Genomic DNA, 57671 nt, shown 5'->3' with positions numbered 1-57671 from the left:
CTGCGACTCTGGTCGACTTGCTGCATGAAACTGATGGTATTGGCAATCTCCTTGTCATATCGACGTGTCAGACTCTGCAATGAGGCAATACTGACTTCACCGATTTCATCCGGCTCCTGCGGGATCAGAGACATTTCATCCTTTTCGGTGTAAATGCCAAAGCGCGGCATGGATTCCAGCTTGGCAAGCAAATCGGCGAATAGCTGGTTCTGCGCGAGCAAGGCCTGTTGCTGGGCCTCATCCTGATCTTCGAAAAAAGCCTGACGCTGGTGAGATAACGGATTCAAGCGACGGCCCATTTCCGCCAGGGTGGAGAGGAAGACTGCCTGTTCATCACTGAATTGATAACCGGCCTGCTCGGCATAGTTGATCAGCATGCCGATATCACCGGCACGTTCACGTTCATTGTTGATCAATAAGGTCTGCGGGTTAGCCGCGAGTTTACCCGCCGCACGCACGTCTACGACCTTGGCATGAAGCTGGCTGATCGCTGCCTGGATAGCCTGGTTTTCAGCTTGACTGAGCCAGGAAAATGACTGTGCACTCAGTGCGGTCAACTTATCTTCTGCAGCCTGAAGTAAGTCGGCCTGACCACTGGCAAGGTAGCGCTCCAGCAGGATGCGCACCTCAATATCAAAGGTATTACGATATTGCTGGAATTCGTCGGCAATCTGATAGGGTTTATCCAGTTGTCGCCAGCCCCAGACAGCGGTCAGCGCCGAGACGACCAACAGACCAACAATGGAAAAGGTAATAAAGCGAGAGACAATGGAGAGTTTCATAAAGGCCGATTACATTAAAAAAGCAATCAGCGAGTCTACGGTCTGGGGATGACAGGCTTATGACAGGAGATGTTGCTGTAATGCCCAGTCCACATGCTCTCTGACCAGATCTGACGGGTACGCTTGTTTTTGTTGCAGGGCCGCAATGACAGCCTGTGATGTGCCCGCATTACCCAGCGCTACCGCGATATTCCTCAACCAGCATTCATAACCAATACGGCGAATCGGGCTGCCTTCGAGTTTTTGCAGAAATTCCTGTTCCGTCCAGTTGAACAAATCAATTAACTGTGGCGCATCCAGGCCCTCCCTGGGCAGGTAGTCTGATTCGACGGTAGCCTGTGCGTATTTATTCCAGGGACAGACCAACTGGCAATCATCACAGCCGTAGATACGGTTGCCCATCATCGGCCGCAATGATTCGGGGATCGAACCACGCAGTTCAATCGTGAGATAGGAAATACAGCGGCGGGCATCGAGTTGGTAAGGCGCGACAATCGCCTGGGTCGGACAGATATCCATACAGGCCGTGCAACTGCCACAATGCGCGGTGATGGCATCGGTTACAGGTAATGGCAGATCGGTATAGATTTCACCCAGAAAGAAATAGGACCCGGCATCACGGCTTAATACATTGGTATGTTTACCAATCCAGCCCAGCCCGGCTTTCTCGGCAATCGCTTTTTCCATCACCGGTGCACTGTCAGTAAAAACCCGAAAGCCCATCGGGCCGATTTCTTTTTCCATTTTCGCCGCCAGCCTGGCCAGCCGTTTTCGCATCAGCTTGTGATAATCGCGGCCCAGCGCATACCGTGAAATAAAGGCCTTATCACCATCGTTAATGACCTGCCAGGGCTCGGCCGCCTCACCCGGCCAGTAGTCCATACGCACACTGATGACCCGGACCGTGCCTGCCACCAGCAAATCAGGTCGGGTGCGTTTTTCGCCATGTTTGTGCATAAACGCCATCTCGCCATGAAATCCCTTCGCGAGCCAGCTGTGCAGCTTTTGTTCAGCATCATGCAGATCGATATCACTGACACCCAGCGCCTGAAAGCCCAGTGAACGGGCCCAGCGCTGCATTCTGTCCAGTAATCGCCGCGACTCTGAAGCTGTCAATTGTTCACTCATGCACGTTATTATAAATGTTTAAGCAATACACTTTGGGGCTAGCTATATGCTTACTCTGCCACAGGAACTTTTCAGTGCTGAACAAACCCGCGAACTCGACCGACGGGTGATAGAGAACTATCACATCCCAGGCAGCGAATTAATGACACGTGCCGGCGCAGCGGCACTCAAAACGCTCAGGCATTTCTGGCCTGAGGCAAGACACATTGTCGTGGTCTGTGGTGGCGGCAATAATGGGGGCGATGGTTACGAGTTGGCGCGTCAGGCAGTTCAAGCTGATTATCAAGTCAGCCTGTTTGAGCTCGGCAACATTGAGAAAATGAGCGATGAAACCCGTGCCGCACGTCAGGCGCTGCTGGCTGTTGCCGATGTCATTCAGCCTTTTGACCATCGTCTGCCGACCGCTGATGTGATTGTGGATACCCTGTTTGGCACCGGACTGGATCGTGATGTCGAAGGTCGCTATAGAAACGCCATTGAGGCCATTCACCAGTGTCAACCGACACCGGTTCTGTCGCTGGATATTCCATCCGGTATCCATGCAGATAGTGGCAATGCGCTGGGCATCGCTGTCTCCGCTTCGGTCACCCTCAGTTTTATCGGCCTGAATAAAGGCCTGTTTACCGGTGATGCCCCCGATTACTGCGGCCAGATCTGTTATGACGCGCTGGACATACCGGCAGAGGCATATCATGCGGTCCCAGCCGAAGCCCGACGTATTGAGCTGTCTCAATACCGACAACTACTGGCTCCACGTCCCCGTACAGCCCACAAGGGTCATTACGGGCACCTGCTGGTCGTGGGGGGAGACAATGGCATGCCCGGTGCGGCCAGAGTGTCTGCAGAAGCCGGCGCCCGGGTGGGCAGCGGTCTGATTTCGATTGCGACCCACACCGCGCACAGTGCCATTTTGAATCAGGCACGGCCGGAGCTGATGTGTCATGGCATTGAACAAGCCGGGGAGTTGACGCCACTATTGGCTAAAGCCAACGTCGTAGCCATCGGCCCCGGTCTGGGGCAGAGCTCGTGGAGCCAGTCACTGTTTGCAGCAGCGCTCGCTGCCGATCTGCCCATGGTGGTCGATGCCGATGCGCTGAATATACTCAGTCGTCAACCACAAAAGCGCGACAACTGGATTTTGACTCCACACCCAGGCGAAGCCGCACGATTACTTGAATGCCACAGTCACGAGATCCAGGCTGACCGCTTTGATGCCATCAAAGCCCTTCAGCGACGCTATGGTGGCGTTATTGTGCTGAAAGGCGCAGGCACATTGATTTATGATGGTCACTCACCTGTACATGTCTGTACTGCTGGCAATCCAGGTATGGCCAGCGGCGGTATGGGAGACGCGCTAACCGGGGTGATTGCCGGGCTACTGGCTCAGAAAATAGCGCTGAATGCGGCGGCCAGTCTGGGCGTCCTGATTCACGCCATGGCGGCAGACAGAGTGGCTGAGTCAGCCGGCGAACGGGGCATGCTGGCAATGGATTTAATGCCACATCTGCGACAACTGGTTAACCTGTATTAATACGAGAGCTGAATTTTGCAAACATTTCTGGCTGATGAACAGGCAACACTGACGCTGGGGGCGAAGCTTGCCGCTGCCTGTCCCGATACACTCACTGTGATTCACCTGGAAGGTGAACTCGGCGCGGGTAAAACGACGCTGACACGCGGCTTTCTTCAGGCACTGGGGCACCCGGGTAAAGTCAAAAGTCCGACCTACACACTGGTCGAACACTATGAACTGCATGACCGTCCTGTCTATCACTTTGATCTCTATAGGCTGAGTGAGCCGGGGGAACTGGAGTTTCTGGGACTGGATGATTATTTCAGTCAACAGGCTTTGTGCCTGATTGAGTGGGCGCAACGGGGAAGTGAGTATTTACCAGATCCTGATTTGCGCGTGGATTTACAGTATCAGGACCAAGGTCGGCAGGCGCGAATTTCAGCCCAATCCCCAGCCGGCGAAAAAATCTGTGCAAAACTTCACATTTAGTTAAGGTTTCAATTCTATCTTGCTTATTTAAAAAGAAAACTTGATTTTTATTATGCTGCTCGACAAAATATTAATAACGTTGTCTATAGGATGATGAGATGTTCCGTCTCCTGCTGAGTTTTTACTTGTTGCTTGCTGGTTCCTTTGTCTGGGCAGATTCGGTTGAGGGCATCCGTGTCTCGCACGATGATCGCAGTGCCCGTCTGGTTTTTGACCTGAACGCCAGCGCAAACTACAACACCTTCACCCTGGAAAACCCGAACCGCCTGGTGATTGACATCAAGGATTTCCGCCAGCGCAACAAACTCATCATTCCCTCGCTGGCCGATACACCGGTCAAATCCGTTCGCTATGCCGCCTACGATCACGAAACATTGCGTATCGTGCTGGATCTGGCGCACGAAGTGCAGTATGAGACTCAGACACTGCGGCCTAATAAGGGCTATCCACACCGACTGGTGGTCGACCTGACATACTCTCCCCGCCAGGCCAAACAAGCCTTGATTGCCGCACAGGAGCAGGCGGAAGCTGATAACCAGCCTGGCAATGCGGCAGCACAGGAAACCAAAGTCAGGGAAAACGTAGTCAAAACCAGCAAGGTTCTGCCCCGTCGCGATATTATCGTTGCCATTGATCCGGGCCATGGCGGTCAGGATCCCGGTGCGATTGGTCCCAACGGCACCAAAGAAAAAGACATCGTGCTGTCAGTTGCCAAGCGCCTGGCTAAACTGGTGGATCAGGAACCCGGCATGCGCTCCTACCTGACCCGTGACAACGACGTGTTTATCAGCCTGCGGGATCGTATTCGCCGTGCCCATGAGAACGGCGCAGACATGTTTATCTCCATTCACGCGGATGCTTTCCATAAACGCAGTGCACGGGGTTCATCCGTCTATGTCCTGTCTGAACGCGGCGCCAGTAGTGAGGCAGCTCAGATTCTGGCCGATCGTGAGAACGCCGCTGATCTGGCTGGCGGCATCAGTCTGGAAGACAAGGATGATTTGCTGGCCTCAGTCCTGCTGGACTTATCTCAAACAGCGAGCCTTGAGGCCAGTCTGGAAGTTGCCGATACCGTATTATCCGGTCTAAAACGCGTGGGGCATGTACACAAGAAACAGGTTGAATCCGCTGCCTTCGTGGTGTTGAAATCGCCGGATATCCCGTCGGTGCTGGTGGAGACGGCCTTTATTTCCAACCCGGAAGAAGAGCGCCGTTTACGCACTGCCAGCCACCAGGCCAAACTGGCTCAGGCAATGATGGTGGGGATTCGCAACTACTTCCAACGTAATCCGTTGCCGGGCACCAGTCTGCCGCAACAGCATATTGTCAGTGCGGGTGATACCCTCAGCATGATTGCCCAGCGCTATCAGGTCAGTATGGCCGATATCCGCACAGTGAATAATATGTCCACAACTAGCATTCAAATCGGTGATGTCCTGAAAATCCCCTAGGCTGCCACAAACCCTATCCGCTGATTACACAAATGAGCGCAGAGAATAATCCCTGCATAACTGAATCTGGCGTGTTCTCGAATTTATTAATGATGTGAATCTGTGAGAATCCGCGTCATCTGCGGATACAGACTGTTCTGTCTGATCGCAGGGAACACTCTCTTAGCTAGCGAGCCACCACTGAACTGCTAAACTAGCGGAATGAACAACCGTATTCATGCACTGCCACTACACCTTGCCAACCAAATAGCCGCCGGCGAGGTGGTCGAACGTCCGGCCTCGGTACTCAAGGAGCTGGTTGAGAACAGCATTGATGCCGGTGCGACACAGATTGATATTCAGATTGAAGGCGCTGGCAGGCAACTGATTAAAGTATCCGACAATGGTGGCGGTATTCATCCTGATGATTTACCGCTGGCACTCAGCCGGCATGCCACCAGCAAAATCAACAGCAGTGAACAGCTCAGTCATATCGGCAGCCTGGGCTTTCGCGGTGAAGCCCTGCCCAGTATTGCATCGGTTTCCAGACTGACCCTGGCCTCGAAACAGCCCGATCAGGATTGTGGCTGGCAACTTGTCAGCGAGTCAGAACAGCCAGAACCCACTGCTCACCCTGATGGTACCAGTGTCAGTGTTGCTGAACTGTTTTTTAATCTACCCGCCCGGCGCCGCTTTCTGCGCAGTGATAAAACTGAACTTCAGCATCTGCTCACCACCTTTAACCGTTTGGCTCTCAGCCGCTTTGATGTCGGATTCAGCGGCCACTTCAATGACAGTCAACTAATAAAACTACCCGCGCTGAGTGATCCCGCTCACTATCTTCAGCGCATTGGCAAAATCTGTGGTCAGGCTTTTACTCGCAATGCCAATTACCTGGATCAACAATTCGAGGATATTCGCCTGCATGGCTGGGTGGGGCAACGTCAAGCTCACCGGGCCCAGACCGATGTCCAGTATTTCTTTATCAATGGCCGCGTCATCCGTGACCGCATTATCAACCATGCCGTCCGTCAGGCTTATGGCGACAGTTTGCCGGCAGGAAGACAACCTGCCTACGTGCTTTATCTGACCTTGCCGCTGGATCGGGTCGATGTCAATGTGCATCCAACCAAACATGAAGTGCGCTTTCGGGATGCACGCTTGATTCACGGCCTGATTACACGTGCTGTATCAGAAGCGCTGGACGACGGTTTGACAGCCAATCGTGTTCAGGATGAATTGCCCTTGCCAGCAGTCACCTCTTCCCGGGTTGAAGAAAAGGCGATTGACTATGTCGCTCATACGACGTCAAAGTCACTCGCCACTGCATCACCCACCCTAATGCCAACCGCGCAGGATGATGTCGTCATCCTGCATCAGCGCTTCGCTTTGATATATGCTGAAGACCCTTACCTGATTGATTTACAGGGCGCAGAACGTGACTTACGCCGTTTGCAGTTTAGCCAGGCTATGGCACGTGGCGAACTGGCTTCCAGACCCATTCTGGTACCCATGCCACTGGCACTGCCCAGCACTGATCTGGCACTGTTGGATCAACATCAGGGCTTACTTTCGGAGTTGGCGATCATCATTGAGTTGAGCTCTGAAGTAGCAGCGATTAAACGCATTCCTTATCTCCTGTCTCAGGTCGACCTGCAGCAGCTGATTGACCAGCTTGTACAAACGCTAAGGCAGCATGGCAATGACCGTGCCGCCATGACAAACGCGCTCAGCGATCTGATAGCACTGTCACCCGTCACCAGTCAGCAACAAGCCCGTCAGATTATCCACGAACTGACCCGGACACCTGATCAATTAGCTCGTTGGCAACAGAAACTTGATCCGGCGACATTGGGTGGCTTATTCTCGAACTGACTCTTAAGCCCTGAAGCAGGAAGTTATGGCCAAATCAGCTCGCCCCTCACCATCGCTTATCCCAGCTATCCTTGCCTTGATCGTATTGATTGTGCTGGGTTATGTGTTATTTGCTGATCTGCAGCCTTCACGGACTGAACATACCGTGACCCCGCCGATTGAGTTAGAGGAACCCGAACTGGAAGTCATCACACAGGAAGCCTTACCGACGATTGATGGGGCCCAGCTAGCCGAAGAAGAGGCAAGCACTTTTGTCGACAATCTGGCTCCCTCTCCAGCCGAGAATGAGACCGTGACCATCACTGAAGAGCAGGGTGAATTCGTGCGTCATGACGGCACCATCGCTATTCCCAAACTGGAACACCGTGAAACGACCGTAGGTGAACTGATTAAAGACAATACGCTGACGGATGAGACACCACTGACGCTCAGCTATACCGAAACGGAAGAATCCCAAACGACATTACGGGAGCTCGACCGGCAGATCGAAGATAAAACCCAGCGTATCACGCTGGCGCAACCGGATGGCAGCCGTCGTGAAGCGCCATTGGCTGACTTACTCAATGAAAAAGATCTGGATCAGGACACACCTGTCACCCGGATCCTTGAAAAGACACAAACCCGGCAAATCACCGCCGGTGAACTCGCCCAATCTCAACTCAATCCGGACCAGGAAGTTAACGTCACAATTAACCGTGGCGTGGCACAGTTATCCGTTAAAGATATCGTTCAATCGGGAGAGTTGCCCGACAACGCGCTTTTTTATTTGCACCGTGTCACCGAAGACGACAAACAGGGGCTGTGGGGCATTATTCAGAGCGGCCTGATCCAGCGCTTCCGTCAAGGGTTGGCACTGGAGGGGATTGCCAGCAACAAAGAGATTGTGAGTGTGACCATTCCGGCGGATGCCGATGAGCCGCTACCGACCGGCTTAAGCTCGTTTCTTGGCAAAGTGCTGAATCAAAAAGTCGAGTCGAGTTATATCTATAACTTCAGCACCCGGGTGATGGGGCGTGATCCGGACCTGATTCATCCCGGTCAGCAGTTAATTCTGATTCATTTCAGCCCCGAAGAACTCAAACGTATTTACCTGTTTTTTGCCGAACAACGTAATGAGCAGGCTCAGAGCTTTGCCATTCAACCCTGATGCTTGATTTACTGTTTCTGCTGATAGTGGTTGGCATTATTGCTATTGCTTTTCTGATCCCACTGGACTGAACCTCAAGTTGATGGGCATCCCGGAGACAACCTGTCATCTCAGCGCGGGCGGGTAAGCTTAAGTCCGGCCCCGCTCCTGCTGCAGTGTCTCACCTTCAAGTCGGCTGAACTTACCGTAACGGAGCATCACACTGGGCAGAACCAGCAGGTTAAGAATGGTCGACGATACCAGTCCGCCGATAATGATCGCCGCCATCGGCCCCATAATTTCCCGCCCCGGATTATCCGAGTTAATCGCAATCGGCAACATGGCCAGCGCGGTGACCAGCGCGGTAATCAGAATAGATGGCAGACGCTCCTGAGCCCCCCGAATCGCGGTATCCAGATTCCATTCCGCGCCCTCTTCGACCACCAGGTACTGGTAGTGCGACACCAACATAATCGAATTACGCAGCGTAATCCCGAACAGAGTAACAAAGCCTACCATGGAACCAATCGACAACACCCCATTGGTCATCAGTACCGCAATGACCCCGCCCACCAGCGAAAACGGCAGGTTAATCAATACCAGTGAGACGTTTCTGACACTCCGTAATGCCAGAAACAGCAGGAGTAAAACTGCGATCCCCGCCAGACTGGAGTGGACGATCAGATCTTCCCGCGACTGGGCCTGGGCAATCGCAGCGCCGGTAAATTCGGGATAGATATCAGCACTGAAATCCACCTCTGCGTGTACCCGCTCCCGCAGTTCATCAAAGAAGGAAGTGAGATCTCTACCGGACACATTACTGGTCACCGTCTGATGGCGCTGCGCATCGCGGTGCAAAATCGCGTGACGCCCCGAAACCTGCTGCACTGTGGCCACATCCTGCAGGCTCAGCATAAAGCCGTCCGCGGCCCGAATCGGCAGTTCACGTACATGGCGCGGTTGCTGTCGCAATACTTCGGGCACAATAACGACCACATCAAATACCTGGTTACCTTCGTAGACCTGGCCCACAGCGACGCCGTCATAGGCGGTTTTCAAGGTATCCATCACCTCTTTCGGCGTCAGTCCCCAGAATGCGAGGCTGTCGAGATCAAGCCGAATCTCCAGTTGTGGTTCACTGGGCGGGGCCCGCAATTGTACATCCGCTGCCCCCTGAATATCCTGCATCACCGCGGCGACTTCTCTAGCCTTGCGGTCCAGCGCTTCCAGATCTTTACCGTAAATATTCACGACCACCGGTGAGGTGTAACCGGAAATGGTCTCATCAATCCGCTCGGTCAGGAAGGAATTGACTTCCGAGTTAATACCGGGGAAGGCTTCCAGAATCTCACGAATCTCATCAAGCACCTGTTGCTGACCGGCACCGTCCATGGGCTCCAGATCTACTTCATATTCACTGTAATAGGTACCGAAAGTATCCGCACCACGCTCGGCCCGGCCAGCCCACTGCGAGGTCGATCGCACCCCGGGGATTTCCGCAACGCGCTTTTCAATCTCACCGCCAATCCGCAGCGATTCACCGATTGAGGTACCGGGCAGACTTGCGGTGTGGATTATATAGTGACCCTCCCGCAGTTCCGGCAGAAAACTGCCTCCCAGCAGGGGCAGAATACCGACACCGGCTGCGCAGAATATCAGTACACCGGCAATCGTCATTCGCGGTGCCTGGCTGACCCTTCTCAATGCCCTGCTGTAGTGTGGTTTCAACCACTGGATGACCGGTGGTTCACGATCACTGATGTCGCCTTTGTTGGCTAGCAGAATATGACACAGAGCCGGTGTCACGGTCAGCGCCACCAGCAGTGAGGCGAAAATCGCCAGGATATAGGCTTCACCCAGCGGTTCGAACATGCGTCCGGCGACACCACTCAGCGTCAGCAGTGGCACAAACACCAGCATCACGATAAAGCTGGCATAGACCACAGAACTGCGCACTTCCATCGAGGCTTCATAGACGACATCCAGCGTTGAGCGCGGTACAGCCAGGGCGGCATTTTCCCTGAGACGACGGAAAATATTCTCGGTATCGATGATGGCATCATCGACCACCTCACCCAGTGCGATGGCAAGGCCACCCAGCACCATGATGTTGATATTGATGCCCAGATGCAGCAGCACAATCAGCGCAGCCATAATCGACAAGGGAATGGCTGTCAGAGAGATAACTGCAGTTCGAAGGTTAAATAAGAACAACACCAGTACCAGCATCACCAGGCCGCCACCCAGATACAGATGTTCCTGGATGTTGCTCAGTGAACTTTGAATATAGTTGGCGGGACGGAACAGATCATCATGCAGCGTAATACCTTCTGCCTCGAAACCATCCTTAAATTCGGCCAGCGCCGCTTCCACACCCTCGGTGATGGCGAGCGTCTCCGCATCGTACTGCCCTATCACCATCAGCACGACGCCGGGTACGGTGCCCACCGCGGCCCCGCCAATGGTCGGTGCTGGTGCTGTTTTCACGTTAGCCACATCCCCCAGATGCAGAATATCAACGCCGTTTTTGCGGATCACGACCTTGGCCAGTTGTTCAGCGGTTAAGGGTTGGCCGATAACCTGCAGCGCCATGCGCTGATTGGGATTCTCGATATAGCCGGCACCGATAATGCCGGTGGCCTGCCTTGCGGCCTGGGTGACCTCTTCGACGGAAAGATCAAATTGCGCCAGTTTATTCGGGTCGATTTGAATCTGCAGTTGCCGCTCGTGGCCGCCAAAGACATTGATATCGGCGACACCTTCAACACTCAGCAGCCGGGGGCTCAGCGTCCAGTCCACCAGCGAGCGTAGTTCCATCAGGTTGTGCGTTTCGGAGGTTAAACCAATGGTCATCACGGTGCCGGATGATGACTCAAGCGGCACCATGACCGGCGTCTCAACGCCGGCGGGCAGTTTATCCTGTAGCCCTAACAGGCGCTCCGATACCAGTTGTCTATCCAGGTAAATATCGGTGCTGTCATAAAACGTCAGCGTCAGTACCGACAGGCTGGGTATGGACTGTGATCGAATCGACTCCAGGCCGACCAATCCCCGCAGGGCATTTTCCAATGGTTGAGTCACCAGGATCTCAACCTGCTCGGCGGTCAGTCCCTGTGCTTCGGTCTGAATAATGACCTGTTTAGGCGCGAATTCGGGGAAAATATCCAGACTGGCATTAGAAAGTTTGTAAACACCATAAATGAGCATTAACGAGGCGAGAGCGACCACCACCCCACGGAAACGTACAGAAAAGGCAACCAGCTTAGACAGCATCTGATTCCCCCATCATAACGGTGATTACAGTGTCAGGACTGTGCTGCCGCTCTGCTACCAAACAATCTGTGATCGCGCTGGAAAAACAACGCTTAATCATCGTCTTCATCCAGAATCTGCCAGCGGAACTCCTCAGAGAGCAACATCTGTGAACCGGCTACGACCAGTGACTCACCTTCCTCGAATACTGACTGGATAAAGATACCGCCCGCGACCGCTTCGCCCTCTGCCAGCGGCCGACGCAGATACACCTGCTCGGACTGCTGAACATAGGTCCAGGGTTTACCGGCATACCAGACGATGGCGCGCTCAGGGATAAAGAATCCTCGTAGCCCTTCTGCATTACGTGGAATCCATGCATGAAGACGCATACCCAGACGCAGTTTGCCGGTGGCCATTCTGAAATAGTAGGTTTCACCCTGCGCCGCGTAATTGGCCACAAAGGCCGGTGAGACATAGTAAGCCTTTCTCGCCGTATCGCGCTGTCCTTGTCGGGACACACGAATGACGTTGACATCGGCAGGCAATGTCAGCGCCACAGGCAGGGTAATCTGAATCAGGGTGTCCTGACGGGTAACCAGACGCTTAAACTCTTTTGAATCCTGCACTGAGACCCAGGAAGCAACCACCGCGCCCCAGCCTTGAGTCAACTCTGTTTTTGCGGCCTCCAGTGCCAATGACGCTGCTTCCCGCTTTGCTCTTGCCTGCTGCCAGTTGGATTCGGCATAACTGATATTTTTACCGGCAATACTGCCGGTCGCTTCAGCCAGTTGTTTCAGGCGATTCAGTTCCTGTAGCTGAGCACGCTCATGCATTTGCGCCAGATCCAGTTCTACTTCTAACTGTTTGAGTCGTGTTCGCCACTGAATCAAATCACGCACATCGACCACACTGGCATAAGCCCGGGACTCGGGATAATAGAGATCCTGTTGCAGACTCAGCAGCTCAATCCCCGCCGCGTTTTTGACCTCATCATTGAGCTCCACCCGCATCGGCTCTCCCTGCTCATGCTCCTCGTCCTCGTCTTCTTCCTCACCAACCTCTGAGGCGCGCTCTGCCGCTTCTTTATAGGCTTCAACGCCTTGACTGAAAAGAGAAGGCCAGGACTGGTCGCTGATCAGCGGCACCGCAATGGCGACAATAATCAGTACGGCCAGCGTCAGCCATAAGGAATATTTGTTGCGTGAGGACATTTTCTTCCCAACTTATTCAGGACAAAATCAGCAGCCATTAGAGCACGCTGTCATAAACCCGACAAGTTTGGGCCGGGACAGGGCCGTCACGACGTTTTCATCTCACCGCCCAAATGCCTTGCAGCAGCTGTGCGATGTTCGCGCTTTAGCGTTGCTACCTGGAGAGAGTTTAATAAGCCCACCCATCAGCTTGATATCGATTGTAGCCATGGGTTGATTAATCCGGGCTTAATTTTCTGAACCCTTGATCTAGAGAATTAATCCGCAGTTTCCCTTGACACAGGCCCTCACACAAGGTTTAATACGCAGCCTTATCGGCTCGATAGCTCAGTTGGTAGAGCAAGGGATTGAAAATCCCTGTGTCCCTGGTTCGATTCCAGGTCGAGCCACCACGAACACGAAAGCCCTGTCAGTTTTACTGACAGGGCTTTTTTGTTTTTTGCTCGTGGATGAAGAATAACCAACAGACTATCCATAGATGACGCAGATTATCGCAGATAGAATAATTAGCTACTCTGGGTAAGGGGCACACAGCCACCTGGCCGTCTCAGATTTGAGCTTGCCCTAGTGTTAATCTTGCCACTGAAACCTGATTGATAAAGTCCTGCTGGCATTTCTGAAAACCATCATTCGTTTCTCAAAATACAATCTGCGTATATCTGTGTAATCTGCGGATGAGATTCCTTTCAGTAAGAAGATTTTTGGTTTCCTTTAATATGTGTGTGGTAAAAAACACACAGATTTGTGAAATTTTTGTCATTAGCGAAATTTTTGTTGTAAAAGTGTTGCATTCGCTTTTTTTCTGTGCAAAATAAGCTATCAACCGTGATTCAATCCGGTTGCGAGAGAAATTAAAGTAATCTGTTAACAATAGAAGGTGAAACAGAATGAAATCATTGAAAAAAACAACTCTGGCCTCTCTGGTCGGTGCAGCTGCCCTGGCAACAGCCGGTGCTGCTAACGCCACCATCGTGGTCGGCGGCGAAAACGGCTACGAATTCAGCATTGACGGTAACATCAACCAGTTCTTCGTCAGCACAGACAACGATAATGCTGATGACAACGTTAACGAAGTACGTAACGGCCTGCTGCCAACATTCTTCGGCTTTAACGTTTCAGCCCCTGAAGTCAACGGTCTGAAAATCGGCGCCCGTGTTTCGATTTCTCCATCAACCAATGGCACCAGCTACGTTTCTGGCGGCGATCAAAACGCTCTGGAACAACGTGAAGCGTTTGCGACCATTGATGGTTCTTTCGGTCAAATCCTGGCTGGTAAAGCACTGGGTCTGTATGGTTCACACAACATCCTGACTGAACAAACACTGTACGGTGTTGGTTACGGTACAACCGGTAACGGCCAGACTACTCTGGGTGGTATCGGTTTCGGTTACGACTACGCTGACTGGCGTTCACAACTGCGCTGGACTTCACCAGACATGAACGGCTTCAAAGTGGCCTTCGCTGTTGTTGATCCAGCAGGTCCTGGTATTGCTGATCTGGCCGGTGCCGGCCCAACTGGTCCTATCGGTTCAAGCGCTGACTCAGAAGATCTGCGTTATGAAGCTGACCTGAGCTATGCCGGTGCTTTTGATAACGGTAGCTACATGCTGTGGTTGTCTGGTATGGTTCAAGATCAAGACGATTTGGCTGAAGACAAGCAAGCCTGGACTGTCGGTGGTACTTTGAAAGTGTCTGGTTTTGAGTTTATGGCTCAATACTCAGATGCTGAAGATGCAACCGGTGCAACTGCTGCAACTGCAACTGCTAGTACCGATGGCGGTGGTTCAGTCGTTATCACTCCTGCTGCGGCATCTAGAGAACTGGAATGGGATCAATATGTAGTTCAAGCGGGTTACCGTTTTGCTGGTACTACTCTGGTTTCAGCTAACTACTCTGAGTTAGAAGACAAATCACCTGCTGCGACTTCTGACGACACCGCTGAGCGTATTACGCTGGGTGTTTACCACGATGTTAACGCTAACCTGAAACTGGTTGCTGAATACACCAAAGTTGAACACGATGATGAATCTCGCCTTGACGCAGACATCTTCGCTCTGGGTGGTTTCGTAACCTGGTAGTCAGCAGTTTCAGTATCAAGTCTCCGGATTTGATATAAAAGACTGAAAAAAGCCTCAACCTTCGGGTTGGGGCTTTTTTTTGCTTTTCAGATAATAGACTATCCGCAGATTACACAGATTGACGCAGATTATTTGTTCACTGATCGCTGCTTATTCAGCGAGGTGGATGGTGGTATTTTTATCTACGAAAATCTGCGTAATCTGTGGATGAATGTAATTTAGTAATCCTCTGTGGTTAATTTGCTTGAACAACCCAGGGCTTTATAATCATCAGACCAATAAAGACAAGGACTCAAGCATGAGCATCAGCACCCAATCCATCCCACTTTTTATTGAAGCGATCAAAGCCGAAATTACCGCTAATGCAGACGAAGTCACCGCTTTGGATCAGGCGATTGGCGATGGCGATCATGTCACCAATCTCAAACGTGGCCTGGAAGCGCTGGAGAAACAAACCTCTGAACTATCAGAGATGGACTGGTCAGCGGCCTTGATGAAAATCGGTATGACACTGATGTCGACCATGGGCGGCGCTTCCGGTTCGCTCTATGGCAGCTTGTTTGTGGCGATGGGTAAAGAAGCTCAGAAAACTGAGATGGATGCAGCGGGTTTTGCTGAGATTTTTGATGCCGGCGTGACCGCTGTAAAAACCCGGGGCAAAGCGGATCTGGGAGAAAAGACCATGCTGGATACCCTGATCCCTGCTTCACGGGCTTTAAATGAAAAAGCCGATATTGCGGCTTCAGATTTACTGGAAGCGGTGAAAAAAGCGGCTTATGAAGGCATGCTGTCGACTGAGGATATGCTGGCCACCAAAGGCCGGGCATCATTTTTAGGCGAACGCGCCCGCGGTCATATCGATGCTGGCGCACGAACCAGTCAGTTGATGATTTGTGCGATTGCGGACGTGATTGAGAAAAACTGAGTATCCGCAGATTTCACGGATTAACGCAGATTTGAGACCAACCTTTTGTATTGAAGGCTTTTGGAACCAAAGTTAAGAATTAAACCTTTTTTCAATCGGGATGCTTTCAGATAGTTAATAACTTGTGCTTCTTCAGTGCCTGACAATTTCTGTAATGCTTTGAGCTCGACTATCACGTTTCCGAAACAGACAAAGTCAGCCTTGTAAAATGTTCTCAACTGCACACCGTGATATGTAATCGGCAGCTGCTTTTCTCGGACATGTGGAATACCTCTGGATTCAAACTCCATCTCAAGCGCTTCTTGATAGACTTGTTCAAGAAAACCACAACCGAGTGAGGCATGCACAGACATTGCAGCACCTATAATTGCGTATGTCTGTTCGTCTTTTATTAAATCTGCGTTAATCCGTGAAATCTGCGGATAAGTTTCCATAGGCAACGCTCCCTGTGCCTCTGTGGTTATAACTTCAGCATCCCCAACGCAATGCCGCTGTGTGCACCGGCGCATCCCAGTACTGAATCATTTCATCATCCAGTTTGGTGACGGTAATCGAGCACCCCGCCATATCTAATGATGTGGTGAAGTTACCTACCAGTGAACGTGACACTTCGACCCCGCGCTCAATAAAGAACTGCGCCGCCAAATCATAAACCAGGTAGAGTTCCATCAACGGGGTGGCGCCGAAACCATTCACATGCAGCAGGATTTTCTGGCCCTTGGCTGGCATCAATTCCTTGTCAACCGCAGTAGCCAGATGCTCGACAATGTCGCTGGCGCTGCTCAGATCCATCGGCTCACGGCCACGCTCACCATGTATGCCAACGCCCATTTCAATCTCATTGTCACCGATATCAAAGGTCGGTTTACCCAGTGCAGGCACAGTACAACTGCTTAACGCCACCCCCATCGAGGCGGTTGAAGTCGCCACCTTATCTCCCAGTTTTTTACAACTGGCCAGATCGGCACCGGCCTCTGCTGCCGCGCCCACAATCTTCTCGACAATCAGCGTGCCAGCAACACCACGACGGCCCGTGCTGTGATCTTTGGGCAGAGACACATCATCACTCACCAGCACGGTGTCGTGTTCACACTCAAGCATTTCGGCGGCGATTTCGAAGTTCATTACATCACCGGCATAATTTTTAACAATGAACAGAACACCGGCACCGTTTTCGACCTCCTGAGCTGCCATCATCATTTGATCCGGGGTGGGTGAGGTGAATATCTGACCGGGACAGGCGGCGTCCAACATACCCTTGCCTACAAGACCGGTGTGCAACGGCTCATGACCCGATCCGCCACCGGAGATCAGGGCCACTTTGGGCTGGCCAACCGGTGCTTTGCGGGTCACGAAGTGGGGCTGATGGTTCAGCTTAATGATGTTGTCATGGGCCCTGGCAAAGCCATTGAGGCTTTCTTCCAGCACACTCTCGACACCGTTGATCATTTTCTTCATCGTTCTCTCCCGTATTATAAAGCCAGTTCCAGTGCTTCAGTGACCGCTTCCAGATCCTCCAGCACCCAGGTCGGCTGATAATCGATATGTTGTAAATCCTCTCTGGATGACACGCCTGTCAGCACCATAATACTTCTGATACCGGCATTGACCGCTCCGAGAATGTCGGTATTGAGTCGGTCGCCGATGGCCACAGTGTTGGTAAAGTCGGTCCCCAGTTTTTTCAAAGCCTGCTGGTACAAAATCGGTTCGGGTTTGCCTATGCAGACCGGCTCCACGCCAGTCGCAGCCTGCAAAGCGGCGAGCGTGCCGCCATTACCAATGACTTCACCTAACTCCGTCGGCAAAGTGGTATCGGCATTGGTCGCGTAAAACAACGCACCGGCTCGAATATTCAATGTTGCGGTAGCAAGTTTGTCCCAGGTCAGCGTTCGGTCAAGGCCGGAGACCACAATATCAGCACCTTCATCAGTGATGCCTTTTGCCGGCTGATTCACCTGATACAAATCGGTCAACACAAAGCCCTCGGCTTCCAGCGGTTTTCTGAGTCCATCCTCCCCAATCACAAAAACACGTTTCTTGTCAGCCGGCAGGTTTTCCCGCAAATAAGTCGCGGTTGCCATACTTGAGGTCAGGATTTCATCATCGCTGACTGTAACCCCCATCGCAGCAAGTTTTTCTATGTATTGTTGTTGAGTAAGACTGGCATTATTGGTGGCGAGAACAAATGGCAACTGTTTGTTTCTTAACAACGTGAAGAATGCTTCCAGTCCCGGCAGCGGCTTTTTGCCATGCCAGAGTACACCGTCCATATCTATAATGAGTCCGCCGATGTTTTCCATTACCGTGGTTTTTGCCGTTGTCAAAACACGTCCTCTGATAGTAGAAACAGGCTTCAAAGCGTCGCACACATCAATTCGTCCTGTCTAGCAGCTAAAAAGACGGAATTTGTCGGTTTTTGCCCAAAAATTGACATATTCAATACAACTGCTTTATAGTCTGCGAGCGTATTTCTTAACGTATACCCTATAATTTCAAACTAATATTAGGAGCATGTCAGCATGGCAAAAGCACTTATTCAAATGGCACTGGACTCACTGGATTTCGATCAAACTATGGCACTGGCTGAACAAGTCTCGCCTTACGTTGACATCCTGGAAGTCGGTACTCCTTGCATCAAGTACAACGGTCTGGAAATTGTTACAGCACTGAAAAACAAATTCCCTAACAACCTGATCCTGGTTGACCTGAAAACAATGGACGCCGGTGAATACGAAGCGACTCCATTCTACGAAGCAGGTGCTGATATCTGTACTGTTCTGGGTGTTTCTGACAAAGCCACTATGGGCGGCGTTATCAAAGCAGCCAACGCGAACAACGCAGAAGCTCAAATCGACCTGATCAGCGTTAAAGACAAAAAAGCCGTTGCGACTGAAGCAGCTAAAAACGGCGCGCAAATCATCGGTGTTCACACTGGTCTGGACGCACAGGCAGCAGGTCAAACACCATTTGCTGACCTGAAAGACATCGCGGGTCTGAACCTGGGTGTTCGTATCTCTGTTGCTGGTGGTCTGAACAAAGACACCATCCAGGATACCGTTCGCGCTGGCGCTACCATCGTTGTTGTTGGTGCTGCTATCTACGGCGCTGACTCTCCAGCAGAATCTGCTAAAGAACTGCGTGCACTGGTTGACGCAGCCTAAGCGGAAACCAATTTGCACTGAGCAAAGAAAAGAACGAGTGGCCCCGGCCGCTCGTTTTTTTTCAGTGCTACATCAGAGACTGCCCTATTATTGATAGTCTCTAGTGTCAAAAGCTTTACAAGATGGGTTAAAGTGTTGATGCCAGTCAGAAAAAAGCCTGTGTCCGACACAGGTGGACTGAACAAAAATAAGCATGTGGCGACACACCGGAATCGATTCATCCTGGCTCAATCGTGAAACTGCTTCTGGGTTGCCACATAAAAACGAAAATAGTAATTTACCCGTTGCACCAACCTCGTTATGTTGGGCAGATGGGGTTTAAAAATGTAACAGGGGTACAATCATGAATGAAAATAAAGGTCTATTTGCTTCGATTTGTGGCTTCTTTAAGAGCTTGTTCTCTTCAAGCCCGGTAACAGAAAGTAAGCCGGCTGCATCTGCCGATGGTCTGACGGGTGTTGAGCGTTACATCAGAAACAAGTCTCAGGGTGGTTCCAACCTGACCGGTGTTGAAAAATACATCAGAAACAAAACCACGAACGGCAAGCCACTGACGGGTGTCGAACAGTATGTTCGTAACCAGTCTCAAGCAAAATCAATGACGGGTGTAGAACGTTACATCCAAAACAAGGGCTAATCAGCCTTTACCCCATCGTGGTGATACGTCGCTGCATTCAGATCGCAGCGAGCCCAACCTGACGTATCCCGGACAATTTCAAAACTTACATTCGCGCTCATTCAAGCGTGATTGTTGTTTTTAACTTTGAAAACTAAAGGTACATAACATGGCTAATTTACTTGATCAGCTTAAGGAAATGACCGTTGTTGTTGCTGATACGGGTGATCTTGAAGCAATCAAGAAGTACACCCCACGTGACGCGACAACCAACCCTTCTCTGATTACTGCTGCCGCTCAAATGCCTCAGTATCAAGATATCGTTGACGACACACTGAAAGCTGCGCGTGAATCACTGGGTGAAGACGCACCGGCTTCAGAAGTGGTTTCACTGGCATTTGACCGTCTGGCGGTTTCTTTCGGTCTGAAAATTCTGGACATCATTCCAGGTCGTGTTTCGACTGAAGTTGATGCGCGTCTGTCTTACGATACTGAAGCCACTATCGCTAAAGGTCGTGACCTGATCGCTCAATACGAAGCTGCCGGCGTTGACCGCAACCGTATCCTGATCAAAATCGCTTCTACCTGGGAAGGTATCCAGGCTGCTGCGGTTCTGGAAAAAGAAGGCATCCACTGTAACCTGACACTGCTGTTCGGTCTGCACCAAGCCATCGCTTGTGCTGAAAACGGTATTACTTTGATTTCACCGTTCGTTGGTCGTATTCTTGACTGGTACAAAGCAGACACAGGTCGCGATTCTTACGAGTCACACGAAGACCCAGGTGTACTGTCAGTCACCGCAGTCTACGAGTACTACAAAAAATTCGGTTACAAAACTGAAGTTATGGGCGCAAGCTTCCGTAACATGGGTGAAATTACCGAACTGGCCGGCGTGGACCTGCTGACCATCTCTCCAAAACTGCTGGAAGAGCTGCAAAACTCAGAAGGCACGCTGGAACGTAAACTGTCTCCAGAAATCTCAGCCAAGTCTGACATTGAGAAAATTTCAATGGACAAAGACACCTTCGACAAGATGCATGCTGAAAACCGCATGGCTCAGGAAAAACTGACTGAAGGTATCGACGGCTTTGCGAAAGCACTGGAAACATTGGAAGAATTGCTTGCCGATCGTCTGGCAAGCCTTGAAAGCGTCAAAGCGTAGTCTCAGACTACATTCGCTTTCTCACGTATTCAGCCCGCTCCACTGTGAGCGGGCGGGAATGCAGCGGAAAACGGCTTCATTGACTTGATGCCGTTTTCTGCATATAGTCCCGCTTCACTTTATTGTTAAGCGTGAACAATCATTTTTACTACATTTAGGAGTATGTAACATGGCTGAAATCCAAATGGCACTCGACTCTCTGGACTTCGACGCAACAATGGCTCTGGCTGAACAAGTCGCGCCTTACGTCGATATTCTGGAAATTGGTACACCATGCATCAAGTACAACGGTCTGAAACTGGTTAAAGCGCTGAAAGCGGCTCACCCAGACAAGAAAATCCTGGTTGACCTGAAAACAATGGACGCTGGTGAATACGAAGCCACTCCTTTCTTTGAAGCCGGTGGTGACATCACTACTGTACTGGGTGCTTCTGACATGGCGACCATCAAAGGCGTTATCAAAGCAGCAAACGCTAACAACGCTGAAGCTCAAATCGACCTGATCGGTGTTGAAGACAAATCAGCAGTTGCTAAAGAAGCCGCTCAAAACGGTGCGCACATCATCGGTGTTCACACTGGTCTTGACGCACAAGCCGCTGGTCAAACTCCGTTTGAAGACCTGAAAACCATTACTGGTCTGGGTCTGGGCGTTAAAGTATCAGTCGCCGGTGGTATCAACAAAGACACCATCCAAAGCTGTGTACAAGCTGGCGCTGCTATCGTTGTTGTTGGTGCTGCTATCTACGGTGCGCCTTCACCAGCTGAATCTGCTAAAGAACTGCGCGCTCTGGTTGACGCAGCATAAGGATTAGTAAAATGACAATGCATCGTGATCTAGTTCTGAACAAAATCACTAATATCCTGGGAGCCACTGACGATTCGCTTGAAGCAGAATTCGTATCTATGTGTGATGATGCCAAGCGCATTTTCATCACAGGTGCGGGTCGTTCAAGACTGGTTGGTAACTTCCTCGGTATGAGGTTGATGCATAGTGGTTATACTGTATATGTTCAAGGTGAAATCAGCACACCGAGTATCCGTGAAGGCGATCTGCTGATCGTTATCTCAGGTTCCGGTGAAACTACTCAGCTGGTATCATTCGCGAACAAAGCCAAATCTGAGAACGCTAAAGTGGTTTTGATTTGTTCAAAATCCAGTTCAACGATTGGCGATATGGCGGACAAAACAATTCAAATCGGTAACGATGACAGCTTTGCCCCGACTAAGGGCATGCCGATGGGTACCATGTTTGAATTGTCTACGCTGATCTTCCTGGAGTCTATCGTGTCTCACCTGATTCACGAAAAAGGTATTCCTGAAGAAGAAATGCGTTACAGACACGCTAATATGGAATAACCACTTTTCCTTAGCAGAAAGTCAGAAAACGGGTAACCTTCGGGTTGCCCGTTTTTTTATGTCTGTCATATGGATAGAGCTTGTCCGGTTAAAACGCTATAATAAGCTGTTGTCCATTTAATTGATTTTGAATTCTATGTCCGCCAAAACGCTTTACGACAAACTCTGGGAACAACACGTGGTCCGTAGCGATGCAGACGGCACAGCGCTGCTCTATATCGATCGCCACCTGGTTCATGAGGTGACCTCCCCGCAGGCTTTCGAAGGACTGCGTCTGGCGCATCGCAAACCCTATCGTCTGAACACGATTCTGGCGACACCGGATCATAATGTACCCACATCAGACCGTGACAAAGGCATTGCTGACCCGGTCTCCCGCCTGCAGGTAGAGACCCTGGACCTGAACTGTAATGAATTCGGCATTGTCGAATTCGGTCTCAACGATTTACGCCAGGGTATTGTTCACGTCGTGGGTCCTGAACAGGGCGCGACCCTGCCTGGCATGACCGTAGTCTGTGGTGATTCGCACACCTCTACGCATGGCGCTTTTGGTGCATTGGCCTTTGGTATCGGCACCTCAGAAGTCGAACATGTGATGGCCACCCAGTGTCTGATCCAGCGTAAATCCAAGAATATGCAGGTTCGCGTGGAAGGTCACGTTAAACCGGGCATCACCGCCAAGGACATCGTGCTCGCCATTATCGGTGAAATCGGCACTGCCGGTGGTACCGGTTATGCCATCGAGTTTGCCGGTGAGGCCATTCAAGCGCTGAGCATGGAAGGCCGCATGACCGTGTGTAACATGACGATCGAAGCCGGTGCCCGTGCGGGCATGATTGCCGTCGATGACACGACCATTGAATACCTGCGTGAACGTCCATTCGCGCCACAGGGTGAAAACTGGGATAAAGCCGTCGCCGCCTGGCGTGAGCTGCATTCAGATGACGGGGCGCACTTCGATAAAGTCGTGACACTCAAGGCTGAAGAAATAAAACCTCAGGTTACCTGGGGCACCTCACCGGAAATGGTGGTACCGGTCACTGCCAATATTCCCGACCCGACAGCAGAAGGTGACGCCGTTAAGCGAAATGGTATGGAAAAAGCCCTGAAATATATGGGCCTCAATGCCAATCAGCCGATTACGGATATTCATCTGGACCGCGTCTTCATCGGTTCCTGCACCAATTCACGTATTGAAGATCTGCGTGAAGCGGCCAGTGCGATTAAAGGCGGTAAAGTCTCTGCCAGCGTCAAACAGGCGATGGTGGTGCCAGGCTCCGGTCTGGTCAAGCAACAGGCGGAACAGGAAGGTCTGGATAAAATCTTTATTGAAGCCGGTTTTGAATGGCGTGATCCGGGCTGCTCAATGTGCCTGGCGATGAACGCTGACCGTCTGGAATCCGGTGAGCACTGCGCATCGACTTCAAACCGCAACTTTGAAGGTCGTCAGGGTCAGGGTGGTCGAACTCACCTGGTGAGCCCGGCGATGGCCGCTGCCGCAGCGATTGCCGGTCACTTTGTAGATATTACTCAACAAAGCGCATGAGCGATTACGCAGCGGTGCAAACCGAACTGCTGACCCTGCGCGATTTTCTGCGCTGGACCACATCCCGCTTCCTTGAGGCGGGATTGTTTTATGGCCATGGCAATGACGATGCCTTTAATGAAGCCTCACAGCTGATTCTCAGCAGCTTGCATCTACCCGTGAATGAATTGCCGGCGTTGTTTCTGGATGCCCGTTTGAGCAATGAAGAAAAGAAAAACTTACTCGGGCTGATTGAAAAACGTATCGAGCAACGCATCCCTCTCCCCTATCTGACCCATGAAGCCTGGTTTGCCGGCCTGCCGTTTTATGTCGACGAACGTGTACTGATTCCGCGTTCTCCTTTTGCCGAGCTTATCGACAATCAATTCCAGCCCTGGCTGGAAAGCCCCGACGAGCTTGGCCGTATTCTGGATCTCTGCACCGGCAGCGGCTGTATTGCCATTGCCCTGGCCATGGCTTTTCCTGAGGCGACTGTTGATGCGGTTGATATCAGCGAAGACGCGCTGGCGGTGGCCGATATCAATATCAAAAAGCATGAACTGCAGGATCAGGTTACAGCGATTCAGTCCGATTGCTGGCAAGCCATTGAACCGCAACAGCAATATGATCTGATTGTCAGCAACCCGCCTTATGTCGGGGCTGAAGAGATGGCAGGTCTGCCTGCAGAATACCGGCATGAACCGGCTTCCGCGCTGGAAGCGGCTGATAACGGCCTGGCTCTGGTCAGAGAAATTCTGCTGAAAGCTGCCGATTATCTGAGTGATAACGGCTTGTTGTTTGTGGAAGTCGGCAACAGTGATCTCGCGGTCGACGCGGCCTGGCCGGATATGGCCTTCATGTGGCTGGATTTCGAATCAGGCGGTCACGGTATTTTTATGCTTGATAAAGCACAATGTCTCGAATTCAAACAGAAATACGCCTGAACAGTCAGACCGTCTCACTCTCTTCCTGGTAAGTCACCACGCAGTCTCTACCTGCCATCTTGGCCTGGTACATGGCTTTATCGGCCCGCTCAAACAAACTGTTAAGTGTATCGTGGTTGTCTCTGGCCAACTCCGCGATGCCGACACTGACCGTCACCGGCTTCTCCAGTCCGGCTGGCTTGAATTTGCGCAAGCGGTCGAGCATCCGGTCCATCAAGCCATTGGCTGAATTCAGATCACAGCCCGGTAAAATAAATACCATTTCATCACCGGCCCAGCGGGCAATCATATCGACATCACGTACATGTCGCTTCAGCCAGGCTCCCAGTTCGGATAAGAGTTGATCGCCGATCTGAAAACCGTGGCGCTCATTGATTTGCTTCATGTGGTCAATATCCATCACCGCCAGTGACAAGGTGCGATCGAAACGATAAGCCTCGCTGAAATATTTACCGGCAAACTCCCGCAACGCGTGGCGGTTGAACAAACCTGAGGTTTCATCCAGCATCGCCAGGCTGTAAAGTGATTGCTGCTGAGTGCGCAGTTCTCTCAGTGTCTGATAACTGGTGATATGGTTGAATACCCGCTGGCGAAGCTCTTCACGCACAATCGGCTTGGAAACATAATCATTAACGCCGAGATGGAATAATTCGATCTTGCGCGACATATTGTCAAAACCGGACGTGGCGATAATCGGCACATTGCCATATTCACTCTGCATCCGGCGGATTTTCCGCACCAGGGTGATGCCGCTCATAATGCCTTCCAGCATGATGTCGGTAATCACCAGATCATAATCACCATTGCGGAAGGCCTCCCAGGCACTCTCAGCATAGTTATAAGCATCCACATCGAGCCCCATATCGGTCAGCAGATCAATCACGATAGTCTGTAATACGCGGGAGTCTTCAATGAACAGTACCCGACCTGACAGTTGCCGTGACTCACGCTGACTGAGGCGAGTCAGATAGGTTTCCATCTCAGTAATGTCATGCTTGCTGAAAATATCAGTGGCACCGGCCAGCAGCGCCTGCTTGAGGATTTTGGCATTATCCTGTTCGGTCAATACCAGCAGGGTGGCGAATTCGTAACCACTCAGCGCACGGAGCTGGCTGCAGAATTCACTGCTGGCGTAGTCCTGCAAGTTATCGGCACAACAGACCAGACGGTAACGTTCGTTGCCCGCCTTATCCAGGCCATCATAGCCGGAATAGGCAATATCGACCTGAAAGCCGGCTGACGTCAGTAAGTCGCTCAACTGCTCGCTGAAATAACTTGAACTATCAATCACCAGCGCGTTTAACATACTATCCGCCTTACTGCTTTCCATACTGTCCATGTATCGAGTATCGAGTATCGACTAAATTGGCAACGTTACCATTATTTGAACTGAGTCGCGAGTAATTGACGGGTAAAGCTGCTACGCAAGTAAAAGCCCTTGGGATTCATCTGGCTACTTTCTCCGGTCTCCGACCACGACTTTGCCATCACGCGGCTGTGTGCTGCTTTGGGACGGATTTGCAGAAACTCACCTTCTCTTGCTGTGATGTCAGCCTGTTCTCCAAGCACAACCCGGTCCATTAGTTCTTCCCAGTCATGCTGCAGTTGCTGTTCCTGTTCAGGTGTCGGCTGCCAGATCCAGCCATGACCAACATAACGATCCGCCAATGGAATCGCAGCGTCGGCTTCTACTGGCAGCCACAATACTTTCGCCAGCTTTTTCCTGACCCAGCTGTTTTCCCACTGCAGCCGACCTGATTCAGTCAGCGACACAGTGCACACATAGGTTGACTCCTTAGGCTGACCCTGGGCATTGAGTGGCAAGGTTTTAAGTTCAATGCCCAGGCCCATAAAATCAGGTTCCGCCTGATTACCCGCATCCGCTCCGAGATAATATTCCAGTAACTGTCCCACCCAGCCTTTATGCCGTTGGAGGTTGCCGGGCACGTTTAGTCCCATTTCAGCGGCCACTTGCCCCAGAGTTTTACCGGCAAGCAAACGGCAGCGCTCGACTAAATCGGCTTCGGTTTCAGGCGCTTTTCTGGCTTCCATTGGCTTTTCCAAATTCTCAAAAACGGCCCGGTCATGGTAACCTAGCGTCCTTTATCCTGTCCCTGTGAGGAGCTGTGAAAGCCTTATCCATCAACAAGCTGAGCAAAACCTACCGTAATGGTTTGCAGGCCCTGAAAGAAGTCAGCCTGGATATCGAACAGGGTGACTTTTTCGCCCTGCTGGGTCCCAACGGTGCCGGCAAGACCACAACCATTGGCATCATAACTTCACTGGTCACCAAGACCACCGGTAGCGTCAAAGTCTTCGATACCGATCTCGACGACGATTCTGAGCAGGCTAAAAGCTACATCGGCCTGGTGCCTCAGGAATTTAACTTTAACGGCTTTGAACAGGTCAAACACATCCTGATTACCCAGGCAGGTTATTATGGCATGCCCGCTCATGAGGCTGAACCCCGTGCTGACGAACTGCTCAAGCAGCTCGGGCTATGGGAAAAACGCCACACACCGTCACGTTCGCTGTCAGGGGGAATGAAGCGTCGGCTGATGATTGCCAGAGCACTGGTTCACAACCCCAGATTACTGATCCTGGATGAACCCACCGCAGGCGTCGATATTGAACTCCGCCGCTCGATGTGGACTTTTCTACGCAAGATTAACGCTGCCGGCACCACGATTATTCTGACTACGCATTATCTGGAAGAGGCAGAGAGCCTGTGCCGCAATATCGCCATTATAGACAAGGGTGAGATTATCGAGAACACCGATATGAAGACCCTGCTCAACCGGCTGGATAAAGAAGCCTTCATTCTCGATCTCAAATATCCACTGCTGAATAACGATTTGGATAAGCTGGACTACACCCGTCTGGATGACACCACGATTGAAGTGGAGATCAGTCGTGGCGAGTCACTCAACAGCGTGTTTGAGGTGTTGAGCCGACACGGCGTGGAAGTCGTCAGTATGAAAAATAAAGCCAACCGGCTGGAGGAGTTGTTCTTGAACCTGGTTGAAACTTCGGAGCAAAGCACATGAACCAGAGCCGTCATCAACGCCACTGGGTTGCCCTGTCGACGCTGGTTACCCGCGAAATCCGCCGCTTTTTCCGTATCTGGCCGCAGACTATTCTGCCGCCGGCCATTACCATGACCCTGTATTTCATCATTTTCGGCAACCTGATTGGCAGCCGCATTGGTGAAATGGGTGGTTTCACCTATATGGAATATATTGTCCCCGGCATCATCATGATGGCGGTGATTAACAATGCCTACTCCAACGTGGCTTCGTCATTTTTCAGCGCCAAATTTCAAAACCATGTCGAAGAGCTTATCGTTGCACCAGTGCCCAATTACCTGATTCTGGCCGGTTATGTGGCCGGCGGCACCGCGCGCGGGCTGTGTGTTGGTGTGATTGTCACCATCGTCTCACTGTTTTTTACCCGACTGCCGATTGAGCATATTTTTATCACAATCAGCATGGTGGTGCTGAGCGCCGTGCTGTTCGCCATCGGCGGTTTTATCAACGCGGTTTATGCCCGCAGTTTTGATGAAATCTCGATCATCCCGACCTTTATCCTGACGCCGCTGACGTATCTGGGTGGTGTGTTTTATTCCATCAGCCTGTTGCCGGAATTCTGGCAGAACGTGTCCTTACTCAACCCGATTCTGTATATGGTGAATGCTTTCCGCTTCGGCATGCTGGGCGTGTCGGATATTCCGGTGGTGGCGGCATTCAGCATTATTCTGCTGTTTATTGGCGGACTGACGGCATTTGCACTCTATCTACTGCATAAAGGCACCGGGCTGAGGAATTGACCAGGTGGCTGAGAGCGATATATGAATCCGCAGATTACGCCGATTTCACAGATTACTGATCAACGTTGATTCAATAATCGAGTTGATATGAATTAGACTTTGCTGAGGAAATTAGCCTCAGGCCTGAGACTCTTGCTCGATTAATCTGTGTACATCTGCGTAATCTGCGGATAGTTATCAACTAACCCACCAGCGATAATGCTTCCTTAAGCGTCTGAATCCCCGCCCCCGGCAAGTGGGCATTCTCACTTAAATGACGACGCCAGCGGCGGGCGCCGGGCTGGCCCTGGAACAGGCCCAATAAATGACGGGTGATTGATTTTAGCGGTCTACCCTGCTGCATACGCTGCTCAATATAAGGCAGCATCTGTTCAATCACTTCATGACGAGAAATCACCGGCTTCGCTTTGTTGAATACAATGTCATCGGCTTCAGCCAGCAGGTATGGGTTGTGATAAACCGCACGGCCCATCATCACACCATCGACATGCTGCAGATGCTGCCCGACTCCTTCCAGCGTCTGGATGCCGCCATTGATATCGATATGCAGGTGCGGATAATCCCGCTTAATCTGATATACGCGCTCGTAGTTAAGTGGCGGCACATCACGATTTTCCTTCGGGCTTAAACCTTTCAGCCAGGCATTACGCGCATGCAGAATAAAGATTTCGCAACCGGCAGCAGAGACCTTGTCGATAAAGTCGGTCAGAAATTGATAACTGTCGAAATCATCGATGCCCAGACGGGTTTTCACTGTCACTGGAATAGTGACCCTGGCCTGCATGGCAGCAACGCCCTCTGCCACCAGCTCCGGCTCGGCCATCAGACAGGCACCGAAACGACCTGACTGGACCCGATCACTGGGACAGCCGACATTGATATTGATTTCATCATAACCCGCGTCTTCACCCATTTTCGCGCAAAGCGCGAGTTCTTCCGGCTCACTGCCGCCCAGCTGCAATGCCAGCGGGTATTCCAACTGATCATGGGCCAGAAAACGTTCCCGGTCACCATGAATCAGCGCACCGGTCGTAACCATCTCGGTATAGAGCAGCGTTTCACGTGAAATCAGCCGCAACAGATAACGGCAGTCGCGGTCGGTCCAGTCCATCATTGGGGCAACGGACAGACGTCGGGTAGGGGAAAAAGCGGTGGCTGCTGACATGGTTTGGCTGCGAGTTTAAAACCCGCTATTTTCGCAAAAAACTGGCAAAAAATCTTCCTCTTACGCACAATAACGCGATGAAAAGCATCCATTGCAATGGCGTTGAGGTCGAGGTCATACGCAGCAAGCGCCGCAAGACCCTGTCGCTGGGCATCCGTAACGGTGAGGTCAAACTGCGAATCCCGGCCCGCCTGCCCTTGCATCAAGCCGAGCGCTTCGTGCATGAAAAAAGTCACTGGATACAGCAAAAGCTGCTGGCGCACCCTCCGGTTAAAGCCAAACAATTCGAAAGCGGCGAAAGCCTGCTCTATCTGGGAAAAACCTACAGTCTGGTGGTTGAGCCAGCCCAGGCGCGCAGAGAGATACAACTCACTGATAAAGTTTTGCTTGTCATGCACCGTGATCCGCAGCCCAGTCAGGCAGCGATAAAACGGCAAGTCGAAGGCTGGTACAAACATCAGGCGAGGCATTTACTGACAGCGCGCTGCGAAGAACTGGCAGCGCAAACCGGATTGGTGCCCGCCAGCATAGAAGTCAAAACCTATCGTGCCCGCTGGGGCAGTTGTACCGCATCAGGAGAAGTGCAGCTTAACTGGAAACTCATCATGGCGGCGCCTGACATTATTGATTACGTCATCATTCACGAACTCTGTCATCTGCGTCAGCACAATCACTCACCGGCATTCTGGCAACTGGTGAAACAATTTGACCCAGCGTTCACGCAACATCGGGCATGGTTGAAATCAAACGGACAGAAACTTCAGCTGTAAAAGCCGCTGCCAGGCTGGCGACTGGCGTTTAGAAGCTTGAAAAATCTGCCATTTCAATTAATATGTCGACTTTGGGATAAGGAACGCTGCAACAGGGCTGACCCTGCTAGGCTTATCCAACAGGTTTCATTTAACTGCGTTCATTATTAACAGGTAACTGATAGTAATGAGCACGGTCCCTCGACTCATGGCACCACTATCATTACCTCGAACTAATGTAATGAGGAAGCTGGCTATGAGTAGTAATTATCTTTTCACCTCTGAGTCCGTGTCAGAAGGTCATCCGGACAAAGTCGCTGATCAGATTTCTGATGCCATCCTGGACGAGATTCTTCGTCAGGACCCCCGCGCAAGGGTTGCTTGTGAGACCCTGATTAAAACCGGTGCCGCCATTATCGCCGGTGAAATTACCACTTCGGCCTGGGTCGACCTGGAAGACGTGGTCCGTAAAACTATCACCGATATCGGCTACAACAGCTCTGAAGTCGGTTTCGATGGTCAGACCTGTGCCGTGATGTCGTTGATCGGTAAACAATCTTCCGATATCGCCATGGGCGTGGATCGTGACACTGAAGAAAATCAGGGTGCCGGTGACCAGGGCCTGATGTTCGGTTATGCCAGTAATGAAACCGATGTCCTGATGCCCGCGCCGATTACCTATGCCCATCGTCTGGTTAAAAGACAGGCCCATATCCGTAAAAGCGGTGAACTGAGCTGGCTGCGTCCTGACGCCAAAAGTCAGGTGACCTTTGTCTATCAGGATGGCAAACCAGTGGGTATTGATGCCGTGGTACTGTCTACTCAGCACAGCCCGGAAATCTCCCAAGCAGACCTGCGGGAAGCGGTGATGGAACACATCATTAAACCCGTGCTGCCGGAAGAATGGCTGACACCAAAAACCCAGATCCATATCAATCCAACCGGCCAGTTCATTATCGGTGGTCCGGTGGGTGACGCGGGTCTGACCGGTCGCAAGATCATCGTCGATACCTACGGTGGTATGGCCCGTCATGGCGGTGGTGCCTTCTCCGGTAAGGATCCCTCTAAGGTTGACCGCAGTGCGGCCTATGCAGGTCGTTATGTGGCCAAGAACATCGTTGCCGCTGGTCTTGCTGATCGCTGTGAAATCCAGGTCTCCTACGCCATCGGGGTCGCCGAACCGACTTCAATCAGCGTCGAAACCTTCGGCACCGGCAAAATCTCGCAGGAGCGCCTGGAGCTGCTGGTCAGGGAACATTTTGATCTGCGCCCGGTCGGTCTTATCAAAATGCTCGACCTCATCAAACCCATTTACCAACCCACTGCCGCCTACGGTCATTTCGGCCGTGAAGATGCTGGCTTCAGCTGGGAAAACACCGATATGGCTGACGTATTACGCGATGCCGCCGGTCTGAAATAATTTAAGGAATCATCATGGAATCTGCTATCGAAAACCTCACCCCCGACTACAAAGTCGCTGATATTTCACTGGCCAAATGGGGTCACCAGGAAATTAAAATTGCCGAAAGCGAAATGCCCGGTTTGATGGCGCTGCGTGAAGAATACGCCGGCCAGGCACCACTGAAAGGTGCCCGCATCGCCGGCTGTCTGCACATGACCATTCAAACAGCGGTATTGATCGAAACACTGGTGGAACTGGGCGCTGAAGTACGCTGGTCTTCCTGTAATATCTTTTCAACCCAGGATCACGCCGCCGCGGCGATTGCCGATCAGGGCATTCCGGTCTTTGCCTGGAAAGGTGAAACCGAGGAAGAAGCGGTCTGGTGTATTGAGCAAACCATCGTTGGCCCCAATGGCTGGCGTCCGAATATGATTCTGGATGATGGTGGCGACCTGACCCTCATCATGCACGAGAAATATCCGGAGTTACTGGACTATGTTAAAGGTCTGTCGGAAGAAACCACCACCGGTGTTCACCGCCTCTATGAAATGATGAAACAGGGCACGCTGAAAGTCCCTGCTATCAACGTCAATGACTCGGTCACCAAATCCAAGTTCGACAACCTCTATGGCTGCCGTGAATCTCTGCTCGACGGCATCAAACGCGCCACTGATGTGATGGTTGCCGGTAAAATCTGCGTCGTGCTGGGTTACGGTGATGTCGGTAAAGGCTGTGCTCAGGCTTTCCGTGGCATGGGCGCCACTGTGCTGGTCACCGAGATCGATCCGATTTGTGCCCTGCAGGCCAGTATGGAAGGTTACCGCATCGTCACCATGGATGAAGCCGCGGCGATGGGTGATATTTTTGTTACCGCCACCGGTAATATCGATGTCATCACTCACGACCATATGAAAGCGATGAAGAACGAAGCCATCGTCTGCAACATCGGTCACTTCGATTCTGAAATCGATGTCGCGTCATTGCGCCAATACGAGTGGGAAAACATCAAACCACAGGTTGACCACATCATCTTCCCGGATGGCAAGCGCATCATTCTGCTGGCCGAGGGCCGTCTGGTGAACCTGGGTTGTGCCACAGGTCATCCGAGCTTCGTGATGTCTGCGTCATTCACCAATCAGGTCATGGCGCAAATCGAACTGTGGCAACACAGCGATAATTATGAGAACCGGGTTTACGTGCTGCCCAAGAAGCTGGATGAGAAAGTCGCCCAGCTGCACCTGGGCCGCATTGGTGCCAGCCTGACACAACTGACGCCGGAGCAGGCAAAATACCTGGGTCTGGAACAGGCCGGTCCTTACAAGCCGGAGCACTACAGGTATTAATCGTTAATCAGTTAGAATGGGCTGATTTTTCAGCCCATTTTTTTCTTCAAGACAAAAACATGTCCAAAAATCTGACGCTCAGTTGCGAGTTTTTCCCGCCTAAAACCGACAAAGGGGTCGCTAATCTTCGGCGTGTCCGCGAAGCTTTGATTCCACTTGCCCCCGAATTTTATTCGGTTACCTTCGGCGCCGGTGGCTCCACCCAGGACAACACCATGGAAGCGGTGCTGGAAATTCAGCAGCAGCAACCCACTACCGGTATTGATGCCGCACCTCACCTGTCCTGTGTCGGCTCCAGTGCCGATCGGCTGCGTGAAATGCTCGATATTTATCAACAAAACGGTATTCACCGAATTGTGGCGCTGCGCGGGGATCTGCCCTCCGGTATGCGGGATCCGGGTGATTTCCGTTATGCCAGTGAACTGGTTGAGTTTATCCGCAGGGAAACCGGCGATTATTTCGATATTGAGGTCGCGGCCTATCCGGAAGTGCATCCACAGGCCCAGACCGCGGAATTTGATCTGGATAACTTCAAACGTAAGGTCGATGCCGGGGCCAATAGCGCCATTACCCAGTATTTCTACAATATTGATGCTTACCGCTTCTTCCTGGATCGCTGTACGCAGAAAGGCATCGATATTCCGATTATTCCCGGCATTATGCCCATCAATAACTTTGCCCAGCTGGCACGCTTTTCTGCCAGTTGTGGTGCTGAAATCCCGCGCTGGTTACGCAAACGGCTGGAAGAATTCTACGATGATACCGAGTCGATGAAAGCCTTCAGCCTCGACTTTCTGACCGAATTCACCCGTCAGTTGATTGAACTGGATGTGCCCGGCCTGCATTTCTATACCATGAACAAGACCGAGCCCACGCTGACCATCTGTCAGCGACTTAATCTGATTAAGCCATAGCGTCAGGCGGCCCTTGCGATGGAATATTTTGCTGATTCTTTCGCTGCCGCCTTTGCGTTGCTCCTGCAGCTCGATCCGCAGATCATGCGGATCATTGTCACTTCCGTCTATATCTCCCTGACGGCTTCCGTCATTGCTGCGCTACTGGCCATCCCCGCCGGTGTGGCGATGGCGCTGAACCGCTTCAAAGGCAAAGCCACGATTCAGCATTTGCTCAATACCCTGATGGCAATGCCCACCGTGGTGATTGGTTTACTGCTTTATGGTCTGTTCAGCCGGGCCGGGCCGCTGGGTGATTGGGGCCTGCTCTATACCCCGACAGCAATCATCATCGCCCAGGCCATTTTGATTTTCCCCATTATGATGAACCTGACGGTGACTGCCGTAAATTCAGCTGACCCACGCTTGATACCAACATTAAAAAGCCTCGGCGCACGGACACTGCCGATGATGCTGCAGGTTATTCGGACCACCCGCTTTGCCATACTGGCCGGTGTCATTACCGGCTTCGGTCGGGCTATTGGTGAGGTCGGGGCCGCTATGATGCTGGGTGGCAATATCGAGGGATTTACCCGCACTATGACCACCGCTATCGCGCTGGAGACCAGCAAAGGCGAATTCGAGCTGGGTCTGGCGCTAGGCATGGTGCTGTTGTTGATTGCCTTTGTGCTGAACTTCCTGCTATCGATTCTGAATAAGGCCAAATCATGACACCGGCTTATCAACTCAGTGATATTCGCGTTGCCTTTGATGGCAGAGACGTGCTCACTATCCCATCCTTAAGTCTGTGCCTCAATGAAAGCACTGCCCTACTCGGCGAAAACGGCGCCGGCAAGTCGACTCTGATGAATCTGCTGGCTTTTGTGCAGCGCCCCGATCAGGGTCAGATCGCCCTGCTGAAACAAACTGTGGGTGCCAGACTGAGCGCTGAGCAGCGTCGTCGCATCGGCTATGTCACCCAGCAACCCTATATGCTGCATGGCAGCGTCCGCGATAACCTGAAGCTGGCACTGAGATTACAGCATATCCCCCGGCCACAGCATCATGCGCTGATAGAAAAAACCTTGTCTCTAGTCAATCTGATGCCACAGGCGGATCAGGATGCAGCGACCCTGTCAGGGGGGGAGCTCAAGCGGGCCGCTATCGCCCGCGCGATTGTCTATGAACCTGATATTCTGCTGCTGGATGAACCCTTCTCGCATCTGGATCAGCGTCATATTCGCCAGTTGGAAACCAGCATTCGTCAGTTTGCCGCCCAGGATGGCAAAACAGTCATTTTCTCCACCCACGATCGGTTGCAGGCGATGGCGATAGCCAACAAATCCATCAACCTGGTCAATGGCCACGTCACCAGCGCGCCTCTGCTGAACCTTTATCACGGGCAAACCCAGCAACAGCTATTCAATACCGGCAAACTGTTAATTCATATCGGTGAAAACGATGCCGGTGCCCGGCATATTGCCATCGACCCACGCCAGATTATTGTGTCTGATCAGCCACTGCATCACACCAGTGTGTTGAACAGTTTCGCCGGCCGTTTAACCCAGATTGCCGAAGAGGCCGGCCATATTCGCCTGTTGATTGATTGCGGCGAACCGTTTTATGCGGTGATAACGCCCACCTCACTACACAACCTGGCATTACAGCTCGGGGATACTGTCTGGGTTAATTTTAAAGCCAGTGCGGTGAGTGTTTTCTAGCGCTTGGCTTGCGCAGTAGCCTGTGCTCAAACAGATTGTTTTTCAGTTCACAGAACAAATTGGCGATATCCTGTAGGCAATGGCATAAGACTTGCGGTAACATAAACTCATGGTCGCAACATTAGTCCAAAAACACTTGTGAAACCCTCATTACAGCTACGTGTAGGCCAAAGTCTTTCGATGACGCCGCAGCTGCAGCAGGCGATCCGCTTATTGCAACTGTCATCGCTGGAGTTGCAGGCTGAAATTCAGGAAGCGCTGGAAACCAATCCCTTGCTGGAAGTCGAGGAAGACTACGACTACGACCAGAATGCCGCCAGCCGCAGCGATGACGATCAGGCCAGCCGCGACATCAGTCAGTTGGAAAACCAGGATATCCCCGAAGATCTGCCCGTCGACACCAAATGGGAAGATATGTACGACCACCAGCACGTTTCCAGTGTTGGCAGCAGTCCAATGGGGGATAGCGATCTGGAACGTGAAAACCAGGACGAAAGCACAGATACGCTGCAACAGCATCTGCTTTGGCAAATGCGTCTGACCCCCTTCACCGAGACCGAAGCCACTATTGCCACCATGATCATTGACTCGGTGGAAGATGATGGCTATCTCAAAACCACCCTGGAAGAAATACACGAAAGTCTCAGCGAGGAGTTTGAAGAACTGGAACTCGATGAGATTGAAACCGTGCTGCACCGGATTCAACATTTTGACCCGGTCGGTGTGGCCGCGCGCGATTTGCGTGAGTGCCTGCTGATCCAGCTGCGTGTCTACGAGGCTTCCGGCATTCCCCATATCGATTTGCTGCGTGAACTGATCGACAAACACCTCGATACGCTGGCTAAACGCGACTATGCGCAGATCAAACGAGCCCTGAAGGTCTCTGACGACGAACTCACCGAACTGGTACGCTCAATTCAACTGCTGAACCCACGCCCCGGTAGTCAGATCCAGACAGACAACACCGAATACATCGTGCCCGATGTCTACGCCCGTAAATATCAGGGCAAGTGGCAGTTATCGCTGAACCCGGATAATGCACCGCGCTTGCAGATTGCCGAACACTACGCGCAACTGGTCAACCGTGCCGATAACAGTGCCGAGAACACCTACCTCAAGAATAATCTGCAGGAAGCGCGCTGGTTTCTGAAAAGCCTGCAAAGCCGTAACGAGACGCTACTCAAAGTCACTGAAGCCATTGTGGAGCGGCAGAAAGATTTTCTTGACCATGGTGAAGAAGCAATGAAACCACTGGTACTGGCTGATATCGCAGAAGCCGTGGAAATGCACGAGTCCACGATTTCGCGGGTAACCACCCGTAAATACCTGCACACCCCGCGCGGTATCTTCGAGTTGAAGTATTTCTTTTCCAGCCATGTCAGCACGGAAGCAGGGGGTGAATGTTCAGCCACGGCAATCCGCGCTATCATCAAAAAACTGGTCGCGGCTGAAAACCCGCGCAAACCCCTGAGTGACAGTAAGATCGCCGCCATTCTCGGTGATCAAGGGATCAACGTCGCTCGCAGAACGATTGCAAAGTATCGCGAGACGCTGGCCATCGCGCCATCGAACGAGCGAAAACGACTGGTTTGAATCAGTCATCACCACTCTAGAGGAGTCTTTTTTATGCAATTAAATTTAAGCGGACAACACATCGATATCACTGACAGCCTGCGTGATCACGTCAACAAAAAGTTCGAAAAACTGACACGTCACTTCGATAATATGACCAATGTTCATGTGATTCTCTCTGTGGAAAAACAGCGTCAGAAAGCCGAAGCGACAGTCCATGTCAGTGGCGCTGATTTGTTCGCCTCCGATGAAAACGAAAACATGTACAGTGCGATTGAGAATCTGGTCGCCAAGCTGGATCGTCAAATCATCAAGCATAAAGATAAAATCACTGACCACCATCAAGCGGTCGGTGCCGATATGAAGCACAGAAGTAATTAATTCAATTCACAGGACTTTCTATGCTCATTGCCGCTTTATTGGTTAACGCAGACAGCATCAGTTTCCGCGATTCGGCCTCCAGCAAGAAAAAAGTACTGGAGAACCTGAGTCAGAAACTGGCTGCCAATACGACCGCGACAACAGCAGAGAAAATATTCCAGGTCTTACTCGAGCGAGAGCGACTCGGCAGTACCGGACTGGGCAAGGGCGTGGCGATTCCCCACGCCCGGGTGCCCGGTCTGACGCATACCATTGCCGCCATGCTCACCCTGGAAAATCCGGTCGCTTTCGAATCCGCTGACAATCAACCCATCGATATTGCTTTTGGCCTGCTGGTGCCGGAAGAAGATACCGATCATCACCTGCAACACCTTTCCCGCCTGGTCTCCCTGTTCCGAGACCCGGAAATCTGCGATCAAATCCGCCACGCTGACAGTGCCGATGCCATCTTTGAACTGCTGTTATCGATTGATGATGACTAAGCCATGAAAGCGCAGAGGGAAAGTCACTCCTGCCATGGTGTTATGGTCTGTATTCATGGCCAGGGCGTGCTGATTACCGGTGAGGCCGGCATGGGTAAAAGCAGCCTGGCGCTGGAACTGGTGTCAGAAGGTCATCAACTGGTAGCTGATGATGTGATTGAAGTCAGTTGCAGTGATAACCAACTCTACGGGCACTGCCCGAATATGCTCAAGGGTCTGTTGAACAGCCGTGAACTGGGCACTATTGATATCGAAAAACTGTTCGGTATCAGTGCCACAGTGGAATCGGCGCCACTGCAGTATATCGTTGAGCTCAACCCCAACCCCTTACCCGGAAAACTCGAAGGCCAGCAACAAACGACCACCTTGTTACAGCAGCAGTTACCCAGCATCAGATTAAATCCAAACGCCGCCGCCAGTGTTAGCTCGCGCCTGCTCACCTGGCTCAAGATGCAGCATCAGGCCGATGCCAATCTGGAACTTCGGCGTCGTCAGGCAGCACAAATGCAATCATGACCCCCGCTCATGGATGGGCAGCGTTAACAGACTCTGGAGGCTGGAACTATTTGCCTGGACAGAGGATATCCATTACATTCAAAGCCGTCATGAGACTGTTGTTGTCAGAGTCAGGACCGCAGCAGTTTGATTTTTAGAGAGATGAGATGACCGTAGGCATTTTACTCGTATCACACAACAACATCGGCACTGAGTTGATTAACACGGCCAGGCAGATGCTGTCCTGCTGTCCACTACCGACTAAAGTTTTGTCTATTGAATCCAGAGATCAGCCAGAGGCCATTCTGTTGGAGCTCGATGAGGATCTGAAAGGCTTGGATCAAGGCAACGGGATTTTGATTCTGACCGATATGTTCGGCTCGACACCGAGTAATATCGCCTGCGCGGTCTCGGATCGCTCGGATATCCGTGTGGTGTCAGGACTGAATCTGCCGATGCTGATACGGGTGCTGAATTACCCGGCATTGAGTCTGGATGAGTTGGAAGTCAAAGCACTGAGTGGCGGCCAGGAAGGTGTGGTCCGCTGTCATCACTCGGGATACTCAAGTAAATGATGGAACAGACATACACAATTATTAACAAACTCGGACTGCACGCCCGCGCTGCCGCCAAATTTGTCACCACCGCCTCAGCGTATCAGGCAGACATCACCGTCTCCCGTGATGGCCGTACTGTCAATGGAAAAAGCATTATGGGTGTCATGATGCTGGCCGCTGCCAAAGGGACAGAAATCCGTATTCATGCTGTCGGTGATGATGCCGAAGCAGCATTGGATGCCATTGGCAGTCTGATTAATGATTATTTTGGAGAAGGGGAATGACACTTGAGCTGCAGGGTATCGGCGTCTCACGTGGCATTGCGATGGGCCGCGCCCATATTCTTTTTCACAATCAGCCTGATGTCCGCGAATACCTGATCCCGGCATTTGCCATCGAGCAGGAAGTTGATCGCTTTCTGGATGCGATTGAACAGGCCAAACAACAGCTCAAATCGATCCGTAATCATATCCCGGCCAATGCGCCGGCTGACGTTACCTCGTTTATCGACACCCACCTGTTAATGCTGGGTGACTCCTCACTCAACAAGGTGCCTGTGGATATGATTCGTCAGCGCCGCTGTAATGCCGAGTGGGCTCTGCAGTTGCAGCGGGATGCGCTGATCAATGTGTTTAACGAGATGGATGACCCTTATCTGCGCACACGCCGCGATGATGTCGATCATGTCGTCAACCGCATTCATCGGATTCTGACTGATCAGGAAGTCGCTGATCATGAAATCCCCGATGGCCGTCTCAAGGGCCATATCATCATCGCCGAGGATTTGACCCCGGCCGATACCGTCCTGATGCAGCACCAGGGCATTGTTGCTTTCGTCACCGAACACGGTGGTGCCACTTCACACACCACCATTCTGGCCCGCAGTCTTGGCATTCCGGCGATTGTCGGTGTCGAATCGGTGCGTCGCTACGTGCAGGACAACGAACCGCTGATTGTCGATGGCGAAACCGGCATTATGCTGCTGGGCGCCGATGAGACCACTCAGGATGAATATGAACGCCGACTGATCGCCTTTCGTGAACATATCTCGTCGCTGAGTCGCTATAAGTCGCAGCCGACCAAAACCCGTGATGGCAAGTCGATTACCCTGCTGGCTAATGCGGAATTGCCGGAAGATATTACGACCATCAGTGCGGCCGGTGCCCAGGGTATCGGCCTGTACCGGACCGAATTTCTCTATATGAACCGGCTGGCGCCACCGGAAGAGGAAGAACAGCTTGCCGCCTACCGTGATGTGGTGGAAGGCATGAACGGACAACCAGTCACAATCCGGACTTTTGACCTGGGCGCCGATAAAACCGTCGATGGCGGGCGTCACCTGAATCAGACAGTGGTCACCAATCCGGCGTTGGGTCTGCGGGCCATTCGCCTTTGTTTGAGCCAGCCCACCATGTTCCGGACCCAGTTGCGCGCCATTCTGCGGGCTTCGGCCTACGGCAAGATTAAGGTCATGTTCCCGATGATTTCCACGATGCATGAACTGTTGCAGGCGCGGCATATTCTGGAACAATGCAAGCACGAACTCGATATGGAACATCTCGAATACGACCACCACATCAAGATCGGTGCGATGATCGAAATCCCGGCCAGCGCGGTTTGTGCAGAGATGTTTGCGCGCCATGTCGACTTTCTGTCGATCGGTACCAATGACCTGATCCAGTACACACTGGCAATCGACCGTATCGACGACCACGTCAACTACCTGTATGACCCACTGCACCCGGCCGTGCTGCGTTTGATCAATATGACGCTGCAGGCCGGCAAGAAACACAATGTGGAAGTGTCGATGTGTGGTGAGATGGCCGGCGACCCACGTTATACCCGCCTGCTGCTGGCGATGGGACTGGAGAGCTTCAGTATGCATCCCAATGCCTTGCTGGAGGTCAAGCAGGTGATTAACGAAACCGAACTGAGCCAGTTGCCAATTAACACGCTGGACATCATGAACGCGACTGATCCGCTGGAAGTTGACATGCTGCTGGAACAGATCAACGGCCCTGACCATTAAAGACCGCTTCATACCCCATTGTGTAGCCGGTTTAAGTTTCGCCGGTATCGCTCTGACTGACACTTAATCCGGCTCCGGCGCTATTCAGTTGCCGGCAAGCAGGCTAAAATAACGGCCGAAGCACGGATCCGAATCACCGCCGCCGTTGAGACCTGGATATGTCAGAGCTGGACCACCATCACACCCTGAATCATTCAATCGATACCCTCTCTGATGCGTTACAGAGCGGTCGCTTTGTGCGCATGCGCCGATTGCTGGCCGGTCTGCATCCGGCGGAAACCGCTCACCTGCTGGAATCTCTCCCTCCTAACGAACGTAAAATCTGCTGGCCGCTGATTAACCCCGATTTGCGGGGTGACGTGCTGTCTTACATGGGTGAGGAAGTCCGTACCGATCTGATGACGGAGATGGACACCGCCGACCTCATCAACGCTACCGAAGATCTCGATACCGACGACGTCGCTGACATTCTGCAGGATCTGCCCGATCACATCGTGCACGAAGTGCTGCGGGCCATGGACAGTCAGCACCGTCGCCGGGTGGAAGCGGTGCTGGGTTATGAGGAAGACACGGCCGGCGGTCTGATGAACACCGACGTCATCACTGTGCGTACCGATATCACACTGGAAGTGGTATTGCGTTACCTGCGCATGCTGGGGGAACTGCCGGAAAACACCGACAGTTTGTACGTGGTCGATCATAACGACCATTACCTTGGCACCCTGCGCCTGTCACAGGTGGTGAGTCGCAGCCGCTCGCTGCTGGTCAGTGAAGTGATGTCGCATCAGGTGGAGCCGATTCCTGCCAATATGTCAGACCGGGATGTCGCTCGCCGGTTTGAGAAACATGATCTGATTTCAGCACCGGTGATCGATAAGGATCATCATCTGCTGGGTCGTATCACCATTGATGACGTAGTGGACGTTATCCGTGATGATGCCGAGCATTCAATGCTGAGCATGGCGGGTCTGGGTGAAGACGAGGATACCTTTGCCGGCGTCAAGCGCAGTGTCAACCGCCGTTCGGTCTGGCTGGGTGTTAATTTGCTGACTGCGTTTCTGGCTTCCTGGGTCATTGGCCTGTTTGACACGACGATCGAAAAAGTGGTCGCGCTCGCTGTTTTGATGCCCATTGTGGCCAGTATGGGCGGGATCGCGGGCAGTCAGACGCTGACACTGGTCATTCGCTCAATGGCACTGGGGCAGTTGAATGATAAAAACCAGCGCTGGCTGCTTCGAAAGGAAATGCTGGTTGGCGCTGTCAACGGCGTAATCTGGGCCGTGACTATCGCGATTGTGACTGTGATCTGGTTTAATAACGTCTCGCTCGGGGTGCTGATAGGCACCGCCATTATTATCAACCTGATAGCCGCCGCGCTGGCCGGTGTGACCATTCCGCTGGGGCTGAAAAAACTGGGGATTGACCCGGCGCTGTCAGGCAGTGTGCTGCTCACCACGGTGACCGATGTGGTTGGCTTTATGGCCTTCCTCGGCTTTGCCACGCTGTTTATTGTCTAGATTCGGAATTGTTATGTCTGGTAACACCTTTGGAAAACTGTTCACTGTCACCACTTTCGGCGAGAGCCACGGGCCGGCAATCGGTTGTATCGTCGATGGCTGCCCGCCGGGACTGGCACTGAGCGAGACTGATCTGCAAAACGATTTGGACCGTCGCAAGCCGGGTAAGACCCGTTTTGTCACCCAGCGTAAGGAAGCAGACGAGGTCAAAATTCTATCCGGGGTTTTCGAAGGCAAAACCACCGGCACGCCGATTGGCATGTTGATCGAAAACGTCGATCAGCGCTCCAAGGATTACGGCAACATCATGAATCAGTTCCGCCCGGCCCATGCAGACTATACCTATCACCAGAAATACGGGGTTCGCGATTACCGTGGCGGTGGCCGCTCTTCTGCCCGAGAAACTGCCATGCGTGTGGCTGCCGGTGGTATTGCCAAAAAGTACCTGCGCGAACGTTATGGCATAGAAATTCAGGGTTATCTGGCCCAGCTGGGCCCGGTCAAAATCGAAAAAATCGACTGGGACCATATCGACAACAGTGCTTTCTTCTGCCCGGATCCGGATAAGGAACAGGCACTGGAAGACTATATGAAGTCGCTGAAAGGTGACTCGATCGGCGCCCGTATCAATGTGGTAGCTCGCCATGTGCCGCCTGGTCTGGGCGAACCCATTTTTGACCGTATCGATGCCGATATCGCCCATGCGATGATGAGTATCAACGCGGTCAAAGGCGTTGAAATCGGTGCCGGCTTTGACGCCGTGACCCAGAAAGGCAGTGAGCACCGTGATGAAATCGCCCCGGAAGGGTTTCTGTCTAATAATGCCGGCGGTACGCTGGGCGGTATTACCAGCGGTCAGGACATTCTGGTGTCGATGGCCCTCAAAGCGACTTCCAGCCTCAGCATCCCGGGCCGCAGTATCGACAAAGCGGGTAATCCGATTGAAGTTGTAACCAAAGGTCGTCATGACCCCTGTGTCGGTATCCGCGCGACACCGATTGCCGAGGCCATGCTGGCGCTGGTGCTGATGGATCATGTTTTGCGTCATCGCGCTCAGAACATGGATGTAACGACGGATACGCCCATCATCCCGGCTCAAAAACCCTAAGTGCCTTTATCCCAAGTTCCATACTGGCGCCTGTCGGGATTCTATTTCTTTTATTTTGCCTGTCTTGGCGTGCTGGTTCCCTACTGGAGCCTGTATCTGCAATGGGAAGGCTTTTCAGCCAGTCAGATTGGTGAGCTGACAGCGATTCTACTGGCGTCACGGATCGTCGCCCCCAATGTCTGGGGCTGGATTGCCGATCACAAGGGACACCGTATGCGCATTGTGCGCTCGGCCAGTTTTGCGGCCACCCTGGTGTTCGCCGGCATCTTTGTCGACCAGTCCTACCTCTGGGTGGCCGGCACCCTGCTGCTGTTCAGCTTTTTCTGGAACGCCTCATTGCCTCAGTTTGAAGTGACCACGCTGCAGCACCTGGGAGAACACAGCCACCATTACAGCAAAGTCCGGGTGTGGGGGTCGGTCGGCTTCATTGTCATTGTCATGAGCCTGGGCTGGCTGCTGGAAGTTTTTGATCCGGGTATCGTACCCATTGCGCTGCTGTTAAGCACCGCCGGGATCTGGCTGGTCAGCCTGAGCGTACCGGAGTCTGCTTCCAGACATATGAGCCTGGAGCATGTCTCGCTGGGCCAACTGCTAAAAAGACCCGCCGTGATTGCCTTTCTGGCCATGTGCTTTCTGGCACAGGCCAGCCATGGTCCCTACTACACGTTCTACACCATTTATCTTGAGCAATACGGCTACGGTCGCGGACTCATCGGTCAGTTGTGGGCGCTGGGCGTGCTTGCCGAAGTCGTGGTATTTCTGTTTATGCATCGCTGGCTGCCGCGGTTTGGACTGCGTTACGTCCTACTAGCCAGCCTGCTGTTGAGCGCATTACGCTGGCTTTTGATTGCGCTGTTTCCGCAAAACCTGTCCCTGCTAATCTTTGCCCAGTTGCTGCACGCAGCCAGCTACGGCACCTATCATGCCGCAGCAATTGCCTGGGTGCATCGTCACTTTATCGGCAAAACGCAGGGACGTGGGCAGGCACTCTACAGCAGTGTCAGCTTTGGTGCCGGCGGTGCGCTGGGCAGCCTTATCAGTGGTTATCTGTGGCTGACCCCGGGCCCGATGTGGACCTATCTGTTAGCCAGTGCTCTCACGGTGCTGGCCTTTATGATTTCATTCATCTGGCTCAAGGAAGATGACCGGCATAAAAAACCAACGTCGTAAATACCTCTTTTTCTCCAGGCTTTTTCGCTTCCCTTCACTCCCCCCATTACTTATACTATTGGGCTAAAAATTAGCGACAGTCAGACAGCAGACACGTCCGTTGTCTCAACCAGGTGAAATCATGCATTTCTCGATTAAGAAAGGGCTGGATTTGCCCATCTCGGGTAAACCCGAACAATCTATCTTTGACGGCAACCCTGTCAAATCGGTAGCGGTCTTGGGTACTGAATATGTGGGCATGCGTCCCACCATGCTGGTTGAGGAAGGCCAGCAGGTGAAGCTGGGGCAGGCTCTGTTTGAGGACAAGAAAAACCCCGGCGTGCTGTTCACCGCGCCCGGTGCTGGTAAGGTCCGCGCGATTAATCGCGGTGCCAAGCGGGTCCTTCAGTCAGTGGTGATTGATCTGGAAGGCGATGAAGAGGTCAGCTTCCAGCAATATGATGTCGCCAGCCTGGATAAACTGGAACGGCAGGACATTCAGAAGAATCTGGTCGACTCCGGCCTCTGGCTGTCATTCAAAACCCGCCCCTACAGCCGCTCACCGGCACTTGACTCCACCCCGCACTCGATTTTTGTCACCGCCATTGATACTAATCCACTGGCTGCCGATCCCAGCGTCATCATCAACGAATATGCTGAAGACTTTAAACACGGTTTGACTGTCATCAGTCAGCTGACTGACGGTAAACAGTTTGTCTGTCAGGCGCCTGACACTGCTTTGCCGGTCAGCCATCGTGACAATATCGAGATTCATACTTTCTCCGGCCCGCACCCTGCCGGCCTGCCTGGCACCCATATTCACAATCTGGATCCGGTCAGTGCCAGCAAAACCGTCTGGACCATCAATTACCAGGACGTGATTGCCATCGGCAAGCTGTTTACCAGCGGCCGTCTCTGGACTGAGCGTGTCATTTCATTTGCCGGCCCGCTGGTCAACAAGCCACGTCTGATTCGTACCCGGCTGGGTGCCAGCACGGAAGACATCGTCTTTGGTGAAATTCAGAATGTCCAGGCGCGAATTATTTCCGGCTCCGTCCTGCACGGCCACACCGCCAATAACTGGGCCGCTTATCTCGGTCGCTATCACAACCAGTTGTCAGTGATTGCTGAAGGTACCGAACGTGAATTACTGGGCTGGATTCGTCCAGGTGGCAAAAACAAGTTCTCGGCGCTGAATGTGTTTATTTCCAGCCTGTTTCCGAAAAAAGATCTGGCGTTGACCACCTCGCAGAACGGCAGTCCCCGTGCGATGGTTCCCGTCGGTGTATTCGAGAGGGTGATGCCGCTGGATATTCTGCCGACGCAACTGTTGCGTGCATTACTGGTCAAGGATACTGACTCTGCCCAGGCGCTGGGTTGTCTGGAACTGGACGAAGAAGACCTGTCACTGTGCTCCTTTGTCTGCTCCGGTAAATATGACTATGGCCCGGCACTGCGGACCAACCTGACACAAATTGAGAAAGAAGGATAATCATGGCGCGGTTAAGACGTTTCCTTGATCGTATCGAGCCGCAATTTCAGAAAGGCGGCCCTTACGAGAAGTATTACGCCCTGTATGAGATGGTCGATACCTTCATCTACTCCCCGGGCGATGTGACACGCGGTTCACCGCACGTGCGTGACGCCATCGACCTCAAGCGGGTCATGAGTTATGTGGTGGTCGCGACCTTCCCGGTGTTGTTACTGATGCTGTGGAATACCGGCTTCCAGGCTAACTCGGCGATGGCCCAGATTGGCATGGATGCAGGTGAAGGCTGGCGCCACTGGCTGATGACGACACTGGGCATCAGCTATGACCCCAACAGTCTGTTTGCCAATATGTTCCATGGGCTGCTTTACTTCCTGCCGATGTATATCGTGACGCTGGCGGCCGGTGGTCTGTTCGAGGTCATCTTTGCTGCTGTGCGAAACCACGAAGTCAATGAGGGCTTCCTGGTCAGCTCGATGCTCTACACCCTGACCCTGCCGCCCTCAACGCCGCTGTGGATGGTGGCTTTGGGTATCATCTTCGGTGTGGTACTGGGTAAAGAGGTATTCGGCGGAACCGGCAAGAACTTCCTCAACCCCGCACTGACCGGCCGTGCTTTCCTGTATTTTGCTTATCCTGCCTCAATGTCGGGTGATGCAGTGTGGACTGCGGTCGATGGCTACACCGGTGCAACGCCACTGGCTCTGGCTGCCTCCGGCGGTGTTGAAGCAATCAAAGAGGCAGGTTACACCTGGTCGCAAACTTTCTTTGGCATGATTCCGGGCTCTCTAGGTGAGACCTCCACATTAGCGATTCTGATTGGTGCTGCTTTCCTGATTTATACCCGGGTGGCTAATTACCGGATCATTTTCGGCGTTTTCCTTGGCATGGTCGCCACCACCCTGCTGTTCAACCTGATCGGCAGTGACACCAACCCGATGTTCGGTGTGCCCTGGTACTGGCATATGACGATTGGCGGTATCGCCTTTGGTATGGTGTTTATGGCGACTGACCCGGTTTCCGCTGCAATGACCGACAAGGGCCGCTGGATATACGGCTTTTTGATTGGTTTCATGGCAGTACTGATCCGTGTGGTCAACCCGGCCTTTCCGGAAGGCATCATGCTGGCAATCCTGTTCGGCAATATGTTTGCGCCGCTGATCGATCACTTTGTGATGCAGGCGAACATCAAACGCAGATTGAAACGAAGTGAAGTCAATGGCTGATTCAACTGAGAAAAAAGGATTTCTGGGCAGCTTTCTGAGTCTGCCTAATGACAATCCCAAGAAAACCCTGTTTGTGGCGATTATGTTGTGCCTGGTCTGTTCGATCCTGGTATCAACCGCGGCAGTATCACTGAAACCGCTGCAAACCAGTAACAAAAAAGACGATATCAAACGCAATATTCTTGCTGTAACCGGCCTGAGTGATCAGGAAGGCACACTGGATGAGCTGTTCAGTCGCTTTGAGGTCAAACTGGTTGATCTGGATACAGGCCTGTATGCCATTTCAGATATCGACCCGGTTGTTTACGACCAGCGTAAAGCCTCTGCGGATCCGATGATGAGTGTGGCCTTGCCGGGCGGTCAGGATATCGCAGGTATCAGCCGCCGTGCCAATATGGCACCGGTTTATCTGCTGACCGAAGGCGATACCATCAAACAGGTTGTTTTGCCGGTTCATGGTTATGGACTCTGGTCTACCCTGTATGGCTTTTTGTCGCTGGAAGGTGACTTCAATACCATCACCGGCCTGCGCTTTTACGAACATGCTGAAACCCCGGGTCTGGGCGGCGAAGTAGACAACCCGAAATGGCGCGCCAAGTGGGATGGTAAAAAAGTCTTTGATGAAGAGGGCAATGTCGAAATCCGCGTCATCCGTGGTTATGTCGATGCCAAGACCGCCGATGCTGAGCACAAAGTCGATGGCCTGTCCGGCGCGACCCTGACCAGTAATGGTGTCACTAACCTGCTGCAATACTGGTTGGGTGACCACGGTTTTGGTCCTTACCTGAAAAATATGCGTAGCGAATTGGGGAAGTAACAGATGGCTAGTCAAGCAAAAACCAATGTTATCGATCCGTTAATCGACAATAACCCCATCACCCTGCAGGTGTTGGGCATTTGTTCGGCTTTGGCGGTGACGACCAACATGATGGCCTCGCTCATCATGTGCATCGCACTGACCACAGTGTGCGCCTTCTCGGGCGCGTTCATCAGTGCCATCCGCAAACATATTCCGGGCAATATCCGCATCATCGTACAGATGACCATCATTGCTTCACTGGTCATTATCGTCGATCAGATTCTCAAGGCTTATGCCTATGAGGCCAGCAAGCAGCTGTCTGTATTTGTCGGTTTGATCATCACCAACTGCATCGTACTGGGCCGGGCAGAAGCCTACGCGATGAAAAACCCACCGCTGCTCAGCTTCCTGGATGGTATTGGTAATGGGCTGGGTTACAGCCTGATTCTGATGTCGGTCGCGTTTTTCCGTGAACTGCTGGGGGCCGGCAAATTGTTCGGGGTTCAGGTGATTCCGGTTGCCAGTGAAGGTGGCTGGTATGTACCCAACGGTCTGATGCTGCTGCCACCCAGCGCGTTTTTTGTTATCGGCCTGATGATCTGGGGCATTCGTACCTGGAAGAAAGAACAGGTGGAGAAACCGGATTATCAGATTCACCAGGTTCACCGGACGGAGGTACTCTAAATGGAACAATACCTGAGCCTCTTTATGCGGGCGATTTTCGTCGAGAACCTGGCGCTGGCCTTCTTCCTGGGCATGTGTACTTTCCTGGCGGTCTCCAAGAAAATCGAAACCGCACTGGGTCTGGGCATCGCTGTGATTCTGGTACAAACCATCACGGTGCCGGCCAATAACCTGATTTATCAGTATCTACTCAAAGACGGTGCACTGGCCTGGGCCGGTCTGCCGGAAGTGGATCTGAGCTTTTTGGGTCTCATCAGTTATATCGGCGTGATTGCTGCGATGGTACAAATCCTGGAAATGGCGATGGATAAGTATGTACCGGCTCTGTACAACGCCCTCGGCATTTTCCTGCCACTGATTACCGTAAACTGCGCCATCCTCGGCGGCACCCTGTTCATGGTAGAGCGTGATTACAACTTCGCAGAGAGCGTCACTTACGGTCTTGGTAGTGGCTTCGGCTGGGCACTGGCGATTACTGCGATTGCCGGTATTCGCGAGAAGCTCAAATACTCCGACGTGCCTGACGGGCTGCAGGGTCTGGGTATCACCTTCATTACCGCGGGCCTGATGGCGCTTGGATTTATGTCATTTTCGGGGATACAGCTGTAATGGAAATCATACTTGGTATCGTACTTTTCACCCTGATCATCATGGCCCTGGTGTTCCTGATCCTGGGCGCACGCTCACGTCTGGTCTCCACCGGTGATGTCAATATCATCATCAATGATGAGAAGACCATCAAAACCAAGCCGGGCAGCAAACTGCTGGGCGCGCTGGCGGATGCCGATCTGTTTGTGTCATCTGCCTGTGGTGGCGGCGGTACCTGCGGTCAGTGCAAGGTCAAGATTTTTGAGGGCGGCGGCTCCATTCTGCCCACTGAAGAATCCCACATTACCAAACGCGAAGCGCACGACGGTGAGCGTCTGTCCTGTCAGGTCTCGGTCAAGCAGGATATGAAAATCGAAGTGCCGGAAGAGGTCTTCGGTGTTAAGAAATGGGAGTGTACCGTTCGCTCCAACCATAACGTGGCGACCTTCATCAAGGAACTGGTGCTGGAACTGCCGGAAGGCGAAGACGTTAACTTCCGCGCCGGTGGCTTTATTCAGATTGAATGTCCGCCGCACACGGTGGAATATAAGAACTTCACCATTGAAGACGATTACCGTGGCGACTGGGACCGTTACGATATGTGGCGTTACAAGTCCGTGGTCAAAGAAGATGTGGTGCGCGCCTATTCCATGGCCAACTATCCACTGGAGAAAGGCATCGTTATGCTCAACGTGCGGATTGCCTCGCCACCGCCGGATCAGGACGATATTCCACCGGGCCAGATGTCTTCCTATATCTTTGATCTGAAACCGGGTGATAAAGTCACGATTTCCGGTCCCTTCGGTGAATTCTTTGCCAAAGATACCGACAAAGAAATGGTGTTCATCGGTGGTGGTGCCGGTATGGCGCCGATGCGTTCGCATATCTTCGACCAGCTGGGCCGTTTGAAGAGCAAGCGCAAGATGACCTTCTGGTACGGTGCCCGTAGTCTGCGTGAAATGTTCTACACCGAAGATTTCGATCAACTGGCTTCAGAAAACGATAACTTTACCTGGAATGTTGCCCTGTCCGACCCACTTCCCGAAGATAACTGGCAGGGGTACACTGGCTTTATCCATAATGTGCTGTATGACAATTACCTGAAAGATCATCCGGCACCGGAAGACTGCGAGTTCTATATCTGTGGTCCGCCAATGATGAATGCTGCCGTGATCAGCATGCTGGAAGATCTGGGTGTCGAGCGTGAGAATATCCTGCTTGACGACTTTGGAGGCTAAATGACTACCTTTATCGCCACCTTTGTAATACTGCTGCTCGTCGTTGCCGGCATGGCTATCGGCGTCCTGTTTGGTCGTTCATCGATCAAGGGCAGTTGTGGCGGTCTCAACCAGGTCGGTTTGGGTGGTAGCTGCGGCGGTGCCTGCTCTCTTGAGGAAAAAGAGGAATGTGCCCGCCGTAAAGCAGAACAACAATAAGGTCACAGGAGAGAAGCCATGCTCGCACCGTTGAAAGTTAAAGACTATATGAATGGCACCAAAATCACCTTCACACCGGATATGGATGTGCTGCGTGCGATTCATCAATTGATTGAGTTCAAGATTTCCGGTGCCCCGGTCATTGATCATCACGGCAACCTGATCGGATTCCTGTCAGAAAAGGACTGCATGCAGGTCGCGCTCAATGCAGCTTACCAGGGTGAAGCAGCCGGCAAAGTCGCCGAATTCATGCATGAGGGCTGCCAGACCGTCGATGTTGAAGCCTCAATCATTGAAGTCGCCGAAACTTTTCTTCAAACCGCTTTCAAATGTCTGCCGGTGGTCAAAGACAATCGTCTGGTCGGCTCAATCACCCGCCAGAATATTCTCAAAGCACTGGAAAAGACGGCCAATATCGAAAGCCACAAAAAGCCGGCCAAACAATCCACCAAACAGCAGATCCACGTCAGCAGCCCCAACTAAACCTGGGCCTGTGCATCAAATAGAACAGCTACTTCGGTAGCTGTTTTTGTCCCCATAACGCGCTACACTCAAAACGACAGGCCCAGCAACCGGAGCTTTTTATGCAATTGGTGTTTCGTGCCAATAATATTCTGGAAGCCCATATCGTCGCGGGCATGCTCAAGAGTCATGACATCGACTGTCATGTCGGTGGTCATTATTTACAGGGCGCCGTGGGCGATCTGCCTGCGGCCGACTTTGCCCATGTGTTTGTCCACGAGGACGATCAAGCCCGTGCTGAAGCGCTGATTGAGGACTATGAAAACGGCGAGTTATAAGGCTGTTTTGTCTGCCTTGACAGGCATCAGGTGATCCAAGCTGCCTGACATTTTTTCCCGGGCACAAATTAATGTAAGCTTGCTATTCGACTTTCCAATAAGACACTGTAGCTATGATTTACAACAGCATTCTCGATACTATCGGCAACACGCCCGTTGTCCGCCTCAATAATATCGCACCCGACCATGTCGATATGTACGTCAAGGTCGAATCATTCAACCCGATGGGTTCGGTTAAGGACCGACTCGCCTTTGCGGTCATCGATGATGCTGAAAAGCGCGGCGTGCTCAAACCCGGCCAGACAGTCGTTGAAGCGACCTCCGGCAACACCGGTATCGCACTGGCCATGGTCTGCGCTGCCAAGGGTTATCCTTTTGTTGCCACCATGGTGGAAACCTTCTCGGTAGAACGCCGCAAAATTATGCGCGCCCTGGGTGCCAAGGTCATTCTGACGCCGGCAGCAGAAAAAGGCACCGGTATGGTCAAGAAAGCCGAAGAACTGGCAAAGAAACATGGCTGGTTTCTGGCGCGTCAATTCGAAAACCCGGCTAATCCGGCTTACCACAGAAACACCACAGGGCCTGAGATTTTGCGGGACTTTGCCGGCAAGCGCCTCGATTACTGGGTCTCCGGCTGGGGCACCGGCGGTACTTTGACCGGTGCCGGTGAAATGATCAAACTCGCACGTCCTGACACCAAAGTGGTCGCGACCGAGCCTGCTGCCGCGTCAATGCTGGCTGGTGGTGACTGGAACCCACATAAGATTCAGGGCTGGACCCCGGATTTTGTGCCTGATGTGCTCAATCGTGATGTCTATGATGAACTCTATCCCGTCACCGATGAAGAAGCCAAGCACTGGGCGCTGCGCCTGGCCAGTGAAGAAGGCATTTTTGTTGGCCTCTCCTGTGGTGGCACGCTGGCGGCAGCGATGAAGGTTGCAGAGAAAGCAGAAAACGGCTCAAGCATTCTGGCCATGCTGCCTGATACCGGTGAACGGTATCTCTCAACTTACCTGTTTGAAGGCATGAATGAAGAATCAGATGACGACTGGCTGGCGAGTCAATAATCGTATTTTACGATAATATTAATCTGATTTAATCGTTAGACTTGATAATGAGTCCACGCCATAATTCAATCAACGCTTCAGGGAAACCCCGGCGTTTTATATAACCTTAACAGGAGAGAGAACCATGTGGACTAAACCAGAATACTCAGATATGCGTTATGGATTTGAAGTGACCATGTACATCTGCAACCGCTAGTTGCTTTATATCCTTCTCACCCGGAAAAAGCCCCTTCCCGAGGGGCTTTTTCTTTTCTAGTTCAAAACATCTGCCAGTGCCAGTGACCAGCAGCAGGTATGGTCGGCGCCCACCACGATATAGCTTTGTACATTGTCCAGTGTTTTCATATGCGAAAGATACGATGTCAGTACCGAGCCCGGGACAACATCATCGCGTTCGCCGATTAGGTGGATCTGCGGAACGGCTTCCAGCGCTTCGCTGAAGTTGATGGGGTTGAGTGAGCCATCCAGTGGATCAATTTGATTGAAGTCCGTCCAGCGCTTATGGTCCAGATTACCGGCCACGGTGACAAGCAGATCCACATCATCACGCACGGCCGCAACAATGCTCGCGACAGTACCGCCACCGGAAAAGCCTATCAGACGAACCTGTTTAGCCTGGTAACGGATTTTCATCGCCGAAATGGCTCGGTTCATTGAGCGAATCACCTGACCTGAATAGCGGTGAGAGGTCCATACGTCCTTACCACAGGTATTCATTCGATTCGCACGCAGGTATTGGCATGGGCGACCAATGTAGACGCTGTTTGCACCGATTTCCTGGGCCAGCTTCAGGGCGACACCGGGCCTGCCATCACCTTCAATAAAAATATTGAGCACATCAGCACGGCGCAGCTCCGGCGGCGCAAATCCCATCATGGTATGCACACCACCTGATAATACAACCCGACTCCATGGGATAAAATCATCTGCCTGGGCACTGGGGAAGACCAGGGACATGAGTAGCAGGAACCATCTCATAGCGCACCTCTCAGCGAGTTGTGTCATACAAGCTTTTGCATAACTGATGCCAGAATTTATCAAGCTCATCAGTCAGATAGAAAATCAGATCCGCAGAATTTGATTCTCTTCCGTGCAAAAACCCATTACTATCGGCGCATGACCAGTTATATCAAATACTTCGATCCGGGCCGAGAGTATTTCTTTGTCGAAGGCTGCTTTATTAACGAATTATCCAATGACCCGCATGATCCGAATGTGTCAATTGCCCGCGTCAAAGTGACGCCGGACGTCACCACAGCCTGGCACCGGCTCAGTGGGACGACAGAACGCTATGTGATTCTCGAAGGTGAAGGTGATGTCGAAGTCGGCGATGACGCACCAAAAAGGGTCAAAACCGGTGATGTCGTGTTGATTCCGCCCCAAATCAGACAGCGAATCAGCAATCCTGGCGATAAAGATCTGATCTTTCTAGCTATCTGCTCTCCCCGCTTTCAGGAAAAGCACTATATCGATAGTTAATGAAGCATAAACTGATGCATTTTTAAGCATCGCTGGAATCTGATAGGCTGAAAACGATCGAGTTAGATAGACATCCTTAAAGGAGGTCAGCATGACTCAGAAACAAAGAGAAGCAGCCAGAGAAAATATCAAGAAAGCACAGAAAACCTGGCAGGAAATGACATCACGCCAGCGTTCGCTTTCCCAGCCGGAAGGTTCAGACAGGGCCAATGTCGGCACTAAAGGCGAAGGCGAGTATTACCGCATTATCGTTCGCCCAAAAAGCCAGTTCACCAGCTTTCGCACTCATGACGTAGGTAAAGATGGCCACACTCTGAGACTGGCAGGCCACCGTTCCAGCGGTTCATGGGCCACCCATGCCTGGTTGATTGATAAAGATGATGCCTATGTTGACGACCAGGGTTATCTACGCAGCGACAGAAAATCCACTCAGAAAGTACTGCGTAACCTGCGAAGCGTGCCGCGGCGTGTCCGTGGTGATATTTTTGAATCAAAACCACGCAGGAATGTGCCAGAGAAAGACAAGCCGACTGCGGCTCAGCAGCGGGCGAGAAAAGAAAATATTCAAAAGGCCCAGCAGGCCAGACAGCATTGAATATCAGGCAATACCGCTGACCGCATAAAAGATGGTCCAAATCAGCAATGGGATGGCCGCTGCAGCAAGCAGGATAATCCAGCATAACAGCTGGGCGATCCGTCCGCGCCATACAGCGGCCTGCCCTTCGACTACACGAACATCACGTATGACGGGGGTATCTGGTGGCGGGAATCTTTGCGTTTTGATAATCCTGCCGGCATAGCGCAGCAGCACAATACTCAGACCTATCACCGGCGCCACCGGGATCAGCATCAGCAGGAATGCCAGGTAATGATGCTCAACCAGCAGTTCGGCATTGTCTTCAATCCAGACATTCACATTGCCAATCAGACTGTCGAAGATGAGAAATAAGACAGTGCCGACCGCGAGCCCAATCAAAATTGATTTAATCGCTTTGCGGCGAGCTTCAGGATCTGCTTTTTGAATATGCGCCATTGATGACACCCTGTTTAAGCCAGACACTATCTTAACAAAGCCACTGTGCTTGAATGCTAATTCACTGCCCAGCATGGCTTGCACATGACCCAGTGATAAGCGCATCATGAAATTGTCACTGGCGATGCCCTGTGCATTGCTGGCAGAACTTCAAGACGCATGCTGGAGGTAAGTGTTATGCAGTTACCCGTCCAAATCACCTTCCGTCAAATGGCACCTTCCGAAGCCCTCGAGGCAAAAATCCGCGAAAAAGCCGCCGGCCTTGAACAATTCTTTGATCGCATCATGAGCTGCGATGTTATTGTCGAACAGAGTAACCGCAACCATAACCAGGGCAATCTGTTTCATGTCCGCATCGACCTGCGTGTGCCCGGCAAGGAACTGGTAGTAAGCCGCGATCCGGTTAAAAACCATGCACATGAAGATCCCTATGTGGCTGTACGTGATGCCTTTGAAGCCATGAAGCGTCAGCTCAAATCCTACGCCAGTCAGCAGCGCCGCGAAGTAAAGACACATGATATCCCACCCCATGGCCGAATAACCGCGCTGTTTCCGATGGAAGATTACGGACGCATTCTGACCCCGACCGGCCGCGATATCTATTTCCACCGCAACAGTGTGCTTGATGCAGACTTTGACAACCTTGAGGAAGGGATGGAGGTCAGGTTCAGTGAAGAAATGGGTGAACAAGGCCCTCAGGCCAGCACGGTGAAACTGGTTGGCAAACACCATGTGATGTAGACAGTCTTCAATCAGCACCCATTTTGAGTGAGCTTTACATGCCAAATGCCCTGTAACTATTTGCCTAAGATGCGGTCAGTCATTACTCATGACTAATCAACAAATGAGCGACTTATGAAGCGATTGATTCCTATATTTGTGAGTGTCTGTATGGCACTGCTTCCTCAGTTAACGTTGAGTGCTGATATTCAAACCCTACTTGCTCACCCGGATCGTAAGCTCAGTAACAAACATCGAGATCAATACCGAAATCCCGCTGAAACCCTCGATTTCTTCGGCATAAAACCGGACATGTCTGTCATTGAAATCTGGCCCGGTAGAGGCTGGTATACGGAAATCCTCGCACCGTGGATAAAACAGGGTGATGGTGATTTCATTGCTGCTGGCTTCCCTGAAGGTGGTCCTGGCTGGCGCCAGAATATCAAGGCTGAATATGAGGCCTGGTTAGCAGACCATCCGGACAAATTTGATGAGGTTAAACTGATAGCATTCGGCCCGCCAGACAACTGGCAGCTCGGTCCGGACAATAGCGCGGATGCCGTTCTCACATTCAGGAATGTGCATAACTGGGTTAAGGGCGGGTTTGCCGAAAATGTATTTAATGCCATGTTCGATGTGCTCAAGCCAGGCGGCATCCTGGGCTTGACTGACCACAGGGCTGACGCCGGCACATCTCTTCAGACCATGAATGCCTCTGGCTATCTGACTGAACAACTGGTTATTGAACTGGCAGAAGAATCCGGCTTTGTACTTGAAGCGAAATCTGAAATTAACAGTAACCCTAACGATCTCAAAAATTATCCTGCTGGGGTTTGGACGCTGCCACCGACATTACGCCTTGGTGAGCAGGACAGAGAGAAATATTTAAATATTGGGGAGAGTGATCGGATGACTTTGCGGTTTAGGAAGCCGGAAGAATAGGTTCGTGTACAGCTCAAGCTCTTACTATTGAGGTGACCTACTTTTTCGCCCACATCTATGTAGGCGACCCTGCGGGCTCCCTGTGGTCGTGCAAAAACATTCATGGTTCTCTGGATATGTGTTCGTAATGAGCCTTTGGATGGACTTAAAGGTGACCTACTTTATCAGCCCCATCCTTGTGGCTGACCCTTCGGGCGCCTCCGGCGTCCAAAAACGCTCCCGGCGTTTTTGTCACTCCGTTCAAGTAGGTCACACTTCCTAAATTTCAAATAATAAAAAAGGCCACCCCTATCGGAGTGGCCTTTTCTATTATATTAAAGCCTGGCAGTGACCTACTTTCACATGGGAACTCCCACACTATCATCGGCGCAGAGCTGTTTCACTTCTGAGTTCGGGATGGGATCAGGTGGTGCCAACTCGCTATGGCCGCCAGGCATAAACGG

59 protein-coding genes, 1 tRNA gene, 1 rRNA gene and 1 riboswitch (1 of these 62 running past the window's edge) are annotated in these 57671 nt (G+C 52.0%); of the genes, 48 read left to right on the top strand and 13 right to left on the bottom strand.

Annotated features, from left to right (window positions below; all coding sequences use genetic code 11):
* Positions 1-782 carry the start of a methyl-accepting chemotaxis protein gene (locus OMQ46_RS13820; protein ID WP_266237764.1) on the bottom strand. 1162 nt of this gene lie to the left of the window's left edge, so 782 of the gene's 1944 nt are visible here — the first part of the coding sequence; its start codon is at positions 780-782; the stop codon falls past the left edge of the window.
* 57 nt (positions 783-839) lie between these two features.
* Positions 840-1910 (bottom strand): tRNA epoxyqueuosine(34) reductase QueG, encoded by a 1071-nt coding sequence (gene queG / locus OMQ46_RS13815; protein ID WP_266237762.1) that lies wholly within the window; start codon positions 1908-1910, stop codon positions 840-842.
* A 46-nt stretch (positions 1911-1956) separates the two neighbouring features.
* On the opposite strand from queG, the gene OMQ46_RS13810 reads away from it, so the two are divergent.
* The 5 genes from OMQ46_RS13810 to OMQ46_RS13790 all read left to right on the top strand — a co-directional run bounded on the left by OMQ46_RS13810 (position 1957) and on the right by OMQ46_RS13790 (position 8364).
* Positions 1957-3441, top strand: coding sequence for an NAD(P)H-hydrate dehydratase (locus tag OMQ46_RS13810; protein ID WP_266237760.1), 1485 nt, complete (start codon positions 1957-1959; stop codon positions 3439-3441).
* 15 nt (positions 3442-3456) lie between these two features.
* Positions 3457-3912 carry a tRNA (adenosine(37)-N6)-threonylcarbamoyltransferase complex ATPase subunit type 1 TsaE gene (tsaE, locus tag OMQ46_RS13805; RefSeq protein WP_266237758.1) on the top strand — a complete coding sequence of 152 codons (456 nt, stop codon included), beginning with the start codon at positions 3457-3459 and terminating at the stop codon, positions 3910-3912.
* Between the two features lie 98 nt (positions 3913-4010).
* Positions 4011-5363 (top strand): N-acetylmuramoyl-L-alanine amidase, encoded by a 1353-nt coding sequence (locus OMQ46_RS13800; protein WP_266237756.1) that lies wholly within the window; start codon positions 4011-4013, stop codon positions 5361-5363.
* A gap of 201 nt (positions 5364-5564) precedes the next feature.
* Positions 5565-7217, top strand: a complete 1653-nt coding sequence (gene mutL / locus OMQ46_RS13795) for a DNA mismatch repair endonuclease MutL (RefSeq protein ID WP_266237754.1) — start codon at positions 5565-5567, stop codon at positions 7215-7217.
* Between the two features lie 25 nt (positions 7218-7242).
* A complete protein-coding gene (locus OMQ46_RS13790; protein WP_266237752.1) occupies positions 7243-8364 on the top strand; it encodes a hypothetical protein in 1122 nt (373 codons plus the stop codon).
* Between the two features lie 129 nt (positions 8365-8493).
* On the opposite strand, the gene OMQ46_RS13785 is transcribed toward OMQ46_RS13790, so the two are convergent.
* Positions 8494-11616, bottom strand: coding sequence for an efflux RND transporter permease subunit (locus tag OMQ46_RS13785; RefSeq protein WP_266237750.1), 3123 nt, complete (start codon positions 11614-11616; stop codon positions 8494-8496).
* Positions 11617-11708: 92 nt separating this feature from the next.
* Complete coding sequence (locus tag OMQ46_RS13780) at positions 11709-12809, bottom strand: hypothetical protein (RefSeq protein ID WP_266237748.1); 1101 nt, start codon at positions 12807-12809, stop codon at positions 11709-11711.
* 316 nt (positions 12810-13125) lie between these two features.
* Between OMQ46_RS13780 and OMQ46_RS13775 the strand changes: the two genes are divergently transcribed.
* The 3 genes from OMQ46_RS13775 (at position 13126) to dhaL (ending at position 15812) form a co-directional block, all read left to right on the top strand.
* Positions 13126-13201 (top strand) — tRNA-Phe (locus tag OMQ46_RS13775).
* 495 nt (positions 13202-13696) lie between these two features.
* Positions 13697-14887 carry a porin gene (locus OMQ46_RS13770; RefSeq protein ID WP_266237746.1) on the top strand — a complete coding sequence of 397 codons (1191 nt, stop codon included), beginning with the start codon at positions 13697-13699 and terminating at the stop codon, positions 14885-14887.
* A gap of 298 nt (positions 14888-15185) precedes the next feature.
* On the top strand, positions 15186-15812 hold the full coding sequence (dhaL, locus tag OMQ46_RS13765) for a dihydroxyacetone kinase subunit DhaL (RefSeq protein ID WP_266237744.1): 627 nt from the start codon (positions 15186-15188) through the stop codon (positions 15810-15812).
* 20 nt (positions 15813-15832) lie between these two features.
* Here dhaL and OMQ46_RS13760 read toward each other — a convergent pair whose 3' ends face one another.
* Genes OMQ46_RS13760 through OMQ46_RS13750 form a run of 3 tightly spaced genes read right to left on the bottom strand, consistent with a single transcriptional unit; the run spans position 15833 to position 18136 of the window.
* Entirely contained in the window at positions 15833-16246 is a 414-nt protein-coding gene (locus OMQ46_RS13760) for a GxxExxY protein (protein ID WP_266237742.1), read from the bottom strand.
* Positions 16247-16280: 34 nt separating this feature from the next.
* Positions 16281-17270, bottom strand: coding sequence for a dihydroxyacetone kinase subunit DhaK (gene dhaK / locus OMQ46_RS13755; protein WP_266237740.1), 990 nt, complete (start codon positions 17268-17270; stop codon positions 16281-16283).
* A gap of 14 nt (positions 17271-17284) precedes the next feature.
* Entirely contained in the window at positions 17285-18136 is an 852-nt protein-coding gene (locus OMQ46_RS13750; protein ID WP_266237738.1) for an HAD-IIA family hydrolase, read from the bottom strand.
* A 195-nt stretch (positions 18137-18331) separates the two neighbouring features.
* Here OMQ46_RS13750 and hxlA (OMQ46_RS13745) point away from each other — a divergent pair, with 195 nt between their 5' ends.
* The 7 genes from hxlA (OMQ46_RS13745) to prmB all read left to right on the top strand — a co-directional run bounded on the left by hxlA (OMQ46_RS13745) (position 18332) and on the right by prmB (position 24576).
* Positions 18332-18973 carry a 3-hexulose-6-phosphate synthase gene (hxlA, locus tag OMQ46_RS13745; protein WP_266237736.1) on the top strand — a complete coding sequence of 214 codons (642 nt, stop codon included), beginning with the start codon at positions 18332-18334 and terminating at the stop codon, positions 18971-18973.
* 343 nt (positions 18974-19316) lie between these two features.
* On the top strand, positions 19317-19610 hold the full coding sequence (locus OMQ46_RS13740; RefSeq protein WP_266237734.1) for a hypothetical protein: 294 nt from the start codon (positions 19317-19319) through the stop codon (positions 19608-19610).
* Between the two features lie 148 nt (positions 19611-19758).
* Positions 19759-20751, top strand: a complete 993-nt coding sequence (locus OMQ46_RS13735; RefSeq protein ID WP_266237732.1) for a transaldolase — start codon at positions 19759-19761, stop codon at positions 20749-20751.
* 169 nt (positions 20752-20920) lie between these two features.
* Complete coding sequence (gene hxlA, locus OMQ46_RS13730) at positions 20921-21556, top strand: 3-hexulose-6-phosphate synthase (RefSeq protein ID WP_266237730.1); 636 nt, start codon at positions 20921-20923, stop codon at positions 21554-21556.
* 11 nt (positions 21557-21567) lie between these two features.
* Positions 21568-22107, top strand: coding sequence for a 6-phospho-3-hexuloisomerase (hxlB, locus tag OMQ46_RS13725; RefSeq protein ID WP_266237728.1), 540 nt, complete (start codon positions 21568-21570; stop codon positions 22105-22107).
* Between the two features lie 136 nt (positions 22108-22243).
* Positions 22244-23653, top strand: a complete 1410-nt coding sequence (gene leuC / locus OMQ46_RS13720; RefSeq protein ID WP_266237726.1) for a 3-isopropylmalate dehydratase large subunit — start codon at positions 22244-22246, stop codon at positions 23651-23653.
* Positions 23650-24576: a 50S ribosomal protein L3 N(5)-glutamine methyltransferase gene (gene prmB / locus OMQ46_RS13715; protein WP_266237723.1), complete on the top strand. Its 927-nt coding sequence runs from the start codon at positions 23650-23652 to the stop codon at positions 24574-24576. The genes leuC and prmB overlap by 4 nt, the downstream gene beginning before the upstream one ends.
* A 4-nt stretch (positions 24577-24580) precedes the next feature.
* Here prmB and OMQ46_RS13710 read toward each other — a convergent pair whose 3' ends face one another.
* Together OMQ46_RS13710 and mutH are read right to left on the bottom strand one after the other, a co-directional pair.
* On the bottom strand, positions 24581-25882 hold the full coding sequence (locus OMQ46_RS13710; protein WP_266237721.1) for a diguanylate cyclase: 1302 nt from the start codon (positions 25880-25882) through the stop codon (positions 24581-24583).
* A 74-nt stretch (positions 25883-25956) separates the two neighbouring features.
* Entirely contained in the window at positions 25957-26628 is a 672-nt protein-coding gene (gene mutH, locus OMQ46_RS13705) for a DNA mismatch repair endonuclease MutH (RefSeq protein WP_266237719.1), read from the bottom strand.
* A 74-nt stretch (positions 26629-26702) separates the two neighbouring features.
* Here mutH and OMQ46_RS13700 point away from each other — a divergent pair, with 74 nt between their 5' ends.
* Entirely contained in the window at positions 26703-27623 is a 921-nt protein-coding gene (locus tag OMQ46_RS13700) for an ABC transporter ATP-binding protein (RefSeq protein ID WP_266237717.1), read from the top strand.
* The gene (locus OMQ46_RS13695; protein WP_266237714.1) at positions 27620-28402 is read left to right on the top strand and encodes an ABC transporter permease; all 783 of its coding nucleotides are present in this window, start codon (positions 27620-27622) and stop codon (positions 28400-28402) included. The genes OMQ46_RS13700 and OMQ46_RS13695 overlap by 4 nt, the downstream gene beginning before the upstream one ends.
* A 181-nt stretch (positions 28403-28583) precedes the next feature.
* Here the strand turns inward: OMQ46_RS13695 and dusA are convergent, their stop codons facing one another.
* On the bottom strand, positions 28584-29567 hold the full coding sequence (dusA, locus tag OMQ46_RS13690) for a tRNA dihydrouridine(20/20a) synthase DusA (RefSeq protein WP_266237712.1): 984 nt from the start codon (positions 29565-29567) through the stop codon (positions 28584-28586).
* Positions 29568-29644: 77 nt separating this feature from the next.
* On the opposite strand from dusA, the gene OMQ46_RS13685 reads away from it, so the two are divergent.
* From OMQ46_RS13685 to pqqA, 27 genes are all read left to right on the top strand, one after another.
* Entirely contained in the window at positions 29645-30337 is a 693-nt protein-coding gene (locus tag OMQ46_RS13685; RefSeq protein WP_266237709.1) for a M48 family metallopeptidase, read from the top strand.
* Positions 30338-30409: 72 nt separating this feature from the next.
* A riboswitch (S-adenosyl-L-homocysteine riboswitch) is annotated at positions 30410-30486 on the top strand.
* A gap of 86 nt (positions 30487-30572) precedes the next feature.
* On the top strand, positions 30573-31736 hold the full coding sequence (gene metK, locus OMQ46_RS13680) for a methionine adenosyltransferase (protein WP_266237707.1): 1164 nt from the start codon (positions 30573-30575) through the stop codon (positions 31734-31736).
* Positions 31737-31750: 14 nt separating this feature from the next.
* Entirely contained in the window at positions 31751-33061 is a 1311-nt protein-coding gene (gene ahcY, locus OMQ46_RS13675; protein ID WP_266237705.1) for an adenosylhomocysteinase, read from the top strand.
* Between the two features lie 59 nt (positions 33062-33120).
* Positions 33121-33975 (top strand): methylenetetrahydrofolate reductase [NAD(P)H], encoded by an 855-nt coding sequence (metF, locus tag OMQ46_RS13670; RefSeq protein WP_266237703.1) that lies wholly within the window; start codon positions 33121-33123, stop codon positions 33973-33975.
* Positions 33976-33993: 18 nt separating this feature from the next.
* Positions 33994-34686, top strand: coding sequence for an ABC transporter permease (locus OMQ46_RS13665; RefSeq protein ID WP_266237701.1), 693 nt, complete (start codon positions 33994-33996; stop codon positions 34684-34686).
* Positions 34683-35675 (top strand): ATP-binding cassette domain-containing protein, encoded by a 993-nt coding sequence (locus OMQ46_RS13660; RefSeq protein WP_266237699.1) that lies wholly within the window; start codon positions 34683-34685, stop codon positions 35673-35675. The genes OMQ46_RS13665 and OMQ46_RS13660 overlap by 4 nt, the downstream gene beginning before the upstream one ends.
* A gap of 138 nt (positions 35676-35813) precedes the next feature.
* Positions 35814-37268, top strand: coding sequence for an RNA polymerase factor sigma-54 (locus OMQ46_RS13655; protein WP_266237697.1), 1455 nt, complete (start codon positions 35814-35816; stop codon positions 37266-37268).
* Between the two features lie 33 nt (positions 37269-37301).
* Positions 37302-37628 carry a ribosome hibernation-promoting factor, HPF/YfiA family gene (gene hpf / locus OMQ46_RS13650; protein WP_266237694.1) on the top strand — a complete coding sequence of 109 codons (327 nt, stop codon included), beginning with the start codon at positions 37302-37304 and terminating at the stop codon, positions 37626-37628.
* 20 nt (positions 37629-37648) lie between these two features.
* Positions 37649-38110, top strand: a complete 462-nt coding sequence (locus OMQ46_RS13645; RefSeq protein WP_266237692.1) for a PTS sugar transporter subunit IIA — start codon at positions 37649-37651, stop codon at positions 38108-38110.
* Positions 38111-38113: 3 nt separating this feature from the next.
* Positions 38114-38626 (top strand): serine kinase, encoded by a 513-nt coding sequence (locus OMQ46_RS13640; RefSeq protein WP_266237689.1) that lies wholly within the window; start codon positions 38114-38116, stop codon positions 38624-38626.
* Positions 38627-38772: 146 nt separating this feature from the next.
* Positions 38773-39180, top strand: coding sequence for a PTS sugar transporter subunit IIA (locus OMQ46_RS13635; RefSeq protein ID WP_266237687.1), 408 nt, complete (start codon positions 38773-38775; stop codon positions 39178-39180).
* On the top strand, positions 39177-39446 hold the full coding sequence (locus OMQ46_RS13630; RefSeq protein WP_266237684.1) for an HPr family phosphocarrier protein: 270 nt from the start codon (positions 39177-39179) through the stop codon (positions 39444-39446). Before OMQ46_RS13635 ends, OMQ46_RS13630 begins: the two co-directional genes overlap by 4 nt.
* On the top strand, positions 39443-41191 hold the full coding sequence (gene ptsP / locus OMQ46_RS13625; protein WP_266237682.1) for a phosphoenolpyruvate--protein phosphotransferase: 1749 nt from the start codon (positions 39443-39445) through the stop codon (positions 41189-41191). Before OMQ46_RS13630 ends, ptsP begins: the two co-directional genes overlap by 4 nt.
* A gap of 158 nt (positions 41192-41349) precedes the next feature.
* The gene (gene mgtE, locus OMQ46_RS13620) at positions 41350-42708 is read left to right on the top strand and encodes a magnesium transporter (protein ID WP_266237679.1); all 1359 of its coding nucleotides are present in this window, start codon (positions 41350-41352) and stop codon (positions 42706-42708) included.
* A 13-nt stretch (positions 42709-42721) separates the two neighbouring features.
* Positions 42722-43816 carry a chorismate synthase gene (aroC, locus tag OMQ46_RS13615; protein ID WP_266237677.1) on the top strand — a complete coding sequence of 365 codons (1095 nt, stop codon included), beginning with the start codon at positions 42722-42724 and terminating at the stop codon, positions 43814-43816.
* Positions 43817-44986, top strand: coding sequence for an MFS transporter (locus OMQ46_RS13610; RefSeq protein WP_266237675.1), 1170 nt, complete (start codon positions 43817-43819; stop codon positions 44984-44986).
* 121 nt (positions 44987-45107) lie between these two features.
* Complete coding sequence (locus tag OMQ46_RS13605) at positions 45108-46457, top strand: Na(+)-translocating NADH-quinone reductase subunit A (protein WP_266237674.1); 1350 nt, start codon at positions 45108-45110, stop codon at positions 46455-46457.
* Positions 46458-46459: 2 nt separating this feature from the next.
* A complete protein-coding gene (locus OMQ46_RS13600; RefSeq protein WP_266237673.1) occupies positions 46460-47680 on the top strand; it encodes an NADH:ubiquinone reductase (Na(+)-transporting) subunit B in 1221 nt (406 codons plus the stop codon).
* Positions 47673-48497 carry a Na(+)-translocating NADH-quinone reductase subunit C gene (locus OMQ46_RS13595; protein WP_266237672.1) on the top strand — a complete coding sequence of 275 codons (825 nt, stop codon included), beginning with the start codon at positions 47673-47675 and terminating at the stop codon, positions 48495-48497. The genes OMQ46_RS13600 and OMQ46_RS13595 overlap by 8 nt, the downstream gene beginning before the upstream one ends.
* 3 nt (positions 48498-48500) lie before the next feature.
* A complete protein-coding gene (locus OMQ46_RS13590) occupies positions 48501-49163 on the top strand; it encodes an NADH:ubiquinone reductase (Na(+)-transporting) subunit D (protein WP_266237671.1) in 663 nt (220 codons plus the stop codon).
* Complete coding sequence (nqrE, locus tag OMQ46_RS13585; protein ID WP_266237670.1) at positions 49164-49772, top strand: NADH:ubiquinone reductase (Na(+)-transporting) subunit E; 609 nt, start codon at positions 49164-49166, stop codon at positions 49770-49772.
* Positions 49772-50989 (top strand): NADH:ubiquinone reductase (Na(+)-transporting) subunit F, encoded by a 1218-nt coding sequence (nqrF, locus tag OMQ46_RS13580; protein ID WP_266237668.1) that lies wholly within the window; start codon positions 49772-49774, stop codon positions 50987-50989. Before nqrE ends, nqrF begins: the two co-directional genes overlap by 1 nt.
* Positions 50990-51187, top strand: coding sequence for a (Na+)-NQR maturation NqrM (gene nqrM, locus OMQ46_RS13575; RefSeq protein ID WP_266237666.1), 198 nt, complete (start codon positions 50990-50992; stop codon positions 51185-51187).
* A gap of 18 nt (positions 51188-51205) precedes the next feature.
* Entirely contained in the window at positions 51206-51670 is a 465-nt protein-coding gene (locus OMQ46_RS13570; RefSeq protein ID WP_266237665.1) for a CBS domain-containing protein, read from the top strand.
* Between the two features lie 101 nt (positions 51671-51771).
* On the top strand, positions 51772-51987 hold the full coding sequence (locus OMQ46_RS13565) for a DUF2007 domain-containing protein (protein ID WP_266237664.1): 216 nt from the start codon (positions 51772-51774) through the stop codon (positions 51985-51987).
* Between the two features lie 113 nt (positions 51988-52100).
* Positions 52101-53054 carry a cysteine synthase A gene (cysK, locus tag OMQ46_RS13560; protein WP_266237663.1) on the top strand — a complete coding sequence of 318 codons (954 nt, stop codon included), beginning with the start codon at positions 52101-52103 and terminating at the stop codon, positions 53052-53054.
* Between the two features lie 124 nt (positions 53055-53178).
* Entirely contained in the window at positions 53179-53250 is a 72-nt protein-coding gene (gene pqqA, locus OMQ46_RS16650) for a pyrroloquinoline quinone precursor peptide PqqA (RefSeq protein WP_366658753.1), read from the top strand.
* 56 nt (positions 53251-53306) lie between these two features.
* Here pqqA and OMQ46_RS13555 read toward each other — a convergent pair whose 3' ends face one another.
* Positions 53307-54032 (bottom strand): alpha/beta hydrolase, encoded by a 726-nt coding sequence (locus OMQ46_RS13555; protein ID WP_266237661.1) that lies wholly within the window; start codon positions 54030-54032, stop codon positions 53307-53309.
* Between the two features lie 138 nt (positions 54033-54170).
* On the opposite strand from OMQ46_RS13555, the gene OMQ46_RS13550 reads away from it, so the two are divergent.
* Together OMQ46_RS13550 and OMQ46_RS13545 are read left to right on the top strand one after the other, a co-directional pair.
* Positions 54171-54533, top strand: a complete 363-nt coding sequence (locus OMQ46_RS13550; RefSeq protein ID WP_266237659.1) for a cupin domain-containing protein — start codon at positions 54171-54173, stop codon at positions 54531-54533.
* 91 nt (positions 54534-54624) lie between these two features.
* Entirely contained in the window at positions 54625-55128 is a 504-nt protein-coding gene (locus OMQ46_RS13545) for a hypothetical protein (RefSeq protein WP_266237658.1), read from the top strand.
* 3 nt (positions 55129-55131) lie between these two features.
* Here OMQ46_RS13545 and OMQ46_RS13540 read toward each other — a convergent pair whose 3' ends face one another.
* Positions 55132-55674, bottom strand: coding sequence for a hypothetical protein (locus tag OMQ46_RS13540; protein ID WP_266237657.1), 543 nt, complete (start codon positions 55672-55674; stop codon positions 55132-55134).
* Between the two features lie 69 nt (positions 55675-55743).
* On the opposite strand from OMQ46_RS13540, the gene OMQ46_RS13535 reads away from it, so the two are divergent.
* Together OMQ46_RS13535 and OMQ46_RS13530 are read left to right on the top strand one after the other, a co-directional pair.
* Positions 55744-56307: an HPF/RaiA family ribosome-associated protein gene (locus tag OMQ46_RS13535; RefSeq protein WP_266237656.1), complete on the top strand. Its 564-nt coding sequence runs from the start codon at positions 55744-55746 to the stop codon at positions 56305-56307.
* Between the two features lie 150 nt (positions 56308-56457).
* A complete protein-coding gene (locus OMQ46_RS13530) occupies positions 56458-57228 on the top strand; it encodes a class I SAM-dependent methyltransferase (protein ID WP_266237654.1) in 771 nt (256 codons plus the stop codon).
* A gap of 319 nt (positions 57229-57547) precedes the next feature.
* Here the strand turns inward: OMQ46_RS13530 and rrf are convergent.
* Positions 57548-57662: ribosomal RNA gene (gene rrf / locus OMQ46_RS13525) — 5S ribosomal RNA — on the bottom strand.
* Positions 57663-57671: the final 9 nt, after the last annotated feature.

It is taken from the genome of Methylophaga sp. OBS1, assembly GCF_026319365.1.
Note: the sequence above shows the minus strand (reverse complement) of the source record. Positions and strands in the feature narration are given on the sequence as shown.

Coding starts and splice junctions, on each gene's coding strand:
- metF (WP_266237703.1), top strand. CDS start 33,121: ATGTCCAAAAATCTGACGCTCAGTTGCGAGTTTTTCCCGCCTAAAACC.
- OMQ46_RS13590 (WP_266237671.1), top strand. CDS start 48,501: ATGGCTAGTCAAGCAAAAACCAATGTTATCGATCCGTTAATCGACAAT.
- ptsP (WP_266237682.1), top strand. CDS start 39,443: ATGACACTTGAGCTGCAGGGTATCGGCGTCTCACGTGGCATTGCGATG.
- OMQ46_RS13640 (WP_266237689.1), top strand. CDS start 38,114: ATGAAAGCGCAGAGGGAAAGTCACTCCTGCCATGGTGTTATGGTCTGT.
- OMQ46_RS13600 (WP_266237673.1), top strand. CDS start 46,460: ATGGCGCGGTTAAGACGTTTCCTTGATCGTATCGAGCCGCAATTTCAG.
- OMQ46_RS13710 (WP_266237721.1), bottom strand. CDS start 25,882: ATGTTAAACGCGCTGGTGATTGATAGTTCAAGTTATTTCAGCGAGCAG.
- dusA (WP_266237712.1), bottom strand. CDS start 29,567: ATGTCAGCAGCCACCGCTTTTTCCCCTACCCGACGTCTGTCCGTTGCC.
- OMQ46_RS13595 (WP_266237672.1), top strand. CDS start 47,673: ATGGCTGATTCAACTGAGAAAAAAGGATTTCTGGGCAGCTTTCTGAGT.
- OMQ46_RS13735 (WP_266237732.1), top strand. CDS start 19,759: ATGGCTAATTTACTTGATCAGCTTAAGGAAATGACCGTTGTTGTTGCT.
- OMQ46_RS13530 (WP_266237654.1), top strand. CDS start 56,458: ATGGCACTGCTTCCTCAGTTAACGTTGAGTGCTGATATTCAAACCCTA.
- OMQ46_RS13685 (WP_266237709.1), top strand. CDS start 29,645: ATGAAAAGCATCCATTGCAATGGCGTTGAGGTCGAGGTCATACGCAGC.
- nqrE (WP_266237670.1), top strand. CDS start 49,164: ATGGAACAATACCTGAGCCTCTTTATGCGGGCGATTTTCGTCGAGAAC.
- OMQ46_RS13545 (WP_266237658.1), top strand. CDS start 54,625: ATGACTCAGAAACAAAGAGAAGCAGCCAGAGAAAATATCAAGAAAGCA.
- hpf (WP_266237694.1), top strand. CDS start 37,302: ATGCAATTAAATTTAAGCGGACAACACATCGATATCACTGACAGCCTG.
- OMQ46_RS13605 (WP_266237674.1), top strand. CDS start 45,108: ATGCATTTCTCGATTAAGAAAGGGCTGGATTTGCCCATCTCGGGTAAA.
- OMQ46_RS13785 (WP_266237750.1), bottom strand. CDS start 11,616: ATGCTGTCTAAGCTGGTTGCCTTTTCTGTACGTTTCCGTGGGGTGGTG.
- nqrF (WP_266237668.1), top strand. CDS start 49,772: ATGGAAATCATACTTGGTATCGTACTTTTCACCCTGATCATCATGGCC.
- OMQ46_RS13645 (WP_266237692.1), top strand. CDS start 37,649: ATGCTCATTGCCGCTTTATTGGTTAACGCAGACAGCATCAGTTTCCGC.
- dhaK (WP_266237740.1), bottom strand. CDS start 17,270: ATGAAGAAAATGATCAACGGTGTCGAGAGTGTGCTGGAAGAAAGCCTC.
- OMQ46_RS13550 (WP_266237659.1), top strand. CDS start 54,171: ATGACCAGTTATATCAAATACTTCGATCCGGGCCGAGAGTATTTCTTT.
- hxlB (WP_266237728.1), top strand. CDS start 21,568: ATGACAATGCATCGTGATCTAGTTCTGAACAAAATCACTAATATCCTG.
- cysK (WP_266237663.1), top strand. CDS start 52,101: ATGATTTACAACAGCATTCTCGATACTATCGGCAACACGCCCGTTGTC.
- OMQ46_RS13565 (WP_266237664.1), top strand. CDS start 51,772: ATGCAATTGGTGTTTCGTGCCAATAATATTCTGGAAGCCCATATCGTC.
- mgtE (WP_266237679.1), top strand. CDS start 41,350: ATGTCAGAGCTGGACCACCATCACACCCTGAATCATTCAATCGATACC.
- mutH (WP_266237719.1), bottom strand. CDS start 26,628: ATGGAAGCCAGAAAAGCGCCTGAAACCGAAGCCGATTTAGTCGAGCGC.
- OMQ46_RS13770 (WP_266237746.1), top strand. CDS start 13,697: ATGAAATCATTGAAAAAAACAACTCTGGCCTCTCTGGTCGGTGCAGCT.
- OMQ46_RS13760 (WP_266237742.1), bottom strand. CDS start 16,246: ATGGAAACTTATCCGCAGATTTCACGGATTAACGCAGATTTAATAAAA.
- leuC (WP_266237726.1), top strand. CDS start 22,244: ATGTCCGCCAAAACGCTTTACGACAAACTCTGGGAACAACACGTGGTC.
- OMQ46_RS13695 (WP_266237714.1), top strand. CDS start 27,620: ATGAACCAGAGCCGTCATCAACGCCACTGGGTTGCCCTGTCGACGCTG.
- mutL (WP_266237754.1), top strand. CDS start 5,565: ATGAACAACCGTATTCATGCACTGCCACTACACCTTGCCAACCAAATA.
- metK (WP_266237707.1), top strand. CDS start 30,573: ATGAGTAGTAATTATCTTTTCACCTCTGAGTCCGTGTCAGAAGGTCAT.
- nqrM (WP_266237666.1), top strand. CDS start 50,990: ATGACTACCTTTATCGCCACCTTTGTAATACTGCTGCTCGTCGTTGCC.
- dhaL (WP_266237744.1), top strand. CDS start 15,186: ATGAGCATCAGCACCCAATCCATCCCACTTTTTATTGAAGCGATCAAA.
- OMQ46_RS13740 (WP_266237734.1), top strand. CDS start 19,317: ATGAATGAAAATAAAGGTCTATTTGCTTCGATTTGTGGCTTCTTTAAG.
- prmB (WP_266237723.1), top strand. CDS start 23,650: ATGAGCGATTACGCAGCGGTGCAAACCGAACTGCTGACCCTGCGCGAT.
- ahcY (WP_266237705.1), top strand. CDS start 31,751: ATGGAATCTGCTATCGAAAACCTCACCCCCGACTACAAAGTCGCTGAT.
- OMQ46_RS13535 (WP_266237656.1), top strand. CDS start 55,744: ATGCAGTTACCCGTCCAAATCACCTTCCGTCAAATGGCACCTTCCGAA.
- OMQ46_RS13540 (WP_266237657.1), bottom strand. CDS start 55,674: ATGATGCGCTTATCACTGGGTCATGTGCAAGCCATGCTGGGCAGTGAA.
- aroC (WP_266237677.1), top strand. CDS start 42,722: ATGTCTGGTAACACCTTTGGAAAACTGTTCACTGTCACCACTTTCGGC.
- OMQ46_RS13570 (WP_266237665.1), top strand. CDS start 51,206: ATGCTCGCACCGTTGAAAGTTAAAGACTATATGAATGGCACCAAAATC.
- hxlA (WP_266237730.1), top strand. CDS start 20,921: ATGGCTGAAATCCAAATGGCACTCGACTCTCTGGACTTCGACGCAACA.
- queG (WP_266237762.1), bottom strand. CDS start 1,910: ATGAGTGAACAATTGACAGCTTCAGAGTCGCGGCGATTACTGGACAGA.
- OMQ46_RS13660 (WP_266237699.1), top strand. CDS start 34,683: ATGACACCGGCTTATCAACTCAGTGATATTCGCGTTGCCTTTGATGGC.
- OMQ46_RS13800 (WP_266237756.1), top strand. CDS start 4,011: ATGTTCCGTCTCCTGCTGAGTTTTTACTTGTTGCTTGCTGGTTCCTTT.
- OMQ46_RS13780 (WP_266237748.1), bottom strand. CDS start 12,809: ATGTCCTCACGCAACAAATATTCCTTATGGCTGACGCTGGCCGTACTG.
- OMQ46_RS13665 (WP_266237701.1), top strand. CDS start 33,994: ATGGAATATTTTGCTGATTCTTTCGCTGCCGCCTTTGCGTTGCTCCTG.
- hxlA (WP_266237736.1), top strand. CDS start 18,332: ATGGCAAAAGCACTTATTCAAATGGCACTGGACTCACTGGATTTCGAT.
- OMQ46_RS13810 (WP_266237760.1), top strand. CDS start 1,957: ATGCTTACTCTGCCACAGGAACTTTTCAGTGCTGAACAAACCCGCGAA.
- OMQ46_RS13635 (WP_266237687.1), top strand. CDS start 38,773: ATGACCGTAGGCATTTTACTCGTATCACACAACAACATCGGCACTGAG.
- OMQ46_RS13630 (WP_266237684.1), top strand. CDS start 39,177: ATGATGGAACAGACATACACAATTATTAACAAACTCGGACTGCACGCC.
- OMQ46_RS13555 (WP_266237661.1), bottom strand. CDS start 54,032: ATGAGATGGTTCCTGCTACTCATGTCCCTGGTCTTCCCCAGTGCCCAG.
- OMQ46_RS13790 (WP_266237752.1), top strand. CDS start 7,243: ATGGCCAAATCAGCTCGCCCCTCACCATCGCTTATCCCAGCTATCCTT.